This is a genomic window from Streptomyces sp. NPDC048659 (assembly GCF_040650575.1).
GTDB lineage: Bacteria > Actinomycetota > Actinomycetes > Streptomycetales > Streptomycetaceae > Streptomyces.
The window spans coordinates 56,680-100,443 of sequence record NZ_JBEZHM010000029.1 but is presented as its reverse complement, the minus strand read 5'-3'; the positions used below and the strand labels follow the sequence as shown (position 1 = coordinate 100,443).

Annotated in this window: 40 protein-coding genes, 1 tRNA gene and 1 riboswitch (1 of these 42 only partly in view); of the genes, 23 read left to right on the top strand and 18 right to left on the bottom strand. The window is 72.6% G+C overall.

Features of this window, described 5'->3' with window-relative positions; translation table 11 throughout:
- Positions 1-83: 83 nt before the first annotated feature.
- The 3 genes from AB0C99_RS22500 to AB0C99_RS22490 form a co-directional block, all read right to left on the bottom strand.
- The gene (locus tag AB0C99_RS22500) at positions 84-734 is read right to left on the bottom strand and encodes a dihydrofolate reductase family protein (RefSeq protein ID WP_362477705.1); all 651 of its coding nucleotides are present in this window, start codon (positions 732-734) and stop codon (positions 84-86) included.
- 163 nt (positions 735-897) lie between these two features.
- On the bottom strand, positions 898-1,596 hold the full coding sequence (locus tag AB0C99_RS22495) for a hypothetical protein (RefSeq protein ID WP_362477702.1): 699 nt from the start codon (positions 1,594-1,596) through the stop codon (positions 898-900).
- A gap of 26 nt (positions 1,597-1,622) precedes the next feature.
- Complete coding sequence (locus tag AB0C99_RS22490; RefSeq protein ID WP_362477699.1) at positions 1,623-3,962, bottom strand: YfhO family protein; 2,340 nt, start codon at positions 3,960-3,962, stop codon at positions 1,623-1,625.
- A 136-nt stretch (positions 3,963-4,098) separates the two neighbouring features.
- On the opposite strand from AB0C99_RS22490, the gene AB0C99_RS22485 reads away from it, so the two are divergent.
- The 4 genes from AB0C99_RS22485 (at position 4,099) to AB0C99_RS22470 (ending at position 7,216) form a co-directional block, all read left to right on the top strand.
- On the top strand, positions 4,099-5,082 hold the full coding sequence (locus AB0C99_RS22485) for a glycosyltransferase family 2 protein (protein ID WP_362477696.1): 984 nt from the start codon (positions 4,099-4,101) through the stop codon (positions 5,080-5,082).
- Positions 5,079-5,495: a GtrA family protein gene (locus AB0C99_RS22480; protein WP_362477694.1), complete on the top strand. Its 417-nt coding sequence runs from the start codon at positions 5,079-5,081 to the stop codon at positions 5,493-5,495. The genes AB0C99_RS22485 and AB0C99_RS22480 overlap by 4 nt, the downstream gene beginning before the upstream one ends.
- Positions 5,496-5,576: 81 nt before the next feature.
- A complete protein-coding gene (locus AB0C99_RS22475) occupies positions 5,577-6,215 on the top strand; it encodes a SurA N-terminal domain-containing protein (protein WP_362477691.1) in 639 nt (212 codons plus the stop codon).
- Positions 6,216-6,241: 26 nt separating this feature from the next.
- Positions 6,242-7,216 (top strand): nucleoside triphosphate pyrophosphohydrolase, encoded by a 975-nt coding sequence (locus tag AB0C99_RS22470; protein ID WP_362477688.1) that lies wholly within the window; start codon positions 6,242-6,244, stop codon positions 7,214-7,216.
- A gap of 14 nt (positions 7,217-7,230) precedes the next feature.
- On the opposite strand, the gene AB0C99_RS22465 is transcribed toward AB0C99_RS22470, so the two are convergent.
- Positions 7,231-8,442: a globin domain-containing protein gene (locus tag AB0C99_RS22465; protein WP_362477685.1), complete on the bottom strand. Its 1,212-nt coding sequence runs from the start codon at positions 8,440-8,442 to the stop codon at positions 7,231-7,233.
- A 101-nt stretch (positions 8,443-8,543) separates the two neighbouring features.
- On the opposite strand from AB0C99_RS22465, the gene AB0C99_RS22460 reads away from it, so the two are divergent.
- The 11 genes from AB0C99_RS22460 to AB0C99_RS22410 all read left to right on the top strand — a co-directional run bounded on the left by AB0C99_RS22460 (position 8,544) and on the right by AB0C99_RS22410 (position 24,089).
- Complete coding sequence (locus AB0C99_RS22460; RefSeq protein WP_362477683.1) at positions 8,544-12,200, top strand: LamG-like jellyroll fold domain-containing protein; 3,657 nt, start codon at positions 8,544-8,546, stop codon at positions 12,198-12,200.
- A gap of 35 nt (positions 12,201-12,235) precedes the next feature.
- Entirely contained in the window at positions 12,236-13,492 is a 1,257-nt protein-coding gene (locus AB0C99_RS22455; protein WP_362477680.1) for a cytochrome P450, read from the top strand.
- A 172-nt stretch (positions 13,493-13,664) separates the two neighbouring features.
- A complete protein-coding gene (locus tag AB0C99_RS22450; protein ID WP_362477677.1) occupies positions 13,665-14,726 on the top strand; it encodes a transglycosylase family protein in 1,062 nt (353 codons plus the stop codon).
- 257 nt (positions 14,727-14,983) lie between these two features.
- Positions 14,984-15,157, top strand: a riboswitch (cyclic di-AMP (ydaO/yuaA leader).
- A 3-nt stretch (positions 15,158-15,160) separates the two neighbouring features.
- A complete protein-coding gene (locus AB0C99_RS22445) occupies positions 15,161-15,898 on the top strand; it encodes a transglycosylase family protein (protein WP_362477674.1) in 738 nt (245 codons plus the stop codon).
- Positions 15,899-16,161: 263 nt separating this feature from the next.
- Positions 16,162-17,448 (top strand): phosphopyruvate hydratase, encoded by a 1,287-nt coding sequence (gene eno / locus AB0C99_RS22440; protein ID WP_362477671.1) that lies wholly within the window; start codon positions 16,162-16,164, stop codon positions 17,446-17,448.
- A 106-nt stretch (positions 17,449-17,554) separates the two neighbouring features.
- On the top strand, positions 17,555-18,025 hold the full coding sequence (locus tag AB0C99_RS22435; protein WP_362477668.1) for a septum formation initiator family protein: 471 nt from the start codon (positions 17,555-17,557) through the stop codon (positions 18,023-18,025).
- Between the two features lie 14 nt (positions 18,026-18,039).
- Positions 18,040-18,579 carry a DUF501 domain-containing protein gene (locus AB0C99_RS22430; RefSeq protein WP_362477666.1) on the top strand — a complete coding sequence of 180 codons (540 nt, stop codon included), beginning with the start codon at positions 18,040-18,042 and terminating at the stop codon, positions 18,577-18,579.
- Positions 18,576-19,496 (top strand): Ppx/GppA phosphatase family protein, encoded by a 921-nt coding sequence (locus AB0C99_RS22425; RefSeq protein ID WP_362477663.1) that lies wholly within the window; start codon positions 18,576-18,578, stop codon positions 19,494-19,496. Before AB0C99_RS22430 ends, AB0C99_RS22425 begins: the two co-directional genes overlap by 4 nt.
- Positions 19,497-19,876: 380 nt before the next feature.
- Entirely contained in the window at positions 19,877-21,262 is a 1,386-nt protein-coding gene (locus AB0C99_RS22420) for an NAD(P)/FAD-dependent oxidoreductase (RefSeq protein ID WP_362477660.1), read from the top strand.
- 167 nt (positions 21,263-21,429) lie between these two features.
- Positions 21,430-22,773, top strand: coding sequence for a cyclopropane-fatty-acyl-phospholipid synthase family protein (locus tag AB0C99_RS22415; RefSeq protein WP_362477657.1), 1,344 nt, complete (start codon positions 21,430-21,432; stop codon positions 22,771-22,773).
- A gap of 110 nt (positions 22,774-22,883) precedes the next feature.
- Positions 22,884-24,089: a phospholipase D-like domain-containing protein gene (locus tag AB0C99_RS22410; protein ID WP_362477654.1), complete on the top strand. Its 1,206-nt coding sequence runs from the start codon at positions 22,884-22,886 to the stop codon at positions 24,087-24,089.
- A gap of 75 nt (positions 24,090-24,164) precedes the next feature.
- Here the strand turns inward: AB0C99_RS22410 and AB0C99_RS22405 are convergent, their stop codons facing one another.
- Both AB0C99_RS22405 and AB0C99_RS22400 read right to left on the bottom strand, forming a co-directional pair.
- Positions 24,165-26,693 carry an FtsX-like permease family protein gene (locus tag AB0C99_RS22405; protein WP_362477651.1) on the bottom strand — a complete coding sequence of 843 codons (2,529 nt, stop codon included), beginning with the start codon at positions 26,691-26,693 and terminating at the stop codon, positions 24,165-24,167.
- Positions 26,694-26,749: 56 nt separating this feature from the next.
- Positions 26,750-27,520, bottom strand: a complete 771-nt coding sequence (locus AB0C99_RS22400; protein WP_362477648.1) for an ABC transporter ATP-binding protein — start codon at positions 27,518-27,520, stop codon at positions 26,750-26,752.
- A gap of 365 nt (positions 27,521-27,885) precedes the next feature.
- On the opposite strand from AB0C99_RS22400, the gene AB0C99_RS22395 reads away from it, so the two are divergent.
- Positions 27,886-27,967, top strand: a tRNA-Leu gene (locus AB0C99_RS22395).
- Between the two features lie 123 nt (positions 27,968-28,090).
- Here the strand turns inward: AB0C99_RS22395 and AB0C99_RS22390 are convergent.
- The 4 genes from AB0C99_RS22390 to AB0C99_RS22375 all read right to left on the bottom strand — a co-directional run bounded on the left by AB0C99_RS22390 (position 28,091) and on the right by AB0C99_RS22375 (position 31,013).
- Positions 28,091-29,176 carry a methyltransferase domain-containing protein gene (locus tag AB0C99_RS22390; protein WP_362477645.1) on the bottom strand — a complete coding sequence of 362 codons (1,086 nt, stop codon included), beginning with the start codon at positions 29,174-29,176 and terminating at the stop codon, positions 28,091-28,093.
- A complete protein-coding gene (locus AB0C99_RS22385) occupies positions 29,173-30,162 on the bottom strand; it encodes an MvdC/MvdD family ATP grasp protein (RefSeq protein WP_362477643.1) in 990 nt (329 codons plus the stop codon). Before AB0C99_RS22385 ends, AB0C99_RS22390 begins: the two co-directional genes overlap by 4 nt.
- Complete coding sequence (locus AB0C99_RS22380) at positions 30,162-30,437, bottom strand: hypothetical protein (RefSeq protein WP_362477640.1); 276 nt, start codon at positions 30,435-30,437, stop codon at positions 30,162-30,164. Before AB0C99_RS22380 ends, AB0C99_RS22385 begins: the two co-directional genes overlap by 1 nt.
- A 72-nt stretch (positions 30,438-30,509) precedes the next feature.
- Positions 30,510-31,013 (bottom strand): DUF6415 family natural product biosynthesis protein, encoded by a 504-nt coding sequence (locus AB0C99_RS22375; RefSeq protein WP_362477638.1) that lies wholly within the window; start codon positions 31,011-31,013, stop codon positions 30,510-30,512.
- Positions 31,014-31,184: 171 nt separating this feature from the next.
- Here AB0C99_RS22375 and AB0C99_RS22370 point away from each other — a divergent pair, with 171 nt between their 5' ends.
- From AB0C99_RS22370 to AB0C99_RS22360, 3 genes are all read left to right on the top strand, one after another.
- The gene (locus AB0C99_RS22370) at positions 31,185-32,429 is read left to right on the top strand and encodes a Twin-arginine translocation pathway signal (RefSeq protein WP_362477635.1); all 1,245 of its coding nucleotides are present in this window, start codon (positions 31,185-31,187) and stop codon (positions 32,427-32,429) included.
- 2 nt (positions 32,430-32,431) lie between these two features.
- A complete protein-coding gene (locus AB0C99_RS22365; protein WP_362477632.1) occupies positions 32,432-32,746 on the top strand; it encodes a 4a-hydroxytetrahydrobiopterin dehydratase in 315 nt (104 codons plus the stop codon).
- A gap of 155 nt (positions 32,747-32,901) precedes the next feature.
- Positions 32,902-33,783 carry a Bax inhibitor-1/YccA family protein gene (locus AB0C99_RS22360; RefSeq protein WP_362477630.1) on the top strand — a complete coding sequence of 294 codons (882 nt, stop codon included), beginning with the start codon at positions 32,902-32,904 and terminating at the stop codon, positions 33,781-33,783.
- A gap of 69 nt (positions 33,784-33,852) precedes the next feature.
- Here AB0C99_RS22360 and AB0C99_RS22355 read toward each other — a convergent pair whose 3' ends face one another.
- Entirely contained in the window at positions 33,853-34,413 is a 561-nt protein-coding gene (locus AB0C99_RS22355; RefSeq protein WP_362477627.1) for a TetR/AcrR family transcriptional regulator, read from the bottom strand.
- 105 nt (positions 34,414-34,518) lie between these two features.
- Between AB0C99_RS22355 and AB0C99_RS22350 the strand changes: the two genes are divergently transcribed.
- On the top strand, positions 34,519-35,394 hold the full coding sequence (locus tag AB0C99_RS22350) for an alpha/beta hydrolase (protein ID WP_362477624.1): 876 nt from the start codon (positions 34,519-34,521) through the stop codon (positions 35,392-35,394).
- A gap of 18 nt (positions 35,395-35,412) precedes the next feature.
- Here AB0C99_RS22350 and AB0C99_RS22345 read toward each other — a convergent pair whose 3' ends face one another.
- Complete coding sequence (locus tag AB0C99_RS22345; protein ID WP_362477621.1) at positions 35,413-35,643, bottom strand: DUF4287 domain-containing protein; 231 nt, start codon at positions 35,641-35,643, stop codon at positions 35,413-35,415.
- A gap of 103 nt (positions 35,644-35,746) precedes the next feature.
- Between AB0C99_RS22345 and AB0C99_RS22340 the strand changes: the two genes are divergently transcribed.
- Entirely contained in the window at positions 35,747-36,076 is a 330-nt protein-coding gene (locus tag AB0C99_RS22340) for a hypothetical protein (protein ID WP_362477618.1), read from the top strand.
- Between the two features lie 139 nt (positions 36,077-36,215).
- On the opposite strand, the gene AB0C99_RS22335 is transcribed toward AB0C99_RS22340, so the two are convergent.
- The 3 genes from AB0C99_RS22335 to AB0C99_RS22325 form a co-directional block, all read right to left on the bottom strand.
- Complete coding sequence (locus AB0C99_RS22335; RefSeq protein ID WP_362477615.1) at positions 36,216-37,097, bottom strand: hypothetical protein; 882 nt, start codon at positions 37,095-37,097, stop codon at positions 36,216-36,218.
- A 212-nt stretch (positions 37,098-37,309) separates the two neighbouring features.
- Positions 37,310-38,530, bottom strand: a complete 1,221-nt coding sequence (locus tag AB0C99_RS22330; RefSeq protein ID WP_362477613.1) for an acetyl-CoA C-acetyltransferase — start codon at positions 38,528-38,530, stop codon at positions 37,310-37,312.
- 168 nt (positions 38,531-38,698) lie between these two features.
- The gene (locus AB0C99_RS22325) at positions 38,699-39,754 is read right to left on the bottom strand and encodes an SGNH/GDSL hydrolase family protein (RefSeq protein ID WP_362477610.1); all 1,056 of its coding nucleotides are present in this window, start codon (positions 39,752-39,754) and stop codon (positions 38,699-38,701) included.
- A gap of 171 nt (positions 39,755-39,925) precedes the next feature.
- Between AB0C99_RS22325 and AB0C99_RS22320 the strand changes: the two genes are divergently transcribed.
- Together AB0C99_RS22320 and AB0C99_RS22315 are read left to right on the top strand one after the other, a co-directional pair.
- Positions 39,926-41,323, top strand: a complete 1,398-nt coding sequence (locus AB0C99_RS22320; RefSeq protein ID WP_362477607.1) for a cystathionine beta-synthase — start codon at positions 39,926-39,928, stop codon at positions 41,321-41,323.
- Between the two features lie 408 nt (positions 41,324-41,731).
- Positions 41,732-42,580 carry a MurR/RpiR family transcriptional regulator gene (locus AB0C99_RS22315; protein WP_362477604.1) on the top strand — a complete coding sequence of 283 codons (849 nt, stop codon included), beginning with the start codon at positions 41,732-41,734 and terminating at the stop codon, positions 42,578-42,580.
- Between the two features lie 25 nt (positions 42,581-42,605).
- Here AB0C99_RS22315 and AB0C99_RS22310 read toward each other — a convergent pair whose 3' ends face one another.
- From AB0C99_RS22310 to AB0C99_RS22300, 3 genes are all read right to left on the bottom strand, one after another.
- Positions 42,606-42,977, bottom strand: a complete 372-nt coding sequence (locus AB0C99_RS22310) for a hypothetical protein (RefSeq protein ID WP_362477601.1) — start codon at positions 42,975-42,977, stop codon at positions 42,606-42,608.
- Positions 42,978-43,067: 90 nt separating this feature from the next.
- On the bottom strand, positions 43,068-43,460 hold the full coding sequence (locus AB0C99_RS22305; RefSeq protein ID WP_362477598.1) for a roadblock/LC7 domain-containing protein: 393 nt from the start codon (positions 43,458-43,460) through the stop codon (positions 43,068-43,070).
- Positions 43,461-43,501: 41 nt separating this feature from the next.
- Positions 43,502-43,764 carry the final stretch of a transcriptional regulator gene (locus tag AB0C99_RS22300; protein ID WP_362477596.1) on the bottom strand. Its footprint extends 496 nt past the window's final position, so only the last 263 of its 759 coding nucleotides appear in the window; its start codon lies beyond the right edge, outside the window — the gene reads right to left on this strand; the stop codon is at positions 43,502-43,504.

The window sequence follows — 43,764 nt, the reverse complement described above, 5'->3', positions numbered from 1 at the left end:
GCGGGCGCTCGGCGCGGTCCTCGCCGGTGCGGTGGGGCTCACGCTGCTGTTCGGCGGCGCGGCGTCCGCGCCCGCCCGGTGGGTCAGCGGCGCCAGAACAGGTGGTGCACCACGCCGCTCACGCTCGGCACGACCTCCAGGTGGAAGCGGTCGAGGAGGTCCTCCGGCGAGTCCCACAGCCGGATGCCCGTGCCCAGCTCCAGCGGGGCCACCGCGATGTGCAGCGTGTCGACCAGGTCCGCGTCCAGGAACTCCCGGACCGTCGACACCCCGCCGCCGAGCCGTACGTCCTGGCCCTCGGCGGCCTTCCGGGCCTGGTCGAGGACGTCGGCCGGGTCGCCGCCCACGAAGTGGAACGTGGTCTCGCCGAGGGTGATCGAGGGGCGCTCGTGGTGGGTCAGCACGAACACCGGCGTGTGGAACGGCGGCTCCTCGCCCCACCAGCCCTGCCACTCGTGGTCCTGCCACGGCCCGCGCTGGGGGCCGAACTTGTTGCGGCCCATGATCTCGGCGCCGATGTTCCGCGCGAAGTCACGGGTGAAGTAGTCGTCGAGCCCCCGGGTCCCGCCCGCGTCCGCCCGCATCGGCCAGCTCGCGGTGGCGCCGGCCCAGGAGAACAGGCGCTCGGGGTTCGGGAGGCCGAAGGGGGCCTCCAGGGACTGGAGCCCGTCCGGGCCCGCCCCGATCCCGTCCCTCGACACGTTGAAGTTCATGACGCGCAGCAGCTGTCCCATGTGCCTCTACCTCCGTCGATCCGGTCGTCGGGTCGCCGGGTGGTCCGGCGGATCCCGTCGACCTCGTCGGGTCCGGCGGCTCTCCCCGGATCCCGTCGCATCCTGATGCGGGGCGGTGCCCCACACCAGGACGTCGAACGGGACGCGCCGGAATCGACAGGTGCTACGAACCCGGCGGCAGGAACTGGCGGGTCAGCGTGAACGCGGCCGAGGCGGTGGTCAGGAGCGTGTTGATCCGTCCCAGGACGCGGGCCGTCCGGTCCTGGTCCTGGCCCTCCACGGCCGAGGCCAGGTCGTCGGCGTACTCGCGGGCCCGCACCGCCTCGTCTGGTGTCGCCGTCTCCGCGTCCGCGCGCAGCGCCTCGATGAGCTGCTGGTGGGAGACCTGGGCCCCCACGTTGGTCTGGTTCCCGTAGCCGCCGTGGACGACCGACCCGTGGCCGCCGACGTTCGCCACGACGAATCCGCCGGAGCTCGAAGAGATGTTCACGCCTTCGCCTCCCGTCCAGATGAACTTGCTCTGATACTCGGCCCAGCCCTTGCGCGTCACGCTGTAGCTGCCGAAGCGCCAGCCCCTGACCCTGATCAGGTCGTGCTTGAGGGCCTCGGAAAGGACCAGCATGGCGTCCGCGCGGTTCCAGTCCTGCTCGATGAAGTAGTAGCGCATGTTCACGGGCGGTCCCGGATTGCGGGCCAGGCGGCAGACGGCGCGGAATGCCAGCCCCTGCGACATCTCCAGCCGGCCCGGTGCCAGCGACGGCTCCGGGAGCCTCCATCGGTGCACTCGCCCCCGGGTCCACACGAACAGCGCGCGCAGCGCCCAGACGGCCAAGACGATCAGTACCACGCCCTCGATCGTCACACCTGTCATCCTCCCCCGAGTTGACGTCAAGTCAGAGCATGGTAGGGGGAGTTGGTCTCCATTGGGTCCCCTTGCGACGGCATCGGACGCCCCGTTCGCCGCCTCCCCCACGCACCCCACACCACCCACCCCGCCAGCAGCAGCGCCGCCGCCCCGCCCGCCGCCAGGCCCGCGCGGAGGCCCGGGGGGCGGAAGGCGCAGGTCACCGAGGTGCGGCCAGTGGCGGGGGTGGCGACCAGGCCGCCGTACGCGTCGGCCGGGCGGCCCTCGCAGTGCCAGCCGGGGATGCGGGGGGCGGCCAGGACGACGGTGCCCCGGGTGCCGGGGGCCAGGGTGACGCGGAAGCCGTCCGGCGTGACCGTGGTCGTCGCCGGGACGGCGGAGCGGAGGGCCGCCACGGCCGCGTCCAGGCGGGCGTGGTCCAGGCAGGCGACCTCGCCCCGGTGCCCCTGGCCCGCCAGGACCGGCGCGGCGGGGCGCTCGGGGGTGCCCAGGGAGGCCAGCGCGGCCCGCCACTTGGGGAGCTGCCCGCGCAGCTTCACCGTACGGGCGCCGAGCCGGGCCGTGCCGGTGAAGTCCGGGGCCCACACGAAGGTCTCCGTGCCCGCGCGGCAGGCCCCGCCGGGGGCCGGGGGCTCGTAGACGCGGGCGCCCAGGAGGAGTTCCTGGTTGCGGAAGGGGGAGGCGCCGTAGCGGGGCGGCGGGCCCGGGGGCCGCACCGTCACGAGCGGCGCCGCCGGGCCCGTACGGACCACGGCGCCGTCCCGCCAGCGCGCGCCGACCGCGAACAGGGCGTCCGTCACTGGGTTGTCGAGGCTCTGGAGGTTGCGGCCCCGGGAGGTCCAGCCGCCGCCGAGCGCGCGCAGGGTCTCCGTGAGGGTGTTTGAGGTGAGACTGCTGTAATAGGCGGCGCCCTGGCCGCCGAGCGCCATCGGCTCGTTCCCGGTGACCTGCGGGCGGCCCGAGTCCGTGCGGTACGCGGGCCAGCCGTCGGCCTCCGCGAGCGCCGCCGCCCGGCGGGTGTCGGCCGCGCTCCACGCCGGGTAGTCGTCGAGCCGGGCCAGCCGCTCCTTGTCGCCCCACGCCGTGGTCGCGGCGGCCTGCGCGACGAGGACGGCGGCCAGCGAGACGGCCAGGACGGGGGCGGCGTACCGGCCCCGGCGCGGCACGAAGGGCGCCGCCAGGCCCGCCGCGAACAGCGCCCAGCCCCAGCCGGTCGCCTGCGCGCTGCCCAGCGCGGGCAGGGCGAGGGCCCCGACGAGCGCCGTCCCGCCGAGCAGCGCCCGGCGCCCGGGGAAGCCGTCGGCGACGGCGTGCCAGGCGGCGATCACCAGGATCCCGGTCAGGACGAAGGTCTGCCGGTACGGGCTGCCGTTCGGGGTGGCGAAGGCGTGCCACACCAGGTGCGTCGGGGCCCACTGGAAGGAGAGCAGCACGCCCGCCGCGAGCAGCGGCCAGCGCCGGTCGCCGCGTCCCGCGCGGAACAGCGGCACGGCGGCGAGGACCGGGACGGCGGTGAAGACGAACAGCGCCGGGGTCGAGAAGGAGTACGTCGCCGGCAGCAGCCGCGCCGCCAGGTCCGCGCCGTCCGCCGCCGCGAAGTCCCGGACGACGCCCGGGTAGGCGTACCGGGTGCCCAGGAAGACCGGCAGCAGCAGGGGGGCGGTCAGGCCGGCGCCCAGCAGGACGGTCGCCGCGCCGCGCAGCAGGACGCGCCAGGGCGGGGCGGCGACCAGCAGGACGAGGGCGGCGCCGAGCGTCGCCATGTACGCGGTGTAGAAGTTCGCCGTCCAGCAGACGGCGACGACCAGGACGCCGAGGAGCGGCCGGCGCCCCTCCCGTACCCACACGCCCACCAGGCACAGCAGCGGGAAGGCGATCAGGCCGTCCATCCACATGGGGTTGTAGACGGCTTCCAGCAGCGCCCAGCCGCACAGCGCGTACGCGGCGCCCAGCAGGCCCGCTGCCCACCAGGGGCCGGGGCGCAGCCGCCGCAGCGTCCAGGCCATCGCCGCCGCCGCGCACGCCGTCTTCAGGACGGTGATCCCGTAGAGCGCGTAGGCGAGGTCCGCGCGCGGGAAGAGGGCGACGAGCGGGGCGAAGGGGCTGGTGACGTAGGTGGCGAGGTCGGGCAGCAGGCTGCTGCCCCAGCCGGACTGCCAGTTCAGCAGCGGCCCGCCGTCCGCGCGGCCGTGCAGCAGGTCCCACAGGTGCGCGTGGAACGGCAGGAACTGGTTGGCCAGGTCGTTGACGGCGCGCCGGTGCCGGCCGAACGGAAAGGTGCTCGCGACCGCGTCCCCCGCGCAGACGGCGGCCACGGTGAGCAGGGCGGCGAGTCCGGCGGCCCGCGGGATCCTGATCTTCATCGTGTTTCGAATATGGCAGCGAGAACGGGCGCGAAGGTGTGAAATCGGCGCACCGGAAGGTCAGTTCATTCAATGGTCGCCTGCCGGTCACCGCTCGAATCCGGCGGCGACATCCGCACCCGTTGTCGTGGCCTGCGTGCTGCTCTCGATCGTGGTCCCGTGCTTCAACGAAGAAGAGATCATCGGTCGCTTCCACGACCATGTGACGAAGGAACTCTCCGGGCTCGCCGGTGAATTCGAGATCGTCTACGTGGACGACGGAAGCCATGACCGTACGCTGCCGCTCCTGGAGGAGATCGCCGCCCGCGACCCCCGGGCGCGCTACGTCTCCTTCAGCCGCAACTTCGGCAAGGAGGCGGCGATGCTGGCCGGGCTCCAGCACGCGCGCGGCGACGCGGTCGTGATCATGGACGCGGACCTCCAGCACCCGCCGGAGCTCGTGCACCGCATGGTGGCGCTGTACGCGGAGGGGTACGACCAGGTCATCGCCCGGCGCACCCGCACCGGCGACCGGGTCACCCGCACGCTGACCGCCCGCGCCTACTACTGGGCGATCAACCGGCTGGTGGACGTCGAGCTGGTGGACGGCGTCGGCGACTTCCGGCTGCTTTCCCGCCGCACGGTCGACTCGATTCTCGAACTGACCGAATACAACCGTTTCTCGAAGGGGATCTTCGCCTGGGTCGGATTCCGGACGACGACCTTCGCGTACGAGAATGCGGTACGGGAGGAGGGGCGTTCGAAATGGACCTTCGGAAAGCTCCTCAACTACGGCCTCGACGGCCTCATCTCCTTCAACAACAAGCCGCTGCGGGCCGCCGTCTATCTCGGAATGACGCTGGTCGCGCTGGCCTTCGCGTACGCCGCCTGGATCGTCGGTGTCGCCCTGGTGAACGGGGTGGACACCCCCGGCTATGTCACGCTGCTCGTGACCGTGACGGCGCTGGCGGGGGTGCAGATGGTGATGCTCGGGCTGGTCGGCGAGTACGTGGGGCGCATCTACTACGAGGTGAAGCGGCGCCCGCACTTCCTGGTCAAGGCCACCAACGCCGCCGTCCCGGCCCAGCGCCGGGCCGAGCGGCGGGACGGGCGGCGCGACGAGGAGCTCCTGCCCCGATGACGACGACCTGGCAGGTCGTGCGCTTCGCGCTGGTCGGCGCCGTCAACACCGGCACGTACTACGGCCTCTACCTGCTCCTCGGCCTGCGGCTGCCGTACCTGGCCGCGCACGTCCTGGCCTTCGCGCTGTCCATGGTCGGCTCCTTCTTCCTGACCTCGTACTTCACCTACCGCACCCGCCCCACCTGGCGGAAGTTCCTGCTCTTCCCGCTCACCAACGCCGCCAACTTCGTCATCACGACCGCCGGCGTCTACGTCCTCGTGGACCTGCTCTCCGTGAACCGCGTCTACGCCCCGCTCCTCGCGGCCGCGGCGGCCATCCCCGTCACCTTCGTGCTCTCCCGGACGATCATGCTGGGGGCCGACACCACCCGAACGCGTGAGTCGTTGACCGAAACAGTCGCCTCCAAGTAGTGGCCCGGGCCACGGCGACTGCCTAACATCGATCACCGCACGGTCGTCCCACTGACGCACGACCCACGCCGGGAGGCTCCTTTGCACCGCCGCACCGCGCTCTCCGTCTCCGCCGTCGCCCTGCTCGCCGCGGCCCCTCTGCTGACCGCCTGCGGCAGCGACGCCCATCCCGGGGCGGCGGCCGTCGTCGGCGGCCAGCGGATCGAGGTCTCCAGTCTCCAGGCGCAGGTCGAGGACGTGCGGGCCGCCCAGCAGGCCGCGCCGGAGACCGCGCAGCTGATCAGGGAGACCGGTGACCTCAACCGGCGCAAGCTCCAGGGCATGATCTTCGACCGGGTCGTCGACCGGGTCGCCGCCGACGCCGGGGTGAGCGCGAGCCGCGGCGAGATCCAGCGGGCCCGCACCGACTTCGCCCGGCAGAGCGGCGGCGAGCAGCAGATGGCGGCCGTGCTCCTCCAGCAGCAGGGCGTGGCGCCCGACCAGATCGACGACGTGGCCCGCCGCTCGGTCCTCATGAACAAGATCGCCGAGAAGCTGGGGATCACCAACAGCCCCGAGGGCCAGAAGAAGCTCGGCGACACCTTCGCGCAGGCGTCCAAGGCGCTGAAGATCGACGTCAACCCGCGCTTCGGGAGCTGGGACGACGAGAAGATCCAGCTCGGCACCTACGCCGCGCCCTGGGTGCGGCAGATCAGCAAGGCCCCCGAGCCGGCCCAGTGAGCCGCGGGCCGGGGTAGGTTCGAGGGGTGAACGCCCCGAAGCCCGACCCCGGCCGCATCGTCCTGCTCACCGCCAGCCACCGCGTCGCGCCCGGACTGCTGTCCTGGCCCGCCTGGCAGGCGCTGCGCACGGCCGACCGGGTGCTGTGCCCCGACCCCGGCCACCCCCAGCTGCCGTATCTGCGCGAGGCGGGGGTCGAGGCCGAGACGGTCCGCCCGAGCGCCGAGGAGCTGGTGGCGGCGTGCGCCGGCGGCCGGACGGTGCTGGTGCTGCCCTCGGGCGAGGGGGACGCGGCGCTGACCGACGGCCTCGCGCGGCTGGCGGGCTCCGGCCGGGTCGAGATGCCGGACCTGGAGCTGCTGCCCGGCTCGTACGACCTGCCCGGCGCCCGGCTGCTCGACCTCGTGCAGGTCATGGACCGGGTCAGGCGGGAGTGCCCCTGGACCTCGCGGCAGACGCACGAGGGGCTGGTGAAGTACGCGATCGAGGAGGCGTACGAGCTCGTCGAGGCGATCGAGGACGGCGACCGGGAGGCGCTGCGCGAGGAGCTCGGCGACGTGCTGCTCCAGGTGGTCTTCCACGCGAGGATCGCGGAGGAGGACCCGGAGGAGCCGTTCTCCGTGGACGACGTGGCCGGGGCGCTCGTGGCGAAGCTGGTCCACCGGCACCCGCACGTCTTCGGCGACGAGACCGCCGCGACGCCCGAGGAGGTCGAGGCGCACTGGCTGCGGACCAAGGCCGCCGAGAAGCGGCGGGCGTCCGTGACCGACGGGGTGCCGCTCGGCCAGCCCGGGCTCGCGCTGGCCGCGAAGCTCGCGGGCCGGGTGCGCTCGGCCGGGCTCGACGTGGCCCCGCCGACGGGCGACGGCATCGGCTACGAGCTGCTGGCGCTGGCCGTACGGGCGGAGGCCGCCGGGGTCGACCCGGAGGCGGCGCTGCGGGCGGCGGGCCGGCTCTACCGGGACGCGATCCGCGCGGCGGAGGGCGTGCCGGGGGCGTAGCGCGGGGCGGGCGCTCAGATCTCGCGCGGCGCGCGGGACTCCGGGTTGTGCCAGTGCAGCGGGGGCGGTTCGATGAGCCACTCCGCGTGGCTGTTCGGGCGGGTGGTGAAGCGGCCGACGGCCGGGAGCGTGTCGTGGAAGACGCGGGCCGGGTCGGCGCCCAGTTCGGTCAGCTCCTCGGCGGCCTCGGCGACGAAGCCGGGCGGGCCCGCGAGGTAGACGTCGTGGGCGGGCCAGTGGACGGCCGCCCGCAGGGCCTGGACGCAGCGCTCGGTGGCCTGGTCGCGGGGGCGGCGGGGCGCGGCGGTGATGTAGGTGACGGACAGGCCCGGTATGAGCGCGCGGAAGCGTTCCGCCTCGGGCTTGGCGTACAGGTACTCCTTGGCGCGGGCGACGACGAACAGGCGCCCCTCCAGCTCGGGTTCGTCCTCGGCGGCCTCCTCCAGGAGGGCGCGGACGGGGGCCCAGCCGGTGCCGGCGGCTATGTAGGTGCGGGGCTTGCCGGGCGGGGTGCGGGCGGTGAGCGCGCCGCCGGGGACGCTGAGCCGGACGGTCTCGCCGACCCGCAGGCGCTCGGTGAGCGCGGTGCTCATCCGGCCCCCGGCGACCCGGCTGACGTGCAGGTCGAGGGTGCCGTCGGGGCGGGGCGCGTTGGCGAGGGAGTAGGTGCGCCAGACCCGGGGCAGGTGGAGCGTGCTGAGGCTGGCGTACTGCCCGGCCTGGTACGGGTAGGGGCGGCGGGGCCGCAGGGTCAGCAGGGCCAGGTCCTCGCCGCGGCGCTCGTGGCCGACGACGTCGGCGTCCCACCAGGCGGGCTGGCCCGCCCGCTCGGCGGCGGTGGCGCCGTCCAGCATGAGCTCGGCGACCCGCCCGTACGCCTCGGTCCACGCCTTCTCCGCCTCGACGGTCCAGGCGGCGCCGGAGGCGAAGGCGAAGGCGGCGAGCAGGCTGGTGCCGACGGCGGTGTAGAGGGCGGGCGAGGCGAGGAACTTGCGGTGGTCGCGGCCGAGTTCGCCCAGGTAGCGGGCGAGCCTCGGCTCCTCCAGGTGGGTCACCACATGGGTGAGGGCGGCGAAGAGGCGGTCGCGCTGGGGGCCCAGGTCCTCGGGGAAGAGCTCGCGCATGGCCGGGTTGTGCCAGAAGAGGTGCGAGTAGAAGAAGGTGACGGCGTGCTCGGCCCGTCTCTCGACGACGGCGAACGTGCTTCTGAGCAACTGGGCATCCACGGGGTGAATCTAGGCCACGGGCCGTCACGTGAGGATCACAACCTCGGGGACGGAGGCGGAATCCGCGCTTCCCACGCCCGGCGGCACCTAGGTTCTCGATCATGAACCTATTCCGTAATGAGCATGGCAATCGCGGCTCCGGGCGACATAGCGGCGGGCACCGCCCCGCCGCGGGCCCCGGGCGCCGCCCCGGAGCCTGGCGGGTCTCCCTCGCCGCCCTCGCCGTCCTCCTCCCCACCGCCCCCGCGCTCGGCCTCGCCGCCGCCGCGCCCGCCGAGGCGAGCGGCACCCGGCTCTCCGCCGACGGGCGGCTCGGCACCCAGCAGGTCCTCTTCCGCTCCGGCACCGCCGGCTACGGCTGCTTCCGCATCCCGACCCTGGTCAGGACCGCCAAGGGCACCCTGCTCGCCTTCGCCGAGGGCCGCACCTCGCCCTCCTGCGCGGACCGCGGGCCCATCGACGTCGTGATGCGCCGCTCCACGAACGACGGCCGCACCTGGTCCCCGATCAGGACCGTGCTGACCGGCACCGCGAGCGACCCCGACGCCCCGTACGTACGCGGCAACGCCTCGCCGGTGGCCGAGAAGGACGGGGCCGTCCTCCTCCTCTCCAACTCCGAGACCGCCACCCCGGTCAGCACCCGCCTCTCCTGGGTGCAGCGCAGCGACGACGACGGGCTCAGCTTCGGCGCCCCCAAAGCCATCCCGAGGCTCACCGCGAACGGCCGGAAATGGTTCGGCACCGGCCCCTCGCACGGCATCCAGCTCCAGGAGGGCCCGCACGCCGGACGGCTGGTCGTCGGCGCCTACGAGACCGCCGACGACGCGGCCGGGGCCGAGGACCAGCGAGCCGGCTTCCTCTACAGCGACGACAAGGGCGAGACCTGGGCCGCGGGCGGCACCGAGAACTCCTTCCTGCGCGCCGGGGACCTGCCCGCCCTGCCGCCCGGCACCACGGCCGCCACCCCGGTCGCCAAGCCCGGCGAGCCGGTCGTGGCCGAACTCCCCGGCGGCCAGGTGTACGTGAGCGCCCGCAGCCCCTACGACGTGCGGGTCAGCGCCACCGACGCCACCCTGGTCGAGGGCCACCGCACCCACGCCGTCGCCGTCGACGACCCCGCCACCGGCACCCCGAAGGTGCCGAGGCTCGGATTCACCCGCGGCTTCAAGGGGCCGGACGTCCAGGTGGGCCTGCTCGCGCCGCGCCAGACCTACCGGGGCCGCCCCGGCGACCTGCTCCTCATGTCCACGCCCTCGCACATGACCCAGCGCCAGGGGATGCGGATCCGCTGGTCCGACGACCGGGGCGAGACCTGGCAGGACGCCCCCGGCGGGCAGGTCGCCGCGGCGATCGGCGACCGGGCCGGCTACTCCGACCTGGCCGAGCTGTCGGCGGGCGAGATAGGCATGGTCCACGAGGGCGGCCGGTCCTTCTCCGCCGAGAACGTCTACTTCACCCGCTTCGCCGTCGCCGAGCTCGGCCTGCCCGGCACGTTCGCGGCGAAGGGCTCCGCGCTCCCGGCGGCCTCCCCGGACGCCGGGCGGACCAGCCCCGACACCACCCCGGACGCCCACGACGCGCTCCTCGGCTCCGGCGCCGCGCTCGGCACGGGCGCCCGCTTCGGCACCCGGGGCTTCGGTCAGGGCCTCGCCCTGGACGGCTCCGCCGCCGCATCCGCGGACCTGCCGTACGCGCCGGGGCTCGACCCGGGCGCCGGGGACGTCACGTACTCCCTCTTCTTCCGCTACGACGCCACCGCCGCCACCCCGCAGCAGACCCTGCTGTGGGCCTACGGCGTCGGCGACCCCCGGCCGCAGGTGTGGGTCCGGGTCCAGCCCAAGGACGACCAGGTCATGGCCCGGGTCGAGGGCGACAGCGGACGGCACGTCACGCTCACCCTGAAGGCGCCCGCGCACCCGACCGCGCGGGCCTTCGGCGACGGCCAGTGGCACCACCTCACGCTCACCCGGCAGGGCGGCACCGTCACCGTCGCGGTCGACGGACTCGCCGCCCAGGCCACCGGCACCGACCTCGGACGCCTCGCCCCGGCCCGTACCGACGACCCCTCCGGCATCCGGCTCGGGGACAAGCCCGGCACCGACCCCAACGACGGCTTCACCGGCACCCTCGACGAGTTCCGGCTGTACGGGACGGCGCTGACCGCCGGGGAGCGGGACGCGCTGCGCGGGGCGCGGCCCGAGGACGTGGCCCCGGCCGCGCTCCGGGCCCACCTGCCCTTCGAGGTGATCGACACCGCCGACCCGGTGCCCCTGGTGAACACCCGGATCCAGGACGACGTCTCCGGCCACTGCGCCGACGGCACCGTCCTCGGCACCACCAGCACCGAGTCCGCGGTCGTCAAGGGCCGCATCGGCGCGGGCGCCCTCAAGGTCGGCCCGGACCTGCCCGGTGTCGAGGTGCCCTACGTCCCCGCCGTCGACAACGGCGCCGGGGAGTTCACCTTCGCCCTCTGGTTCCGCTACGACGCCACGGCCAGCCCCCAGGACGCGGCGCTGCTCTGGGCCTACGGCTCCACCTCCGGCAAGCCCTCGCTGTGGGTGCGGGCCAAGCCCTCCGCCGACCGGCTGACCGCGCGCCTGGAGACACCGGGCGCCTCGGTCCCGCTCGACGTGATCGACACCCAGGCCGGGCGGTCCGCCTTCGGGGACAACGCCTGGCACCTGCTCACGCTGACCCGGCGCAAGGCCCAGCCGACCGACACCGAGGCGACCGTCGTCAGCCTCCGCGTCGACAACGGCACCCCCGCCACCGCCGAGGGCCTGACGGGCTCCTTCACCGACGGCATCGCCGCGCCCGAGGGCCTGCGGGTCGGCTCCAAGTCCACCGGCACCGACGTCCTCACCGGCGAGCTCGACGACTTCCGCTACTACAAGCGGGCCCTGACGGCCGCCGAGGAGACGGGCCTGTACAACACGGCCGTCGGCGGATCGAGCGCCCCGCGCGACCCGCACGTGTGGTGGACCATGGAGGGCGGCCACACCGAGCAGCACCTGGTGGCCCGCCCCGCCGACGACCCGGCCGCCCGCGCCACCCCCGACAGCTCACGCCACTGCGGCCACGGCGTCGTCCGGGCCGGCGGCACCGTCACCGACACCGGCGCCAAGTTCGGCCGCTCCCTCGTCCTGGACGGGACGACCGGCGCCGTCGACCTCCCGTACGGCGAGGACCGGGCGCTCGGCGCGGGCGACTTCACCCTGGCCACCTGGGTGCGCTTCCGGCAGTCCGCCAACACCAGCCCGGTGCTCGCCTGGGCGTACGGGGTCGGCACCGCCGAACGCCAGCTGTGGATCCGCGCGATGTCCCAGGAGAACAAGGTCGTCGCGCACGTCCAGACCGACCGGGGCATCACCAGCCTGGAGGCCGTCGCCCCGGCCGGGACGGTCTTCGGCGACGACACCTGGCGGCACGTGGTGCTGCGCCGCCAGGGCGGGACGCTGACCCTGTCGGTCGGCGACGGCACCGCGCTGACCGCCGTGGCGAGCGGCCCCGTCGCCGGCTCGCTGACCGTCGAGGACGGCTTCGACGTGCGCGGCCTCCGGCTCGGCGGGCGCCCCGACAGCACCGGGGCGGACAAGGACCGGCTGACCGGCGCGCTGGACGAGTTCACGCTGGTCCGGCGGGCCCTGTCGGACACGGAGATCACCACCGTGACCGGGCCGCTGCCGGACGGCGGCGCCACCGCGGTCCGGCTCGCCTTCGACCGGCTGACCGCGAAGGGGGTGTACGCCCGGCTGTGACGGAGCCTTGGGGGCGGCGGGTTAGTGTCGGGACCATGTCCGACCGACCCGCCGCCCCCGAGCTCTTCACCTGGGAGTTCGCCACCGATCCGTACCCCGCGTACGCCTGGCTGCGCGAGCACGCGCCGGTGCACCGGGCGACGCTGCCCAGCGGCGTGGAGGCATGGCTGGTGACCCGGTACGCCGACGCCCGGCAGGCGCTGGCCGACCAGCGGCTGTCGAAGAACCCGGCGCACCACGACGAGCCGGCGCACGCCAAGGGCAAGACGGGCATCCCCGGCGAGCGCAAGGCCGAGCTGATGACCCACCTGCTCAACATCGACCCGCCGGACCACACCCGGCTGCGGCGGCTGGTGTCGAAGGCGTTCACCCCCCGCCGGGTCGCGGAGTTCGCGCCCCGGGTGCAGGAGCTCACCGACCGCCTCATCGACGGCTTCGCGGAGAGGGGGAGCGCGGACCTCATCCACGAGTTCGCCTTCCCGCTCCCCATCTACGCCATCTGCGACCTGCTCGGCGTGCCCGAGGAGGACCAGGACGACTTCCGGGACTGGGCCGGGATGATGATCCGGCACGGCGGCGGGCCGCGCGGCGGGGTGGCCCGCTCGGTGAAGAAGATGCGCGGCTATCTGCTGGAGCTCATCCACAAGAAGCGCGCGGACCCGGGCGACGACCTGATCTCGGGGCTCATCAAGGCGTCCGACCACGGCGAGCACCTCACCGAGAACGAGGCCGCCGCGATGGCCTTCATCCTTCTCTTCGCGGGCTTCGAGACCACCGTCAACCTCATCGGCAACGGCGTGTACGCGCTGCTGCGCGAGCCGGGGGAGCGGGCGCGGCTCCAGGAGTCGCTCGCGGCGGGGGAGACCGGGCTCCTGGAGACGGGCATCGAGGAGCTGCTGCGCTACGACGGGCCGGTCGAGATGGCGACCTGGCGGTTCGCCACCGAGGCGCTGACCCTGGGCGGCCAGGAGATCCCGGCGGGCGACCCGGTCCTGGTGGTGCTGGCCGCCGCCGACCGCGACCCGGCGCGCTTCGAGGAGCCGGACACGCTGGATCTGGCGCGCCGCGACAACCAGCACCTCGGCTACGGGCACGGCATCCACTACTGCCTGGGGGCGCCGCTGGCCCGCCTCGAAGGGCAGACGGCGCTGGCGACGCTGCTGACTCGCCTGCCGGACCTGCGACTTGGGGCCGATCCGGCGGAACTGCGGTGGCGCGGCGGCCTGATCATGCGTGGCCTGCGCACGCTTCCGGTGGAGTTCAGCGCTTCCCACAAAGCCGCGCGGGACTGAGCCCCGGGGCGGTCCTTCCCGACGGGCTTTCCGGTGGGCTTCCCGGCAAGCTTTCTGACGGACCGTCAGGAATGTGATCTTCGCGTGATCTCCGCTGCATCGACTTGTGACTCACGTTCGAATGCCGCTACGTTCACCGGCAGTCTCAGCAGTCACGCGAAAGGCAGTCCGTATGCGCTCCGGGAACGGACGACACCGCAGACCCCGTCAGGCCCCCGCCATCGTCGTCGCGGCGGGTGTCACCGGCTCGGCCATCGCCCTGCCGCTGCTCGCGGCCGGCTCCGCCGCCGCCGCGGACGCCCCGACCTGGGACCGGGTCGCCGAGTGCGAGTCGGGCGGCGCGTGGAGCGCCAACTTCGGCAACGGGCTCTACGGCGGCCTCCAGTTCACCCAGGAGGGCTGGGAGCGGCACGGCGGTCTCGCCTACGCGCCGAGCGCCGACCTCGCCAGCCGCGCGCAGCAGATCGCGATCGCGGACCGCGCCTTCGCCGCGGGCGACCCCCAGTGGGACACCTGCGCGCCGATCGCGGGCCTGACGAAGGACGGCCGCAAGCCCGCCGTGAACCCCGGGCCCGCCGCCAAGCCGAAGAGCTCCACCGGACCGGTCGCCGAGTCCAACCGGACCGACGGCACCCCGGCCGGCTCCGGGGGCAGCACCACCACCCCGGCCTCCCCGGTGACCCCGGCCACGCCCTCGGGGGGCACCACGACCCCGCCGGCGACCCCGGGCACCCCCGACGGCTCGGCGACCCCGGACCCGACCGGCACGCCGGGCACGCCGGACCCGACCGGTACGCCGGACCCGACCGGCACCCCCGTGACCCCGGGCACCCCGGGCACGGCCGACCCGACGGATCCGGCCACCCCCGGCTCCGGCAAGCACCGGGGTGACGCCGCCTCGGAGGAATCGGGCAATACGGACGTGACGCCCGAATCCGGGCGCCACGCGGCCCCGGCTGACGGATCGACGGACGGTACGGCCGTCGGCGGCCAGGGCGCGGAGAGCGCCGTCGCGGGGAGCAAGACGGTCAATTCCGGCAATGCGCCCAAGGTTGACGAATACACCGTCAGGCCGGGTGACAGTCTGTCGGACATCGCACAGGAGAACGCGCTGCCCGGCGGCTGGACCGCCCTCTACGACGCCAACAAGAAGACGGTCGGCGCCGACCCGGACCTCATCCTCCCTGGTCAGAGCCTTGAGTTGACGCCTGGAAAGACGGCGGCGGCGGAGTAGTCCGTACCTGAATGTCCGTTATGAGTAAGTGAGACATGGGTCTCTCTTGCCGAACTGGCGTGTCACGTCCGCAAACTTTGCTGAGGTCGCCCCTCACCTGCGAAAACACCCCGCACCGGGGAGCAAGTAGGGGCGATTTCACCGGGTTGATGGTCTTTGAACTTCCGCCGGGTCTATGTCTACGGTCATCACCGCTCGCCACCGCGGGCCCCGTCGACCGGTACGCCGAATCCTGCCGCCGACCGACGGGAAGTCGTCGCTGTCAAGCGCCGAAGGCAGGAGCGGGGGACCCAAGGTAAGTGCCGGCCCCGGCCGTTGAGACAGACGGCCGACGACCGGCTTGGGGTGAAGCCGCGTGCAAGGACACGCGGCCGGGCAACTCACTCGCCCGAACCCGACAGCTCACCTCGTAGGCGTCGGTGAGGAGAATTCCCATGCTGTTTTCCGGCAACAAGGGCAAGCACCGCCGCCCCTCCAAGGCCACCCGCGTCGCCACGCTCGTCGGCGTCACCGGTGTCGCCGTCGCCGCCCCGCTGATGACCGCGGGCACCGCCTCGGCCGCCACCGCCTCCGAGTGGGACCGCGTCGCCCAGTGCGAGTCCGGCGGCAACTGGTCCATCAACACCGGCAACGGCTACTACGGCGGCCTGCAGTTCTCGGCCTCCACCTGGGCCGCGTACGGCGGCACCGCCTACGCCTCGACCGCCAACCAGGCGTCGAAGTCCCAGCAGATCGCCATCGCCGAGAAGGTCCTCGCGGGCCAGGGCAAGGGCGCGTGGCCGAGCTGCGGCGTGGGCCTCTCCAACGCCTCGTACAACGGCGGCTCCGCGTCGACGGGCTCCTCCAGCTCGTCCTCCTCCTCTTCTTCCTCTTCTTCCTCCTCGTCGTCGTCGAAGCGCTCCACCGAGCAGCCGACGACCCGCAGCGAGCAGCGCCAGGCGCCGAAGCCCGCGCAGAAGAAGACCGAGTCCAAGAAGACCGTCACCACGCCCACCGGCAAGACGGTCAAGAAGGGCGACGGCGAGTACAAGGTCGTCGCCGGCGACACCCTCAGCAAGATCGCCCAGGCGCACGGCGTCAAGGGCGGCTGGGCCAAGCTCTTCGAGCTCAACAAGGGCGTCGTCGAGAACGCCGACCTGATCTACCCGGGCCAGCAGCTCCACCTGAAGTGAGCCTGACGACCCACCCGCGGTGACCACCCCGGTCCGGAGCGCCCTTCCCCCGTGCGCTCCGGTCCGGGGTTTCCCCGTCCCAGGCCCTTACCGGTGAGTAGTAAGGGGTCTTTCGTCCCTAGATGAGTGCCGTTGGGACCTTTTTCGTCCCAGGGGGCGGGCGTCCGGCTGGCCGGAGCGCCAGAGCCGGTTAGGCTCTTGTCGCAAGGCGAAACGAGACCTTGCACCACCGCGTCACACCCAGCGTCACATCCCAGAAGGAGATGCTCGTGCCGTCCATCGACGTCGTCGTAGCCCGGGAAATCCTGGACTCCCGAGGCAACCCCACGGTCGAGGTCGAGGTCGGCCTCGACGACGGCAGCACCGGCCGTGCTGCCGTTCCGTCCGGTGCCTCCACCGGTGCCTTCGAGGCCCTTGAGCTCCGTGACGGCGACCCCAACCGTTACCAGGGCAAGGGTGTCGAGAAGGCCGTCCTCGCGGTCATCGAGCAGATCGGCCCGGAGCTCGTCGGCTACGACGCCACCGAGCAGCGCCTGATCGACCAGGCCATGTTCGACCTGGACGCCACCCCGGACAAGTCCTCGCTCGGCGCCAACGCCATCCTCGGCGTCTCCCTCGCCGTCGCGCACGCCGCCTCCGAGGCGTCCGACCTGCCGCTCTTCCGCTACCTGGGCGGCCCGAACGCGCACCTGCTGCCCGTTCCGATGATGAACATCCTCAACGGTGGGTCGCACGCCGACTCCAACGTGGACATCCAGGAGTTCATGATCGCCCCGATCGGCGCGGAGTCCTTCTCCGAGGCGCTGCGCTGGGGCACCGAGGTCTACCACACCCTCAAGTCCGTCCTGAAGACCAAGGGCCTCTCCACCGGTCTCGGCGACGAGGGCGGCTTCGCCCCGAACCTGGACTCCAACCGCGCCGCGCTCGACCTCATCCTCGAGGCCATCAAGCAGGCCGGCTACGTCCCCGGCAAGGACATCGCGCTCGCGCTCGACTGCGCCGCCTCCGAGTTCTACAAGGACGGCAAGTACGAGTTCGAGGGCAAGTCCCGCTCGGCCGCCGAGATGACCGAGTACTACGAGGAGCTCGTCGCCGCGTACCCGCTGGTCTCCATCGAGGACCCGCTGTTCGAGGACGACTGGGCCGGCTGGAAGGTCATCACCGACAAGCTCGGCGCCAAGGTGCAGCTCGTCGGCGACGACCTCTTCGTCACCAACCCCGAGCGCCTCGCCCGCGGCATCGAGGAGGGCTCCGCGAACGCCCTCCTGGTCAAGGTCAACCAGATCGGCTCGCTGACCGAGACCCTCGACGCCGTCGAGCTCGCCCAGCGCAGCGGCTTCAAGTGCATGATGTCGCACCGCTCCGGCGAGACCGAGGACGTCACCATCGCCGACCTGGCCGTCGCCACCAACTGCGGCCAGATCAAGACCGGCGCCCCGGCCCGCTCCGAGCGCGTCGCCAAGTACAACCAGCTGCTGCGCATCGAGGAGATCCTCGACGACGCCGCGGTCTACGCCGGCCGCAGCGCCTTCCCGCGCTTCAAGGGCTGACAACACCTGCCGCAAGGCGCTTCCGTACGTCCCCGCACTCGGTCCCGTACCGTGTGCGGGGACGTACGTGTGAAGAGGGTCGGCAGTGGAAGGGGAGGCGTACGAGATGGCCGTGAAGGACCGGGACCGGTTCTCGACCGCGACCCGGATCAGGCTGCTCGGCGAGCAGACCGCCGCCCGTGTCTACCGCTCCCAGACCCGCCGCCAGGCCCGCCGCTCCCGGCTCACCGGCCGCGCGGCCTTCCTGGCCCTGGTGGTCTGCTCGCTGGTGGTGGCGCTCGCCTACCCCATGCGGCAGTACGTCTCCCAGCAGGGCGAGATCGCCGACCAGCAGCGCAAGGCCGCCGAGGCCGCCCGGCGGGTCGAGGAGCTGCGGGACGAGAAGGCCCGCCTCCAGGACCCCGCCTACGTGCGCCGGCTGGCCCGCGAGCACCTGCACTACGTGATGCCCGGCGAGACCGGCTTCACCGTGACCGACCCGGACGCGGAGCACCGGCCCCGCACCGACCAGGGCGCGACGGACCGCCCCTGGTACGACAACCTGTGGGACGGCGTGGACAGCGCCGACCGCCACTGAACCCAGGACCCACCATGGAAACGCCCCCTCCGCAGACCGCCCCCACCGAGCCGACCGACGCGGACGTCGCCGCGTTCGAGCAGCAGCTCGGCCGGCCGCCCCGTGGTCTGCGCGCCATCGCGCACCGCTGCCCGTGCGGCAACCCCGACGTCGTCGAGACCGCGCCCCGGCTGCCCGACGGCACGCCGTTCCCGACCACGTACTACCTGACCTGCCCCCGGGCGGCCTCGGCGATCGGGACCCTGGAGGCCAACGGGGTCATGAAGGAGATGCAGGCCCGGCTCGCCACCGACCCGGAGCTCGCCGCCGCCTACCGCGCCGCCCACGAGGACTACCTGCGCCGCCGCGACGCCATCGAGGTCCTGGAGGGCTTCCCGAGCGCCGGCGGGATGCCGGACCGGGTCAAGTGCCTGCACGTGCTCGTCGGCCACTCCCTGGTCGCCGGCCCCGGCGTGAACCCCTTCGGCGACGAGGCCCTGGCCATGCTGCCCGAGTGGTGGGCGAAGGGCCCCTGCGTGTCGCCGTGCGGCGAAGAGAAGGAGAGCGCCGAGTGACCCGGGTCGCCGGAATCGACTGCGGCACCAACTCCATCCGGCTGCTCGTCGCCGACGTGCACCCGGAGACCGGCGAGCTGATCGAGCTCGACCGCCGGATGACGATCGTCCGGCTCGGCCAGGGCGTCGACCGGACCGGCCGGCTGGCCCCCGAGGCCCTGGAGCGCACCTTCGCGGCCTGCCGGGAGTACGCGGCCGTCCTCGCGGAGTACGGGGTCGGCGCCGACCGGCTGCGCTTCGTCGCCACCTCCGCCTCCCGCGACGCGGAGAACCGGGCCGACTTCGTGAACGGCGTCGTCGGCATCCTGGGCGTCGAGCCCGAGGTGATCACCGGTGACCAGGAGGCCGCGTTCTCCTTCACCGGCGCCACGGGCGAGCTGACCGGCGACGACCGCCGGCTGGTCGTGGACATCGGCGGCGGCTCCACCGAGTTCGTCGTCGGCAACCGGCACGTCGAGGCCGCCCGCTCGGTCGACATCGGCTGCGTACGCCTCACCGAGCGGCACGTGCGGCACGACCCGCCGACCGCCGAGGAGGTCGCCGCGATCCGGGCCGACGTGCGCGCCGCGCTGGACCTGGCCGCCGAGACCGTGCCGCTCGGCGCCGCCGAGACCCTGGTCGGCCTGGCCGGCTCGGTCACCACGGTCGCCGCCGTCGCGCTGGGGCTCCCGGAGTACGACTCCACGAAGATCCACCACGCCCGGATCTCCCGCGCGCGGGTCGACGAGGTGCTGGCCCGGCTGCTCGGCTCCACCCACGACGAGCGCGCCGCGATCCCGGTGATCCACCCGGGCCGGGTGGACGTGATCATCGCCGGGGCGCTGGTCCTCGCCGAGATCATGGAGCGCGTGGGCGCCGCCGAGGTGGTCGTCAGCGAGCACGACATTCTCGATGGGATCGCGCTATCCGTCGCATAGCGGGCGCCTATGAGCCCTGACAGGGGCCCGTTCGCGACGTGTCGTCGGAAAAGTTCGTGAAGTTCTTCACAAGAGAAAGGGCCCTGTTGGAGCCCCAGGAGGACCATTGGTCCCTCCGAGGGGGTTCCCGGGGCCCTTTCGCAGGTCCGGAGGCCACTTCGCTCGATGTTTCCATCGTGTGAACGCACCCCACGGTTCTGCGTTGCGTAAGGCTCTCCGGGCCAGTTCACAGGGGGTGAACAACGTCCACCGGCACCCCGTGGTTCCTTTGCTGGACCATGACCTGGGTCACGTGGGCGGCGGAGTGTAGCAGAGGACCCCGGCAAGCTTGTGAAGGGGCGCACGAGCCACCCCCCGGGGAGGGGTGGATACTCGGATGCATGAGCACCACGGAGCGTCCCAGGATCCTCGTAGTAGGCGGCGGGTACGTAGGCCTGTACGCAGCTCGGCGCATCCTCAAGAAGATGCGCTACGCGGAGGCGACCGTCACGGTCGTCGACCCGCGGTCGTACATGACCTACCAGCCCTTCCTCCCCGAAGCCGCCGCCGGCAGCATCTCGCCGCGCCACGTCGTCGTCCCGCTGCGACGCGTCGTGCGCGGAGCGGAGGTGCTCACCGGCCGGGTCACCACCATCGACCAGGACCGCAAGGTCGCCACCGTCTCGCCGCTCGTCGGCGAGGCGTACGAGCTGCCCTTCGACTACCTGGTCATCGCGATGGGTGCCGTCTCCCGCACCTTCCCGATCCCCGGCCTCGCCGAGCAGGGCATCGGCATGAAGGGCATCGAGGAGGCCATCGGCCTGCGCAACCACGTCCTCGAGCAGCTCGACAAGGCCGACTCGACCACCGATGAGGAGCTCCGCCGCAAGGCGCTGACCTTCGTCTTCGTGGGCGGCGGCTTCGCCGGCGCGGAGACCATCGGCGAGGTCGAGGACATGGCCCGCGACGCGGCGAAGTACTACCAGAACGTGAAGCGCGAGGACATGCGCTTCATCCTGGTCGACGCCGCCGACAAGATCCTTCCCGAGGTCGGCCCGAAGCTCGGCCAGTACGGCAAGGAGCACCTTGAGGGCCGCGGCATCGAGATCTACCTCCAGACCTCGATGGACTCCTGTGTCGACGGCCACGTCGTGCTGAAGAACGGCCTCGAGGTCGACTCCAACACGATCGTCTGGACCGCCGGCGTGAAGCCGAACCCGGCGCTCTCCCGCTTCGGTCTGCCGCTCGGCCCCCGCGGCCACGTGGACTGCAACGAGAAGCTCCAGGTCAACGGCCTGGACTACGTGTGGGCCGCGGGCGACAACGCCCAGGTCCCGGACCTGGCCGCGATCAAGGCCGGCGTCCCGGCCGAGCGCGCCTGGTGCCCGCCGAACGCCCAGCACGCGCTGCGCCAGGCCAAGGTCCTCGGCGACAACGTGGTGTCCGGGATGCGCGGCTTCCCGCAGAAGGAGTACTCCCACTCCAACAAGGGCGCCGTCGCGGGTCTCGGCCTGCACAAGGGCGTCGCGATGATCGTCCTGGGCAAGACGAAGATCAAGCTCAAGGGTCGTCTCGCCTGGTACATGCACCGTGGCTACCACGGCATGGCCATGCCGACCTGGAACCGCAAGATCCGCGTCTTCGCCGACTGGACCCTCGCGATGTTCCTGAAGCGCGAGGTCGTCTCCCTGGGCGCCATGGAGACCCCGCGCGAGGAGTTCTACGAGGCGGCCAAGCCCGCTCCGGCGCCGGCCGCCCCGGTGCAGGAGAAGGCCAAGGCTTCCTAGGCTCCGCCCCGTTCCACCCGAAAGGGCCGTCCGCCATCCGTGGTGCGGACGGCCCTTTCGCGTGTTTTTCCGGACCGGTCGCGCTCGAACGGGACTGGAACGCCTACCGACGGTGTTCCCATGGTGACAAGCATTTCTGGGGCACGAGATCACGGAGGTGTTTCATCATGGCCGACGCCGCGACGCGGCTGACCGCCCTCGCCGAGGACGCGCTGGGAGTCCCGCTCCCCGTACGCCTGCGGACCTGGGACGGCGGCGAGGCAGGACCCGCGGACGGCCCCGTACTGATCATCCGCGACCGCCGCGCCCTGCGCCGGCTGCTGTGGAAGCCGGGGGAGCTCGGGCTCGCGAGAGCCTGGGTGGCGGGGGAGATCGACGTCGAGGGGGACCTGTACACGGTCCTCGACCGGCTCGCCGGGGTGCTGTGGGAGCGCGGCGGGGAGTCGCGCGGGCTGCTGGAGAGCGCCCGGGACCCGAAGGTCCGGGCCGCCGTCGGGGCGCTGCTGAAGCTGGCCGGGCCGCTCCCGCCGCCGAAGCCGCCGCTGGAGGAGATGCGCGGGCGCAGCGGGGTCCGGCACACCCGGCGCCGCGACAAGCAGGCGATCAGCCACCACTACGACGTGGGCAACGACTTCTACGCGCTGGTGCTGGGCCCGTCGATGGTCTACTCGTGCGCGTACTGGACCGAGGGCGGCTCGCTGGAGGAGGCCCAGCGGGACAAGCTCGACCTGATCGCCCGCAAGCTGGCCCTGAAGGAGGGCGACCGGCTGCTCGACGTGGGCTGCGGCTGGGGCTCGATGGCGATCCACGCGGCCCGCGAGTACGGCGCCCGGGTCGTCGGGGTCACCCTCTCCCGGGAGCAGGCGGCGTTCGCCCGCAAGCGGATCGCCGAGGAGGGGCTGACCGACCGGATCGAGATCCGGGTGCAGGACTACCGGGACGTCACGGACGGCCCGTTCGACGCGATCTCGTCGATCGGCATGGCCGAGCACGTGGGCACGGTGAAGTACCGGGAGTACGCGGACGCGCTGTACGGGCTCCTGAAGCCCGGCGGGCGGCTGCTGAACCACCAGATCTCGCGCCGCCCAGAGCCGGACGAGGCGGCGTACGAGGTGGACGAGTTCATCGACGCGTACGTCTTCCCGGACGGCGAACTGGCGCCGATGGGCCGCACCCTGACGACCCTGGAGGACGCGGGCTTCGAGGTGCGGGACGTGGAGGCGATCCGCGAGCACTACGCGCTGACGCTGCGCCGCTGGGTGGCGAACCTGGAGGCGGAGTGGGACCGGGCGGTGCGGCTGACCTCGCCGGGGCGGGCGCGGATCTGGCGCCTGTACATGGCGGCCTCGGCGGTCTCCTTCGAGCGCAACCGGATCGGGGTGAACCAGTTCCTGGCGGTACGGACGCCGGGCTCGGGCACCTCGGGTGTGGCGCTGCGGCCGAGGGTGTGGAGCGAGTCCGCGGAGCCCGCGGGGGCGGCCGATTCCGCCGGGGCGGCCGGGGGGCGCTGATACGTTCGGGCCTTCGGGATCCGGAAGGAGGGGTGCCGGTACGTACCGGCACCCCTTTCCTTTCCCGTGCGAATTGTCATGTATCTGCCGCTTTCGACCGAGGGGGAACCTTGCGCCGTCCCACCCGTCTGGCACTCGCCCTGGCCGCCGCCGTCGGCCTTCTCACGGCCGCCCCGGCCCCCGCCGGAGCCGACACCACCGCCGCCGTCACCACGACCGCCACCTTCAACGACCCCTCCGGCGACACGGCCGCCCAGGACCGGGTCCGCGACCACATCGTCGGCCTCATCGGCCGGACCCCGGCGGGCGCCACCATCACCGCCGGGCTCTACACCTTCACCGACGACACCGTCACCGACGCCCTCGGCGCCGCCAAGGACCGCGGGGTGAACGTCAAGGTCGTCGTCGACCACACCTCCGTCACCATGACCGGCGGCGAGTACCCGCGCCTCGCCGCCCGCCTCGGCACCGACCGCGCCCAGGGCTCCTGGGTCTTCGCCTGCCCCGCCGGACGCGGCTGCATCGGCTCCCGGCAGCTCTCCGGCGACCCCGACGGCGCCATCAACCACAACAAGTTCTGGCTGTTCTCGAACACGGGCGGCGCGAACGACGTCGTCGTGCAGAGCTCCGCCAACATGACCGGCGTCCAGCGCACCGACCTCTTCAACAACGCCGTCACCATCGTCGACAGCGGCCTCTACGGCGTCTACCAGGACTACTTCGCCGACCTCCTGTCGTACGGCAGCTCCACCGGCGGCCTCGCCCACTACTACAAGACCCCGGCCAGCGGCCCGTACAAGGCGTACTTCTTCCCGCGCAAGGAGGCCGCAGGCACCACGTACGACGACGACGCCTCGACCGACACGGTGAAGCTGATCCTGGACAACGTCTCCTGCGCGGGCGGCACCCAGATCCGGATGGCCGCCAACCTCTTCACCCGCAAGGAGGTCGCCACCAAGCTGGTCGCCCTCAAGAACGCCGGCTGCTCGGTGATCCTCGCCCACGACGGCGCCGCCGGCTCCATGGGCGCCACCGTCGAGTCGATCGTCTCCGGCAAGCTCACCCAGCGCGTCGAGTGCGCCGAGAACCGGGGCGCGGGTGTGGCCAAGGCGGGCCTGCACTCCAAGTACCTGCTGATCGAGGGCACGTACGACGGGACGGCCGGGCGCAAGCTGGTGTGGACCGGCAGCCACAACTACACCTACCCGGCGCTGCGGGCCAACGACGAGACCCTGCTCAAGATCGACGATCCGGCGCTCTACGCGCAGTTCAAGGCCAACCACCAGTACCTGATGACGTACTGCGCGGGCAGCTGACCGTACGGCTCCGGGCACGCCGAAGGGCCGGCCTCCCCAGCGGGGAGACCGGCCCTTCGGCGCGCGTGGCGGGTCCTACTCGGCCTTGATGGCGGCCAGCATGTTCAGCTTCGCCGCGCTGCGGGCCGGCCACAGCGAGGCCAGCACGCCGACCAGTCCGGCGAGGAGGAGGAAGAGCCCGATCCGGCCCCACGGCAGGACCAGCGCGTAGTCCGGCAGGCTGCTCTTCAGCGTCTCGCCGATCGCCCAGCCGAGGAAGGAGCCGAGGCCGATGCCGACCACCGCGCCGAACAGCGAGATGACGACGGCCTCCAGGCGCACCATCCGCTTCACCCGGCGCCGGTCGAGACCGATCGCCCGCAGCATCCCGATCTCCTGCTGACGCTCGAAGACCGACATGGCCAGGGTGTTGACGACGCCGAGCACCGCGATGATCAGGGCCATCGCCAGCAGGCCGTACATGATGTTGAGCATCTGGTTGATGACGCCGCCGAAGGAGTCGCGGATGTCCTTCTGGTCCATGACCGTCATGGCGGGGTTGTCGCCCAGCGCCTTCATCAGGGACTTCTCGGCCGTGGCGGAGGCGCCGGAGTCCATCTTGACGAGGATCTGCGGGATGTACGGCTTGGGGTCGTGCGCGTTGAGGATCTTGCTGTCCAGGACCAGCGGCGAGACGAACTCGCTGGCCTCGTAGACCGCGCCGACCGTCAGCTCGCCCTTCTTCTTGTCCGAGAACTCGACCGGCAGCGTGGTGCCGACCTTCCAGCCCTGCTTCTCGGCGGTCTTGTCGTCGACGGCGACCTTGCCCTGGGCGAGGGAGCCCAGCGAGCCGTTCACGACCTTCAGGTTGAGGAGCTTCTCGATGTCGCCCGGGGTGATGCCGGAGGCGGACTTGAAGGTGCCCTTCACCTCCAGGTAGCCGGACTGCTGCGGCGAGACGGCGGTCAGGCCGGGGGTCTTGCGCACGGCGTCCAGGGCGGCCTGGTTGAGGCCGTCCCCGCTCGCCATGGAGATCATGTAGTCGGCCTTGATCTGGTCGGTCGTCATCCGGTCCAGGGCCGAGCCGACCGTGGCGCCGAGCACCGAGAGGCCGGTGACCAGGGTGAGGCCGATGGCCAGCGCGGAGGCGGTGGCGCCGGTGCGGCGCGGGTTGCGGACCGCGTTCTGACCGGCCAGCGAACCGGCCACGCCGAACGGCTTCAGGAGCGGGCGGGCCAGCGCGATCACCGGGCGGGACAGCAGCGGGATCAGCACGATCACGCCGATGAGCGCGAGGAAGGCGCCGCCCGCGATCAGCATCCGGCCGTTGTCGCCGCCGGAACCGGCGCCGCCGATGATGCCGACCGCGCCGATCGCGGTGATGATCGCGCCGAGGGTGTTGCGCAGCACCAGGGACTTGGTGGAGGCCACCGCGTGGACGCTGCTCATGGCGGCGACCGGCGGGATCTTCGCGGCGCGGCGGCCCGGCAGCCAGGCGGCCAGCATGGTGACGAGGATGCCGACGGCGAGCGCCGAGATCAGCGGGGTGGTGCCGATGACGAGCTCGCCGGCCGGGACCTTCATGCCGAAGCTGCTCATCGCGGAGCGCAGCGTGGCGGCGAGCCCGATGCCGAGCCCGAAGCCGACCACGGAGGCGACCACGCCGACCAGACCGGCCTCGGCGAGGACGGAGCGGGTGATCTGCTTGCGGGAGGCGCCGACGGCGCGCATCAGGGCGAGTTCCTTCGTGCGCTGGGCGACCAGCATCGTGAAGGTGTTGGAGATCAGGAAGATGCCGACGAAGAGCGCGATGCCCGCGAAGCCGAGCAGCATCTGGTTGAGCGCGCCGAGGCCGTCCTCGATCTGCTTGGCCTGCTGGTCGGCGAGGGCCTGGCCGGTCTGGGCCTCGGCGGTGTCGCCGACGACCTTCTTCACCTCGGCGAGGATCTTCGCGTCGTCGGCGCCGGGCTTGGCGGCGACGGTGATGTCGAAGAAGTGGCCGGGCTTGAGGAAGAGCTTCTGCGCGGTGGCGGTGTCGAACAGCACCAGGCTGCCGCCCGCGTTCACGGCGCCGTCCTCGGTGGTGAAGACGCCGGAGAGGGTGTACGTCTCGACGGGGCCGTTGGTGGCCACCCGGACCGGGTCGCCGACCTTGTAGCCGCCCTTGTCGGCGGACTCCTTGTCGAGCGCGATCTGGTCGGCCGCGGCCGGGCCCGTACCGCCGACGAAGGTGTACGCGGAGTCCTTGCCGTCCTGGCCGGGGGCGTAGTTGGTGCCCTTGTTGGACCAGCCGACGCCGATCAGCTTGCCGTTCTTGTCCGGGACACCGGCGAAGCCGTTGACCCGGCCGGTCGCGTCGGCGACGCCGTCGAGCCCGGCGATCTTCTGCCGGGTCTGCTCGGTGAGGCCCGGCGTCTGGTTCGGGTCGTGCTGGTTCGGCGCGGCGCTCACGGCGACGGCGACGTCGTCGTAGCTCTTGGCCGACTGGTTGCGGAAGGCGTTGGAGAGGGTGTCGGTGAAGACCAGGGTGCCGGAGACGAAGGCCACGCCGAGCATGACGGCGAGGACGGTCATCAGCAGCCTGGCCTTGTGCGCGAGCACGTTGCGCAGGGCGGTACGGAACATGGGTGGGGTCCTGAACGGAAGCAGGGGCGGAGGACGGGGTGCGGCGCGGGGCCGCGTCAGCTCGTGCGGCCCTTGGCGTCGAACGCCTTCATGCGGTCGAGCACGCCGTCCGCCGTGGGGTGCAGCATCTCGTCGACGATCCGGCCGTCCGCCAGGAAGATCACGCGGTCCGCGTAGGAGGCGGCGACCGGGTCGTGGGTGACCATCACCACGGTCTGGCCGAGCTCGCGGACCGAGTTGCGCAGGAAGCCCAGCACCTCGGCGCCGGAGCGCGAGTCCAGGTTTCCGGTCGGCTCGTCACCGAAGATGATCTCGGGCTTGGAGGCCAGCGCGCGGGCCACGGCCACGCGCTGCTGCTGGCCGCCGGAGAGCTGGGCGGGGCGGTGGCTGAGCCGGCCGGAGAGGCCGATCATGTCGATGACGTTCTGCACCCACTGCTTGTCGGGCTTGCGGCCCGCGATGTCCATCGGCAGCGTGATGTTCTCCAGCGCCGTGAGGGTCGGCAGCAGGTTGAACGCCTGGAAGATGAAGCCGATCTTGTCCCGGCGGAGCTGGGTGAGCTGCTTGTCCTTGAGGGTGCCCAGCTCGGTGTCGCCGATCCGCACGGAGCCGGAGCTGAAGGAGTCGAGCCCGGCGACGCAGTGCATCAGCGTCGACTTGCCGGAGCCCGAGGGCCCCATGATCGCGGTGAACTCGCCCTGCCGGAAGTCCACGCTGACATGGTCGAGGGCGACCACCTGGGTCTCGCCCTGCCCGTAGACCTTGGAGAGGTCGGTGGCGCGGGCGGCCACCGCGGTCGAGCGGGGCACGGTGGGAGTGGTGGTCACGACGGACTCCTGTCACTGCGACTGTTCGGGAACCACTCCATCGTTTCGAACGTTCGGGGCCGCAGCGTCCGCCCACGTGCCCGTTCCAGGGGCAGCCTGGAGTCGGACCGGGGGTCCCGGCTCTCCTCCTGAGGTATGACGGTGACCCTGATCTTGACGGACTCTGTGCGGACTGTCGGCGAGTTTTCGTCAATCCGGCGCCCCGCACTTCGCCCCCGCAACCCCCAGGGCCCTTCAACGAAGGGCCCTCACCTGCACTGACACCCCCTCAGCTGTCAATAAAATAAGACAACATCGGAAGAGCGTTCCGCTGAACGAGCGACCCGCCCCGATAGGCTCATGTGCCAACGCGGAGCTTCGCGAACGCCCGGATGGTGGAATGCAGACACGGCGAGCTTAAACCTCGCTGGCCTCCAGGCCGTACCGGTTCGAATCCGGTTCCGGGCACTGCCCCTCCGGGCCCCTCACCTGCGAAGATGGGGGGTTTTCGGCGTATTTGGCGGGTCTCGGGACGCCATGGGAAGAGCGAGCCGGAAGCGCGGGAGGCCAGGGCGGGCGGCCAGTCCCCGCCTACTCGGCCGCGAGCCCCCAGACGGGCCCGTCGAGGCCGCCGAGCCGGACGCTCTGAGAGCCCTCGCCGACGCTCACGCCGTAGCGGTCGGGGGCGGGCCGCCCATGGGCCGCGAAGATCTCGTGTGCCGCTTCGAGCTCGCTCCACAGGGCCCGGGGGCCGGCCTCGGTCACGGTGCCGTCGGGGGTGAGGGCGGCGATGGAGCCGTCGGGGGCCCAGACCCAGGTGCCGTCGAGGCCGTACTGCCAGACCAGGCCGGGGGCGACGACGCTGACGAGGAAGCGGAAGGAGCCGTCGACGAGGTCCGCGACCGGCAGCGTCGAGGGGCGGCCCGGCCCGGCGGGGAGGTCGGGACGGCGGGCGACTCCGGTCCCGGCGCCGTGGCGCATGGCCATGAAGAAGGCGCCGGAGAGGAACCGGCCCTCGGCGGAGTCCTCGCCGGTGCGCCGGACGCGGGCGAGCGCGTTTCCGAGCGGGGCGAGGAGGACCCCGTTCCCGGTGAGCTGGTGGAGGAGCGGGCGCGGGACGGCGTCGAGGCGGCAGGTGACGATGATCCGGTCGTACGGGGCACCCTCGGGCCACCCGGCGGCGCCGTCACCGGTCACGACGACCGGCGCGTGACCGGCCGCCGCGAGCCGCTCCCGGGCGGGGCCGGTGATCTCCTCGGTGATATCGACGGTGACCACCTGGCCGTCGCCGAGGCGGTGGGAGAGCAGAGCGGCGTTGTAGCCGGTGCCGGTGCCGATCTCCAGGACGCGCATCCCGTCCTCGACGCCGAGGGCGTGGAGCATCGAGGCCATCAGGGAGGGCTCGGAGCTGGAGGAGGTCGCGGCGCCGTCGGTGCGGTGCGTGACGAGGGCGCGGTCGGCGTGGACGCCGGCGGACCAGGCGTCGGCCGTCGCGGGGTCGTCGCCGGAGATCCGCCGCCCCAGGTGATCGAAGAAGTACGGGACGAAGGCATCGCGGTGCACGGCCTCGAACGCGGCGCGCCACCGGGGGTCGGCGAGGGCGCCCGCGTCGACGAGGTCCTGGACGAGTCGGGCGCGCGCGGCGGCGGCTTCGTCGGTGGTGGCCTCAGCGGTCATGCGGTCCCCTTTTCGAGGAGGTCGGCGAGCGCCTGGGTGAGGGCGTCGCGGGTGAGGTCGATCCATGCCCACTGCCCGCCGGGGTTGACGTCGACGAGCCAGTGGGCGCCCGCGCGGTCGACGATGAAGTCGAGCGCCGCGTAGACGAGCCCGAGGCGGCGCATCATCTCGCGGATGCCGTCGCGGAGGTATCCGGGCAGGCGGGCGGGGGCGTAGGTGAGGTTTCTCGTGTCGCGGCGCCAGTCGAGCCGCCCGGGACCGGCGGGCGCGTGGACGGTCACGGGGAAGAGCTGTCCGTCGACGACGGTGACGCGGATCTCGTACGCCTTGTGCGTGATCTCGCGCTGGAACAGATGCGCGGTGAGGGCGATGCGTGGGTCGCCGTACTGCTCGGGCGGGACACGGCGGGTGTACAACTGCCCGCGCTTGCCGCCCTCGGTGTGGACGATGCCGCCCAGCACCTTGGTGACGAGCGGGCCGCCGACCTCGCGGGCGAACTCGGCGACGTCGGCGGGGTCGTTCGTGATGAGCGTGTCGGGCACGTGGAGCCCCGACTCGACGGCCGCCGCCAGCTGGACGGGCTTGGTGCAGTCGCCGTTCCGCTCGGGCCGGTTGACCCACAGCACCTCGGGAAGCGAGGACAGCACGGTCCAGGCGTGCCGGGCCTGCGAGCGGGCGAACCGCCGCTCGGGCTCGCTCATCGTGGCGGCGAACGCGAACGGCGTGGGCTTGCGCCACCACACGGCCCGCAACTGGGACAGGTCGATGCCCCGGACGTCGTCGTGCGCCGAGCCCAGCCAGCGGCCGGAGGGCCCGAGCCGGGCGTGCAGGCGGGTGCGGGTGGGGAAGTCGGCGAGGTCGGTGCGCCAGAAGGGGACGCGGCGCGCGTTGAGCTCGCTGAGGACGTAGTCGGCGGTGGGGTCGAGGGCGTAGGTGACGACGAGCACGTGCGGCGGAAGGCCGCCGCGCGCGGAGTCGAGGATCATCAGTCGTCGTTCTGGTCGGTGTCGACGGAGATGACGGTGGAGCCGTCGGACTCGGTGTTGCACGAGGAGCCGGCCAGGACCGGGTCGAGCAGCGCGGCCTTCCCGCCGACGAGGGACAGCTGCGTGATCGGGTCGACGGTGAGGACCGGCTGCTCGCCGACCACGACGGGGTTGCTGAGCGAGTCGAGCCCGAAGGGCCGGGACTCTGCCGGTCCCGGCGGCGCGGTGGCGATCGTGTGGGACGTGGTCGGAACGCGGTCGAGCAGTGCGGACATGTGTCCTCCTGTGGTGGTGTGTGGTGCGCTTCCCGCCCCGGGCGGGGTGCTGCCCATGGCGCTCGGCAGTAGCTACCGGGCGCGCCCGGTGACGGGGGCGGCGTCGGTGGGCACCGGCGGGAGCGACGGGCGCCCGACGAACGAGGCGGGCCGGTCCGCATGGCGGCGGTGCCGGAGGGTCTGGAGCAGGTCACGGGCGATGAGACCGAGCCGGCGGGCGTAGCTCCAGTCCGCGAGCGGACCGTCGTCCGGACCGCTCGCCACGAGCTCGGTCCACTTCGCCACGGCGGCGCTGCCGCGCGCGGGCCGCTCGCCCTCCGGGATCAGCCTCACGCCGTAGGCGAGGGACGAGCCGTACGTGAGAAGCGCGTCCGTCAGCCGGCCGAGGGCGGCGTCGCTCGGGCAGTAGTGCCGCAGGCTGAGCGCGGCGGCGATGCACCGCTCGGCCTCGGCCTCGACATGGGCCTCCGCGACATCGGCCGCCTGGCCGAGCACAGCGCCTAGGTCGACGGCAGCAGCGAGGTCGTCGGCGACCAGTTCCTCGGTCGGCCGGTCGTGCTGGGGCTGCTCGTCCATGCCCGCTCCCTGGGTCGTTGGAGGGCATCTCCGGCGTCCCGCTGCACCGCCCTCGGCTACAGACGATGGTGGCCGGGCGCGGCTAACGCGGACAGGCCATTGAGGGGCCACGCATGGCCACGTCGCGGCCACTGCCGACGACGGCCCCGATCGACCCCTCACACTGGCGGCATGAGTCGCAACGACGCGCTTCGAGCCGCCCGGCTGCGCCGGGGCTGGCGCACCGTCGAGCAGGCCGCATCAGGGCTCCAGGCACACGGGCAGCAGCTCCTCGATGACGTGCACTTCACCGTGTCAGCGAGGACGTGGCGCCGCTGGGAAGGCGAGCGTCCCGGATGGCCGGCCGAGGAGACTGCGGCGGTTCTGCACGATGCCCTCGGGCGCTGGCCCGAGGACCTGGGATTCACCACGCCGCCGGGCTGGATCCGGCCGGACCATCACGAAGAGGCCGATGTGAGGCGCCGCCAGTTCGTCACCGTGACCGCCGCAGCCCTCATGCCGGGACCGGTCACGACACAGCACGTCGACCCGGCCCTCATCACGTACTTCCAGGAGCAGCTGGAAGGGCACTACCGGGCCGACATGTTCCTCGGTCCGCACGACCTCATCGGGACCGTGTCCGCGCAGTACCAGCTCATCGACAAACTCGTCCGCTCCGCGAAGGGCGAGACCCGCCGCGGTCTCCTCCGCGTCGGCGCCGCCTACGCCGCACTCGTCGGCTGGCTCTACCAGGACGCCGGTGACCTCGGAGCCGCGGCTTTCTGGCGTGGCGTGACCCAGGAGATAGCGGTGCGGTCCCGCGACCCCCACCTGATCGGCTACTCCCTCGTCAACCAGGCCCAGGTCCGCACCGACCTCGGCGACGGGTACGGCGTGATCGACCTCTGCGAGGCGGCGCTCGACGACGCCGACCGCGTCGTGCCGAAAGTACGGATCATGGCGATGCAGCAGCAGGCCCACGGCGCCAGCCTCACCGGCGACCGCACCTCCGTCGACCAGCTCATCGACCGGGCCGCCGGTCTCGTCGGGTGCGTCGACGACGATCTCCCCTGGGGCAACGCCGTCCGCCGGACCCCGGGATACCTGGAGGTGCAGCGCGCCACCTGCTACGGGCGGCTCGGTCTCGGCGCAGAGGCCGGCGCGCTGTGGAACCAGGTCCTCGACGCTGTGCCCGCGACCGCCCGCCGGGACCGTGGCGTCTACATGGCCCGGCACGCCACGGCTGCCGCCGCCGCACGCGAACCCGAGCAGGCTCTGGAGATCGCCCGGTCCGTGGTCGCGATCGCCGTCGAGACAGGGTCGGCCCGGATGCGCCGAGAGCTGGCCACCCTGGAGCGGGCGATGCGCCCGTGGCACGATGCCCCCGTCGGGCGGGACCTCGCCGAGATCCTCGTGCCCGTGACCGAGGGGAGCTGACGATGGGTGCACCCGAGCCGCTGGGCGAGGCGGAGATCACGGAGCGGCTGGCCGGCCTGCCGGGGTGGGAGCGTACGGGTGAGGTGATCAGCCGCACGTATCCGATCCGCTACCACGCGGCCGTGGCCGCGATCGTCACGATCGCGGACCGGTCGCGCCGGGTCCAGCACCATGCCGACCTCGACCTGCGCATGGACCACCTGCGCGCGTCCCTCACCACGCACGACGCCGGGTACCGGCTGACCGCGGCGGACTTCGATCTGGCGCGGCGCATCGACGCGATCGTCGCCGCCCACCAGGCCATCCCCCTCGAATGACCCTGGCCGTCCCGCCCCGGGGGTGCTCGTCTTCCTTTCCGTCGCCTTCTCATCCCCTTACGTTCCAAAGATCCTCCCCGAGCACTAGGGAGTTTCTTTTGCTTCCCTATTACTCTTGAGGAGACGCCGCGCAGTGCGGCCCATGGAGGAGTGAGATGAGGAGCAGCAACCCGGTCTTCTCGCGACGGGGGTTCAGCCGCGACAACGGCGGCTACGCCGGTTTCAACGCGCAGCAGCCGCAGGCCGGGGGCCCCGCCGTCGGAACCAACCCGTACGCCACCGGCAACCCGTACGCGACCAACCCGTACGCGCCGCAGGACACCGCGCTCGGTGCGCCGCAGCAGGCGCGCGGCAACGTGATGACGATCGACGACGTGGTGAGCCGCACGGCCATGACGCTCGGTACGGTCGTGCTCACCGCCGTGCTGGCCTGGCTGCTGCTGCCGGTCGACCCGGAGAGCCTGGGCAAGTCCTACGGCATTGCGATCGGCGCCGCCCTGGTGGCGCTGGTGCTGTCGCTGGTCCAGTCGTTCAAGCGGAAGCCGTCGCCGGCGCTGATCCTGGGCTACGCGGCCTTCGAGGGCGTCTTCCTCGGTGTGATCTCCGCCGCCGTCTCGACGTACATCGCGGACGGCGTGGTCATCCAGGCCGTGCTCGGCACCATGGCGGTCTTCGCCGGTGTGCTGATCGCGTACAAGATGCGCTGGATCCGCGTCACCCGCCGTTTCTACGGCTTCGTGATGGCCGCCGCGATGGGCTTCATGCTGCTCATGGTGGTCAACCTGCTGTTCGCCGTGTTCTCCGGCGGTGACGGCCTCGGCTTCCGCAGCGGCGGCCTCGGCATCCTCTTCGGTGTCATCGGCATCGTCCTCGGTGCCTGCTTCCTCGCCCTGGACTTCAAGCAGGTCGAGGACGGCATCACCTACGGCGCTCCGCGCGAGGAGTCCTGGCTGGCGGCCTTCGGCCTCACCATGACCCTGGTGTGGATCTACCTGGAGGCGCTGCGTCTGCTGTCGATCCTCCAGGGCGACGACTGACCCGTCAGCGAGTGAGCGAAGGGCCCGTCCGGCATCAGCCGGGCGGGCCCTTCCGCGTTCCCCGGGGGCTCAGGAGACCGCGGCGTCCAGCAGGACCCTGGCCGCGTCCTTGGCCTGCGCGGCGGGCTCCGAGGTGCCGTTGATGCCCGCCACCGCCATGGCCCCGTTCGCCAGCAGGGCCAGCTGGTCGGCCAGGGCTGGCGGGGCGTTCAGCGCGGTGGTCTGCTCGGCGAAGTAGTCCCGCATGGCCTGCTTGTGCCCGCGGGCGATCTCGGCGACGTCCGGGGAGATGCTGCCCATCTCGCCGAAGGTGTTGATGAAGGCGCAGCCCCGGAAGCCGGGGCCGGCGAACCAGTCGCCGAGGTAGTCGAAGACCGCCAGGCAGCGCCCGTACGGGGTGGTGGCGTGGGTGGCGCCATGGGCGGCGACGGCCTCCCGGACGGCCGCGTCGCGCCGCTTGAGGACCGCCCAGACGAGGTGGTCCTTGGAGGGGTAGAGCTGGTAGACGCGCTTCAGGGAGACGCCCGAGGCGCCCCGGATGGCGTCCATCCCCACGGCCTGCACCCCCCGCTCGTCGAACAGCGCCTCGGCCGTCTCCAGGAGCTTCAGTTCGGCGGTCTCCGCGTCCATCCCGCTCACTCCTCCGCGATCGCGCTTGCGTTGAGAACCATCGTTCTCCTACTCTACAAGAACAAAGAGAGAACGATCGTTCTCCTCCGGAGGAAGGGGCACCCCGTGTCCGTTTTCGCGCTGCGCGCCCGCACCGAGACCATCGACGGCCTGGAGGTCTTCTACCGGGAGGCCGGCGACCCGTCCCGGCCCACCCTCGTGCTGCTGCACGGCTTCCCCACGAGCTCGCACATGTACCGCGGCCTGATGGCCGCGCTCTCCGACTCGTACCACCTGATCGCGCCCGACCACATCGGCTTCGGCGCCTCCGCCGCGCCCCCCGTGACCGACTTCGACTACGGCTTCGAGAAGCTCACCGAGATCACCCTGAAGCTGCTCGACCGGCTCGGGCTCGACCGCTTCGCCCTCTATGTCCAGGACTACGGCGCCCCCATCGGGCTCCGGATCGCCGCCCGCCACCCGGAGCGGGTCACCGCGATCGTCACCCAGAGCGGCAACGCCTACCTGGAGGGCTTCACGCCCTTCTGGGACGTCCTCTTCGCGCACGCCGAGGACCGCGCGGCGCACGAGCCCGCCGTGCGCGAGCTGCTCAGCGCCGAGGCGACCCGCTGGCAGTACACCCACGGCGTCCCGGCCGACCGGCTCGACCGCATCGGCCCCGAGACCTGGACCCTGGACCAGGCCGGCCTCGACCGGCCCGGCAACCAGGAGATCCAGCTCCAGCTCTTCTGGGACTACCAGTTCAACCTGGCGGGCTACCCCGCCTTCCAGGAGTACTTCCGCACCCACCGGCCCCCGCTGCTCGCCGCCTGGGGGCGCGGCGACGAGATCTTCGGGCCGGCCGGCGCCGAGGCGTTCGCCCGCGACCTGCCGGACGCGGAGATCCACCTGCTGGACGCCGGGCACTTCGCCCTGGAGACGCACGGTGAGGAGATCGCGGAGCTGGTGCGCGACTTCCTCGGCCGGCGGGTGAAGGAGTGAGCCGGGCGCGGTCCGCCGTCACAGCATCCGGCGGGCCGCCCGGCGCAGGTCGTGCTCGTGGATGATCGCCTTGGCGTGCCCGTGCGCGAGGCTGTGCGCCCCGCGCAGCCAGCTGACCTTGTCCTCGAAGCGGAGGAGGGAGGGGCCCTCCTCCACGATCCGCAGCCAGTCGGCGATCTCGCGACCGGTGCAGCGGGGGATGCGGGCGAGGAGGTTGCGGTGGGTCTCTTCGGAGAAGGTGTAGGACATCGGCGCCTCCGGACGCGTTGTGCCGTGTGCTGCTCCTTCACGTCACCGTGCCCGAGCGTTCGCCCGTTGGCAATGGTGCCCGGGCGGCGCATAGGGTCGCACCGTGCGTGATACGAGTGGACTGACCGTCGCCGCAGAGCGGTTCGCCGACCGGCTGCGGGCCGCCCCGCAGAGCCGCCTCCAGCGCGGCGCCGCCGCCGAAGGGCTGGCGCTGGCGAGGGAGTTGGCGCGGCGGGCGCAGCGCGTCGAGTTCCCGGACCGGGAGCCGGCCGAGCTGCCGGACGCCGGGGTCTTCGTCGTCGCCGACCAACTGGCGGTCGCCGCCGCGGACCTGGCCGAGGCACTGCGAACGGCCCCGGCGGAATCCCCCGGAGGGGACCTGGACGAGGCCGTGGGGCTGGTGCGGGAGGCGGAGGCCCGGGCGGGCCTCTAGACGCCCCCGGCGGGCATGGGCGCCCTGGCGTCGGCGCCCCGGCGTAGGGGCCCTGACGGGCGCGGGTGCGGGCTGGGGCGGCGCCCCGGCGGGCGAGGGCGCGGGCGGGGCGCGGCAGGAGCAGGGACGGCGGCGGCCGTCAGAGGCTCGCGATCACGCGGTCCGCGAGGATGTAGACGTTGTCCTCCGCGGCCTCGCCGCAGGAGAAGGTCAGGGCGTAGGCGCCCGAGACGCCCGAGCCGCCCAGCAGGACCGGGGTGTGGCCGGAGCGCAGTGCCTCGGCGAGCCGCTCGGCGGTCTCCCGGTGGCCGGGGGTCATGCAGAGCGTGGTGCCGTCGGCGAAGACGTACACGTCCAGCGTGCCCAGCGGGCCGGGGCGGACGTCGGTCAGCGCGGTGCGGGCGTGCGCCAGCTCCTCCAGGCGCGCCACCGTGCGCTCGTGGTCGGTGACCACGGGGGTCTGGACCGGCACGAAGTCGGGGTGCGAGGGGTGTCGGCGGCGGGCCGCGGCGAGCTCGGGGGAGTCGTCCGGGTACTCGGCGGCGCCGGCCGGCTCGGGGAACTCGTCGAAGGCGTCGAAGGTGTCGAAGGCGTCCAGCGGGTCGGCGCCGTCGAGCGCGGCGGCCTCGGCCTCCATGGCCTCCAGGGCCATCGCCTCCAGGCCCACGAAATCGGCCTGGCGGGGCACGAAGTACGGGCCGGTCTCGTCGGCCGGGCCGATCGGCCCGCCGAGCAGGGAGGGGGCGTCGGCGGCGTCCCTGGCCTCCTGCGCGGCCCAGAAGGCCCGCGCCTCGGCCAGCTCGCGCTCGCGCTCCTCGGCGAGCGCCTCGGCGACCGCGGCTCGTATCTCGGCGGCCGGCGTCTCGCGGGCGTGCGGGACGGACAGGCCGTTGGCGGCGGCGAGTTCGCCACGCAGCGCGGTGACCTGCTTACGGAGAGCGTGGGCGGAGTGCAGAGCGGCGACGCCCACGGCCGTGGCAGCGGCCGTGGTCACCAGCAGGGCAAGAGACAGTGCGCTCACTGACGTACTCCCGATTCCGAGTCGATCCCCCGACTTCCTACCTCAGCTTGGCGCGGGGTGGTGCCCCCTGTCAGTGCATTACGTCACGAAATGGACAGGTATTTTGGCCGGGTGTTTAGTCCCGATACAGCTGTGACCTGCGCAAACAGCTCTCCCCCGGGATGTAGGTCACATCCTGGGGGAGATTCGGTCACGGCTTGGACGCGGGACGGTTAGGAGAGGCGCTCGATGACCATCGCCATGCCCTGGCCGCCGCCCACGCACATGGTCTCCAGGCCGAACTGCTTGTCGTGGAACTGGAGGCTGTTGATGAGCGTGCCGGTGATCCGGGCGCCCGTCATGCCGAAGGGGTGGCCGACGGCGATGGCGCCGCCGTTGACGTTCACCTTGTCCAGGTCGAAGCCGAGGTCGCGGTAGGAGGGGATCACCTGCGCGGCGAACGCCTCGTTGATCTCGACCAGGTCGATGTCGGCGGTGGTCAGGCCGGCGCGGCGCAGCGCCTGCTTCGACGCCTCGACCGGGCCGAGGCCCATGATCTCGGGGGAGAGGCCGGAGACGCCGGTGGAGACGATCCGGGCCAGCGGGGTCAGGCCCAGCTCGCGCGCCTTGGTGTCGGACATGATCACGAGCGCCGCGGCGCCGTCGTTCAGCGGGCAGCAGTTGCCGGCGGTGACCAGGCCGTCGGGGCGGAAGACCGGCTTGAGGCCGGAGACGCCCTCCAGGGTGACCCCCGCGCGCGGGCCGTCGTCGGCGGAGACGACGGTGCCGTCGGGCAGCGTCACCGGGGTGATCTCGCGCTCCCAGAAGCCGTTCTTGATGGCCTGCTCGGCGAGGTTCTGCGACCGTACGCCGAACTCGTCCATCTCCTGGCGGGTGACGCCCTTCCAGCGGGCCAGGTTCTCGGCGGTCTGGCCCATGGCGATGTACGCGTCGGGGACCAGGCCGTCCTCGCGCGGGTCGTGCCAGGTGGAGCCCTCGGACGCGGCGACGGCCTTGGTGCGGGCCTCGGCCTCGGCGAAGAGCGGGTTGTGGGTGTCGGGCCAGGAGTCCGAGTTGCCCTTGGCGAAGCGCGAGACCATCTCGACGCCGGCCGAGATGAAGACGTCGCCCTCGCCCGCCTTGATCGCGTGCAGCGCCATCCGCGAGGTCTGCAGGGAGGAGGAGCAGTAGCGGGTGATCGTGCAGCCCGGGAGGTGGTCCATGCCCATCTGCACGGCCACGATCCGGCCCAGGTTGTTGCCCTGCTCGCCGCCGGGCAGGCCGCAGCCGAGCATCAGGTCGTCGATGTCGCGCGGGTCCAGCTCCGGGACCTTGGCGAGCGCGGCCTGGATGATCGTGGCGGTGAGGTCGTCGGGCCGCAGGTCCTTCAGGGAGCCCTTGAAGGCCCGGCCGATGGGGGAGCGGGCGGTCGAGACGATCACGGCTTCGGGCATCACGGCTCCAGGAGGGTGCTGGGTGGGCGGACTGAAAGGGAAGTTACCCGTACGTACCGCATGGGGTCACCGGCCTCGGCGTGTGATGCGGACCTCTTTTCTAAGCGTACGCTCAGCGCTTTCGCGCGGGGGTGCGCATGAGGGTGCGGACGGGGGCGCACGGGGTCCTCACTCCTGCCGTACGGAGGCGTTCCGGGCCCCCGGGCCGCCCTCGCCCGGGGCGTCGGCGGCCCCCGGCGCCGGGGGCTCGGCCGCGCCCGGCACCGGCAGCCGCCGGCGCCTGCGGTGCTTGAGCAGTGCCCACGGCGCGCGGGCGCCGGTGACCTCCGTGCCCGCCTCCTTCGCCGCCTCGGCCGCCGCCTTCGCCACCGGCAGCATGTTCTCGTGCCGGGCCTCCTCGATCCGGTCCGCCTCCGGCCACAGCGCGAGCGCCGCGCAGACCGTCGGCAGCAGCGCCATCGCCGCCGTCGCGTACCCCTCGGCGGAGGGGTGGAAGTTGTCCACCCCGAACATCTCGCGCGGGTTCGCCGCGAACTCCGGGCCCAGCAGGTCGCCCAGCGACACCGTCCGCCCGCCCTGCTCCACCACCACGATCGTCTGCGCCGCCGCGAGCTGCCGCGAGGCCCGCCGGGCCAGCCAGCGCAGCGGCTGGTAGACCGGCTCGATGGTGCCCAGGTCCGGGCAGGTGCCGACCACCACCTCCGCGCCCGCCGTGCGCAGCCGCCGGACCGCCGAGGCCATGGCGCGCACCGACTGGGTCGCCGGCATCCGGTGGGTCACGTCGTTCGCGCCGATCATGATCACGCACACGTCCGGCGCCGCCCCGGCCGGTCCCGAGAGCAGCAGCGAGACCTGCCGCTCCAGGTCGTCCGAGCGGGCCCCGGGCAGCGCCACGTTCCGCAGGTCCACCGGGCGCTCGGCGACCGCCGCGAGCCCGGAGGCGAGCAGCGCCCCCGGCGTCTGGCCGGTGCGGCGGACGCCCTGACCGGCCGCCGTGGAATCACCCAGAAGGGCCAGCCGGAACGGGGGCTCGGCGCCGTACGCGTGCCCGTAGCGGCCGTCCGCGCCCGGCGGCAGCGGGGCCACCCCGCCCCCCACCGAGCGCTTGGCGAGCTGCACCTCGGCGAGCAGGACCCCGACGGCGGCCACGCCGAGCAGTCCGATGCTCCCGCCGCCGTACGCCGCACCCGCCGCGATCCGCCGTGCCACCCTCGCGCTGGACATCGGGGCCGCCACCTCCTTCTGGTCCTTCGGGTCCTCAGGGTCCTTCGGGTCCCACGAGCCGTCGGCGGCCTTCCGGCCGCCTCGTGGTTACTCACTGCCCCGTAAGCGCCTCCGTCTACGCATCGCACGCAATACGCTGGCCACACCATTACGGAGACCCCGGAGATTACGGTGCAATTCCACGACTCGATGATCAGCCTCGTCGGCAACACCCCGCTGGTGAAGCTCAACAACGTCACGGCGGGCATCCAGGCGACGGTCCTGGCCAAGGTCGAGTACTTCAACCCCGGCGGCTCGGTCAAGGACCGCATCGCCCTGCGCATGATCGAGGCGGCCGAGGAGAGCGGCGCGCTCAAGCCCGGCGGCACCATCGTCGAGCCCACGTCCGGCAACACCGGCGTCGGCCTCGCGATCGTGGCCCAGCAGAAGGGCTACAAGTGCATCTTCGTCTGCCCCGACAAGGTGTCCACGGACAAGATCAACGTGCTGCGGGCCTACGGCGCCGAGGTCGTCGTCTGCCCGACCGCCGTCGACCCCGAGCACCCCGACTCGTACTACAACGTGTCGGACCGGCTCGTCCGTGAGACGCCGGGCGCGTGGAAGCCGGACCAGTACTCGAACCCGAACAACCCCCGCTCGCACTACGAGAGCACCGGCCCGGAGCTGTGGGCGCAGACGGAGGGGAGGATCACCCACTTCGTCGCGGGCATCGGCACCGGCGGCACGATCTCCGGCACGGGCAAGTACCTGAAGGAGATCAGCGGCAACGCGGTCCAGATCGTCGGCGCCGACCCGGAGGGCTCGGTCTACTCCGGCGGCTCCGGGCGCCCGTACCTGGTCGAGGGCGTCGGCGAGGACTTCTGGCCGACCGCGTACGACCGGACCGGCACCGACCGGATCGTGGCCGTCTCCGACAAGGACTCGTTCCAGATGACCCGCCGCCTCGCCAAGGAGGAGGGCCTCCTGGTGGGCGGCTCCTGCGGCATGGCGGTCGTCGCCGCGCTGGAGGTCGCCAAGGAGCTCGGCCCGGACGACGTCGTCGTGGTGATCCTGCCGGACTCCGGCCGCGGCTACCTCTCCAAGATCTTCAACGACGAGTGGATGGCCGACTACGGCTTCCTGGAGGACACCACCTCCGCCACCGTCGCCGACGTGCTCAGCCACAAGTCGCACGGCCTGCCCTCGCTCGTCCACATGCACCCGGACGAGACCGTCGGCCAGGCCATCGAGGTGCTGCGCGAGTACGGCGTCTCCCAGATGCCGATCGTGAAGCCGGGCGCCGGCCACCCCGACGTGATGGCCGCCGAGGTCGTCGGCTCGGTCGTCGAGCGCGAGCTGCTGAGCGCGCTCTTCAACCAGAAGGCCGCCCTGGAGGACCCGCTGGAGCACCACATGTGCGACCCGCTGCCGCAGGTCGGCTCGGGCGAGCCGGTCGCCGACCTGATGTCCGTCCTCGGCGACGCGGACGCGGCGATCGTGCTGGTCGAGGGCAAGCCGACCGACGTGGTCAGCCGCCAGGACCTGCTGGCCTTCCTCGCCGCCAACGGGGGCGCCAAGAAGCAGCACTGAGCCCTCGGACCGTGTCCGGGCGGTGACGGCGGGTGCGTTCGCGCAACCGGTACGAGCGCGACACGTGCCCGCAGCACCCGCTTAACACGCGTCCGGCAGATTGGGCTCATCGGCGTCACGGAACTCCGGAGCGGCTCCCGGACTCCCGACGCCCCGGACGCGGACCGGCCCTGACCCGGGCCCGTGTCCCTCGCGGGGACCGCCGTCGTCCCGCCCCCCGGCAACGGGGGTGCGGCGGTCCCCGCGACAGTCTTTTCCGGCCCTTCCCGGCCCTTCGCCGGCCCTTCGCCGGCCCTGCTCCAGCCCTTCTTTGGCCTCCGCCCCGCTCGGGCCCCCGGGATCCGTCTTGCCTGCCTGCATATCCTCATGCAGAGTTCCAGGTGACTGAATAGACGGAAGGGGGACGGCATGAGCGACAGCCCGGCCGGACGGCTGCAGGCGCTCTTCGAGGGGCAGCGGCTGACGCCGACCCAGCGGCGGATCGCGCACTGCATGGTCCGGCGCGCCGCCGACGTGCCCTTCCTCTCCAGCGTGGAGCTGGCCGAGCTGGCCGGGGTCAGCCAGCCCTCCGTCACCCGCTTCGCCGTCGCCCTCGGCTTCGACGGCTACCCGGCGCTCCGCCGCCACCTGCGCGAGAACGGGCCCGCGGCGGCCGAGCGGGAGGCGGAGCGGGCGGAGACCGGGCACAACGAGTACCAGCAGGCCGTCCTCGCCGAGATCGAGAACCTGCGCCACCTCGCCGAGCTGCTCGCCGACCCGGCGCCGGTCGAGCGGGCGGGCGGGCTGCTCGCCGGCTCCCGGCCGCTGCTCGTGCTCGGGCTGCGGGCCGCCTCCTCGCAGGCGCGCGGCTTCGCGTACTTCGCCGCCAAGGTGCACCCGGACGTCCGGCTGCTCGACGAGGGCGGCTCCATGCTCACCGACCGCGTCGACGCGGCCGTACGCGCCGGGGCCACGGCGCTGCTCTGCTTCGCGCTGCCCCGGCATCCGCGCGAGGTCGTCGAGGCGCTGGAGTACGCGCGCTCGGCGGGGCTCACCGTGGTGACCGTCGCCGAGTCCGCGTTCGCGCCCGTCGCCGCCCACAGCGACCTGCTCATCCCGGCCGCCGTCGGCACCGGGCTCGCCTTCGACACCGCCTGCGCGCCGATGCTGCTCGGCCGGGTGCTGCTGGAGGCGATGGCGGACGGGCTGCCGGACGCGCAGGCCCGCCTGGAGGAGTTCGACACCAAGGCGGCCGCGCGCGGGCTGTTCGTCGAGTAGACCCCGGGGGCCGGGGCCCGGGGGCTCAGACCTGGATCTTGTCCCCGATCTGCTGGAGCTGGCGGCGGGCCATCGCCAGGTTGGCGCGGGTCTTGTCGAGGGCGAGGTAGAGGAACAGGCCGTTGGCGTCCCGCGAGTTGAGCAGCCGGATCAGGTGGTACTGGCCGCCGAGGGTGATCAGGATGTCCTCGATGCCGTCCTTGAGGCCCAGCATCTCCATCGTGCGGACCTTCGCGCGGACCACGTCGGTGTTGCCCGCCGCGGCCATGTTCAGGTCGAGCTCCTTGCCGCCGCCGATGGTGCCGAGCGCCATGCCGCTCGTGTAGTCGACGAGGGCGGCGCCGATCGCGCCTTCGATCTGCGCGGCTTCCTTGAGGGAGGTCTCGGTGTTCGCCATGGCTGTCGTACTTCCTTACGTGAGAGAGGGGTGTGCGTGTGCGGTCGTCTCGGTTCTCGGGTCAGGTCGGTTCGGGTCCCGGTTCGGGGCTCAGGTCAGGTCTCTGCGTTCCAGCGCGCCGTCCACCAGCTCGCCTATCCGGGCGCTGGAGCGGCGGGCCTCCAGGTGGAGGCGGCCCACGTTGATCCGCGGCTCGGCGAGCAGGGTCAGGACGGCCGAGCTCCCCGCCGCGTACGTCGCCACATAGCCGTGCTCGCCGCGCACCAGGAGCTCGCGGAAGCCGCCCTGCCCGGTGGTGTCGGTGAGCCGCTGCCCGACGCCGAGGGCCGCGGCCGTCAGCGCCGCCACGCTCTCCGCCTCGCCGTCGACGGTGTCCTGGGCGAGCACCAGGCCGTCGGCGCTGGCCGCGAGCGCCCCGGTGAGCTGCGGCAGGCGGGCCCGCAGCCGTCTCAGCTCGCCGAGCACCTCGGCTTCTGCGGTCATCAGCTGTCTCCTCTCGGCGCGCATGCGCAGGGCACGCCTCATCACAGTGCTGCCTCCAGGGCGTCGCGGAGCCGGCGGAGCAGGGCGATGTCCGGGTCGGTGGCGACCTCGCCGACCCAGGCGGGGACGGCGGGCGCGGCGGTCGGCGGCGGTTCGCTCGGGGTCTCGACCAGGCCGGCCGCCGCGAGCCGGCGCACGTCGAGCAGGGTGTGGAAGGCGGGCCGGCCGAGCACCCGGGCGATCTCCGCCGGGGTCCGCGTCCCGTCGGCCGCCGCCAGCAGCGCGCGCTGCCGGGCGCCGACCG

What these genes read in the sequence shown, in the direction of transcription:
- AB0C99_RS22420 (WP_362477660.1), top strand. Translation starts at nt 19,877, where the DNA reads ATGAGCACCACGGAGCGTCCCAGGATCCTCGTAGTAGGCGGCGGGTAC.
- AB0C99_RS22365 (WP_362477632.1), top strand. Translation starts at nt 32,432, where the DNA reads ATGGGTGCACCCGAGCCGCTGGGCGAGGCGGAGATCACGGAGCGGCTG.
- AB0C99_RS22345 (WP_362477621.1), bottom strand. Translation starts at nt 35,643, where the DNA reads ATGTCCTACACCTTCTCCGAAGAGACCCACCGCAACCTCCTCGCCCGC.
- AB0C99_RS22315 (WP_362477604.1), top strand. Translation starts at nt 41,732, where the DNA reads ATGAGCGACAGCCCGGCCGGACGGCTGCAGGCGCTCTTCGAGGGGCAG.
- AB0C99_RS22330 (WP_362477613.1), bottom strand. Translation starts at nt 38,530, where the DNA reads ATGCCCGAAGCCGTGATCGTCTCGACCGCCCGCTCCCCCATCGGCCGG.
- AB0C99_RS22370 (WP_362477635.1), top strand. Translation starts at nt 31,185, where the DNA reads ATGAGTCGCAACGACGCGCTTCGAGCCGCCCGGCTGCGCCGGGGCTGG.
- AB0C99_RS22310 (WP_362477601.1), bottom strand. Translation starts at nt 42,977, where the DNA reads ATGGCGAACACCGAGACCTCCCTCAAGGAAGCCGCGCAGATCGAAGGC.
- AB0C99_RS22305 (WP_362477598.1), bottom strand. Translation starts at nt 43,460, where the DNA reads ATGACCGCAGAAGCCGAGGTGCTCGGCGAGCTGAGACGGCTGCGGGCC.
- AB0C99_RS22435 (WP_362477668.1), top strand. Translation starts at nt 17,555, where the DNA reads ATGGCCGTGAAGGACCGGGACCGGTTCTCGACCGCGACCCGGATCAGG.
- AB0C99_RS22385 (WP_362477643.1), bottom strand. Translation starts at nt 30,162, where the DNA reads ATGATCCTCGACTCCGCGCGCGGCGGCCTTCCGCCGCACGTGCTCGTC.
- AB0C99_RS22360 (WP_362477630.1), top strand. Translation starts at nt 32,902, where the DNA reads ATGAGGAGCAGCAACCCGGTCTTCTCGCGACGGGGGTTCAGCCGCGAC.
- AB0C99_RS22455 (WP_362477680.1), top strand. Translation starts at nt 12,236, where the DNA reads ATGTCCGACCGACCCGCCGCCCCCGAGCTCTTCACCTGGGAGTTCGCC.
- eno (WP_362477671.1), top strand. Translation starts at nt 16,162, where the DNA reads ATGCTCGTGCCGTCCATCGACGTCGTCGTAGCCCGGGAAATCCTGGAC.
- AB0C99_RS22480 (WP_362477694.1), top strand. Translation starts at nt 5,079, where the DNA reads ATGACGACGACCTGGCAGGTCGTGCGCTTCGCGCTGGTCGGCGCCGTC.
- AB0C99_RS22405 (WP_362477651.1), bottom strand. Translation starts at nt 26,693, where the DNA reads ATGTTCCGTACCGCCCTGCGCAACGTGCTCGCGCACAAGGCCAGGCTG.
- AB0C99_RS22430 (WP_362477666.1), top strand. Translation starts at nt 18,040, where the DNA reads ATGGAAACGCCCCCTCCGCAGACCGCCCCCACCGAGCCGACCGACGCG.
- AB0C99_RS22415 (WP_362477657.1), top strand. Translation starts at nt 21,430, where the DNA reads ATGGCCGACGCCGCGACGCGGCTGACCGCCCTCGCCGAGGACGCGCTG.
- AB0C99_RS22500 (WP_362477705.1), bottom strand. Translation starts at nt 734, where the DNA reads ATGGGACAGCTGCTGCGCGTCATGAACTTCAACGTGTCGAGGGACGGG.
- AB0C99_RS22390 (WP_362477645.1), bottom strand. Translation starts at nt 29,176, where the DNA reads ATGACCGCTGAGGCCACCACCGACGAAGCCGCCGCCGCGCGCGCCCGA.
- AB0C99_RS22380 (WP_362477640.1), bottom strand. Translation starts at nt 30,437, where the DNA reads ATGTCCGCACTGCTCGACCGCGTTCCGACCACGTCCCACACGATCGCC.
- AB0C99_RS22450 (WP_362477677.1), top strand. Translation starts at nt 13,665, where the DNA reads ATGCGCTCCGGGAACGGACGACACCGCAGACCCCGTCAGGCCCCCGCC.
- AB0C99_RS22355 (WP_362477627.1), bottom strand. Translation starts at nt 34,413, where the DNA reads ATGGACGCGGAGACCGCCGAACTGAAGCTCCTGGAGACGGCCGAGGCG.
- AB0C99_RS22445 (WP_362477674.1), top strand. Translation starts at nt 15,161, where the DNA reads ATGCTGTTTTCCGGCAACAAGGGCAAGCACCGCCGCCCCTCCAAGGCC.
- AB0C99_RS22325 (WP_362477610.1), bottom strand. Translation starts at nt 39,754, where the DNA reads ATGTCCAGCGCGAGGGTGGCACGGCGGATCGCGGCGGGTGCGGCGTAC.
- AB0C99_RS22375 (WP_362477638.1), bottom strand. Translation starts at nt 31,013, where the DNA reads ATGGACGAGCAGCCCCAGCACGACCGGCCGACCGAGGAACTGGTCGCC.
- AB0C99_RS22490 (WP_362477699.1), bottom strand. Translation starts at nt 3,962, where the DNA reads ATGAAGATCAGGATCCCGCGGGCCGCCGGACTCGCCGCCCTGCTCACC.
- AB0C99_RS22460 (WP_362477683.1), top strand. Translation starts at nt 8,544, where the DNA reads ATGAACCTATTCCGTAATGAGCATGGCAATCGCGGCTCCGGGCGACAT.